Source organism: Methanococcoides seepicolus (genome assembly GCF_023684405.1).
GTDB lineage: Archaea > Halobacteriota > Methanosarcinia > Methanosarcinales > Methanosarcinaceae > Methanococcoides > Methanococcoides seepicolus.
The window spans coordinates 1-53,953 of record NZ_JAGSOI010000011.1 but is presented as its reverse complement, the minus strand read 5'-3'; the positions used below and the strand labels follow the sequence as shown (position 1 = coordinate 53,953).

General features: G+C 43.3%; 59 protein-coding genes, 3 tRNA genes and 2 pseudogenes. 40 read left to right on the top strand and 24 right to left on the bottom strand.

The annotated features are described in order from the left end of the window. The 12 genes and pseudogenes from KDK67_RS04550 to KDK67_RS04495 form a co-directional block, all read left to right on the top strand. Nucleotides 1–145, top strand: a pseudogene (locus tag KDK67_RS04550) (IS1 family transposase); the annotation flags it as partial. A 345-nt stretch (nucleotides 146–490) separates the two neighbouring features. After that, nucleotides 491–1,147 carry a sugar phosphate isomerase/epimerase family protein gene (locus KDK67_RS04545; RefSeq protein ID WP_250867646.1) on the top strand — a complete coding sequence of 219 codons (657 nt, stop codon included), beginning with the start codon at nucleotides 491–493 and terminating at the stop codon, nucleotides 1,145–1,147. An 89-nt stretch (nucleotides 1,148–1,236) separates the two neighbouring features. Beyond that, entirely contained in the window at nucleotides 1,237–1,752 is a 516-nt protein-coding gene (locus KDK67_RS04540) for an ArsR family transcriptional regulator (protein ID WP_250867644.1), read from the top strand. A 76-nt stretch (nucleotides 1,753–1,828) separates the two neighbouring features. Next, nucleotides 1,829–2,119, top strand: coding sequence for a hypothetical protein (locus KDK67_RS04535; RefSeq protein WP_250867642.1), 291 nt, complete (start codon nucleotides 1,829–1,831; stop codon nucleotides 2,117–2,119). Between the two features lie 252 nt (nucleotides 2,120–2,371). Then, a tRNA-Tyr gene (locus KDK67_RS04530) sits at nucleotides 2,372–2,480 on the top strand. Between the two features lie 79 nt (nucleotides 2,481–2,559). Beyond that, nucleotides 2,560–2,632: transfer RNA gene (locus tag KDK67_RS04525), tRNA-Asp, on the top strand. 224 nt (nucleotides 2,633–2,856) lie between these two features. Then, on the top strand, nucleotides 2,857–3,708 hold the full coding sequence (locus KDK67_RS04520) for a sulfide/dihydroorotate dehydrogenase-like FAD/NAD-binding protein (protein ID WP_250867641.1): 852 nt from the start codon (nucleotides 2,857–2,859) through the stop codon (nucleotides 3,706–3,708). Continuing rightward, nucleotides 3,699–5,066: an NADPH-dependent glutamate synthase gene (gltA, locus tag KDK67_RS04515; RefSeq protein ID WP_250867639.1), complete on the top strand. Its 1,368-nt coding sequence runs from the start codon at nucleotides 3,699–3,701 to the stop codon at nucleotides 5,064–5,066. Before KDK67_RS04520 ends, gltA begins: the two co-directional genes overlap by 10 nt. Nucleotides 5,067–5,169: 103 nt before the next feature. Then, nucleotides 5,170–7,173 (top strand): phosphoadenosine phosphosulfate reductase domain-containing protein, encoded by a 2,004-nt coding sequence (locus KDK67_RS04510; protein WP_250867637.1) that lies wholly within the window; start codon nucleotides 5,170–5,172, stop codon nucleotides 7,171–7,173. A gap of 125 nt (nucleotides 7,174–7,298) precedes the next feature. Continuing rightward, nucleotides 7,299–8,327: an AI-2E family transporter gene (locus KDK67_RS04505; RefSeq protein ID WP_250867636.1), complete on the top strand. Its 1,029-nt coding sequence runs from the start codon at nucleotides 7,299–7,301 to the stop codon at nucleotides 8,325–8,327. A gap of 294 nt (nucleotides 8,328–8,621) precedes the next feature. Further along, nucleotides 8,622–10,529: a threonine--tRNA ligase gene (locus tag KDK67_RS04500; RefSeq protein ID WP_250867634.1), complete on the top strand. Its 1,908-nt coding sequence runs from the start codon at nucleotides 8,622–8,624 to the stop codon at nucleotides 10,527–10,529. A 22-nt stretch (nucleotides 10,530–10,551) separates the two neighbouring features. Beyond that, nucleotides 10,552–10,842 (top strand): acylphosphatase, encoded by a 291-nt coding sequence (locus KDK67_RS04495; RefSeq protein WP_250867632.1) that lies wholly within the window; start codon nucleotides 10,552–10,554, stop codon nucleotides 10,840–10,842. Nucleotides 10,843–10,905: 63 nt separating this feature from the next. Here KDK67_RS04495 and KDK67_RS04490 read toward each other — a convergent pair whose 3' ends face one another. After that, a complete protein-coding gene (locus KDK67_RS04490; protein ID WP_250867631.1) occupies nucleotides 10,906–11,112 on the bottom strand; it encodes a hypothetical protein in 207 nt (68 codons plus the stop codon). A 143-nt stretch (nucleotides 11,113–11,255) separates the two neighbouring features. Here KDK67_RS04490 and KDK67_RS04485 point away from each other — a divergent pair, with 143 nt between their 5' ends. Next, on the top strand, nucleotides 11,256–11,732 hold the full coding sequence (locus KDK67_RS04485; protein ID WP_250867630.1) for a toprim domain-containing protein: 477 nt from the start codon (nucleotides 11,256–11,258) through the stop codon (nucleotides 11,730–11,732). On the opposite strand, the gene KDK67_RS04480 is transcribed toward KDK67_RS04485, so the two are convergent. Next, complete coding sequence (locus tag KDK67_RS04480) at nucleotides 11,717–11,884, bottom strand: hypothetical protein (RefSeq protein ID WP_250867628.1); 168 nt, start codon at nucleotides 11,882–11,884, stop codon at nucleotides 11,717–11,719. The genes KDK67_RS04485 and KDK67_RS04480 overlap by 16 nt on opposite strands. Before the next feature lie 9 nt (nucleotides 11,885–11,893). Then, entirely contained in the window at nucleotides 11,894–12,031 is a 138-nt protein-coding gene (locus KDK67_RS04475) for a hypothetical protein (RefSeq protein ID WP_250867627.1), read from the bottom strand. 248 nt (nucleotides 12,032–12,279) lie between these two features. On the opposite strand from KDK67_RS04475, the gene thiI reads away from it, so the two are divergent. Beyond that, nucleotides 12,280–13,458 (top strand): tRNA uracil 4-sulfurtransferase ThiI, encoded by a 1,179-nt coding sequence (gene thiI, locus KDK67_RS04470; RefSeq protein WP_250867626.1) that lies wholly within the window; start codon nucleotides 12,280–12,282, stop codon nucleotides 13,456–13,458. A 56-nt stretch (nucleotides 13,459–13,514) separates the two neighbouring features. On the opposite strand, the gene KDK67_RS04465 is transcribed toward thiI, so the two are convergent. The 7 genes and pseudogenes from KDK67_RS04465 to KDK67_RS14425 all read right to left on the bottom strand — a co-directional run. Further along, nucleotides 13,515–13,586 (bottom strand) — tRNA-Ala (locus tag KDK67_RS04465). A 41-nt stretch (nucleotides 13,587–13,627) separates the two neighbouring features. Then, nucleotides 13,628–13,897 (bottom strand): elongation factor 1-beta, encoded by a 270-nt coding sequence (locus tag KDK67_RS04460; protein ID WP_250867624.1) that lies wholly within the window; start codon nucleotides 13,895–13,897, stop codon nucleotides 13,628–13,630. 9 nt (nucleotides 13,898–13,906) lie between these two features. After that, nucleotides 13,907–14,071, bottom strand: coding sequence for an HVO_2753 family zinc finger protein (locus KDK67_RS04455; protein WP_011499381.1), 165 nt, complete (start codon nucleotides 14,069–14,071; stop codon nucleotides 13,907–13,909). Nucleotides 14,072–14,175: 104 nt separating this feature from the next. Next, complete coding sequence (locus KDK67_RS04450) at nucleotides 14,176–14,808, bottom strand: amino acid kinase family protein (RefSeq protein ID WP_250867623.1); 633 nt, start codon at nucleotides 14,806–14,808, stop codon at nucleotides 14,176–14,178. 15 nt (nucleotides 14,809–14,823) lie between these two features. Continuing rightward, nucleotides 14,824–15,801 (bottom strand): hydantoinase/oxoprolinase family protein, encoded by a 978-nt coding sequence (locus KDK67_RS04445; RefSeq protein WP_250867622.1) that lies wholly within the window; start codon nucleotides 15,799–15,801, stop codon nucleotides 14,824–14,826. Continuing rightward, complete coding sequence (locus KDK67_RS04440; protein ID WP_250867621.1) at nucleotides 15,798–16,370, bottom strand: ATP-grasp domain-containing protein; 573 nt, start codon at nucleotides 16,368–16,370, stop codon at nucleotides 15,798–15,800. Before KDK67_RS04440 ends, KDK67_RS04445 begins: the two co-directional genes overlap by 4 nt. Before the next feature lie 93 nt (nucleotides 16,371–16,463). Beyond that, a pseudogene (locus KDK67_RS14425) lies at nucleotides 16,464–16,526 on the bottom strand (hypothetical protein); the annotation flags it as partial. Between the two features lie 326 nt (nucleotides 16,527–16,852). Between KDK67_RS14425 and KDK67_RS04430 the strand changes: the two are divergent. The 6 genes from KDK67_RS04430 to KDK67_RS04405 all read left to right on the top strand — a co-directional run bounded on the left by KDK67_RS04430 (nucleotide 16,853) and on the right by KDK67_RS04405 (nucleotide 24,121). After that, nucleotides 16,853–17,266 carry a heat-shock protein gene (locus KDK67_RS04430; protein WP_250867620.1) on the top strand — a complete coding sequence of 138 codons (414 nt, stop codon included), beginning with the start codon at nucleotides 16,853–16,855 and terminating at the stop codon, nucleotides 17,264–17,266. 152 nt (nucleotides 17,267–17,418) lie between these two features. Next, nucleotides 17,419–17,994 (top strand): nucleotide exchange factor GrpE, encoded by a 576-nt coding sequence (grpE, locus tag KDK67_RS04425; RefSeq protein WP_250867619.1) that lies wholly within the window; start codon nucleotides 17,419–17,421, stop codon nucleotides 17,992–17,994. Between the two features lie 79 nt (nucleotides 17,995–18,073). Continuing rightward, entirely contained in the window at nucleotides 18,074–19,948 is a 1,875-nt protein-coding gene (gene dnaK, locus KDK67_RS04420; RefSeq protein WP_250867618.1) for a molecular chaperone DnaK, read from the top strand. A gap of 66 nt (nucleotides 19,949–20,014) precedes the next feature. After that, nucleotides 20,015–21,205 (top strand): molecular chaperone DnaJ, encoded by a 1,191-nt coding sequence (gene dnaJ, locus KDK67_RS04415; RefSeq protein ID WP_250867617.1) that lies wholly within the window; start codon nucleotides 20,015–20,017, stop codon nucleotides 21,203–21,205. Between the two features lie 120 nt (nucleotides 21,206–21,325). Then, entirely contained in the window at nucleotides 21,326–22,660 is a 1,335-nt protein-coding gene (gene trkA, locus KDK67_RS04410) for a Trk system potassium transporter TrkA (protein ID WP_250867616.1), read from the top strand. Between the two features lie 21 nt (nucleotides 22,661–22,681). Next, nucleotides 22,682–24,121, top strand: coding sequence for a TrkH family potassium uptake protein (locus KDK67_RS04405; protein WP_250867652.1), 1,440 nt, complete (start codon nucleotides 22,682–22,684; stop codon nucleotides 24,119–24,121). A gap of 46 nt (nucleotides 24,122–24,167) precedes the next feature. On the opposite strand, the gene KDK67_RS04400 is transcribed toward KDK67_RS04405, so the two are convergent. After that, on the bottom strand, nucleotides 24,168–25,391 hold the full coding sequence (locus KDK67_RS04400) for an NAD(P)/FAD-dependent oxidoreductase (RefSeq protein ID WP_250867615.1): 1,224 nt from the start codon (nucleotides 25,389–25,391) through the stop codon (nucleotides 24,168–24,170). Continuing rightward, nucleotides 25,388–25,561 (bottom strand): 4Fe-4S binding protein, encoded by a 174-nt coding sequence (locus KDK67_RS04395; protein WP_011499370.1) that lies wholly within the window; start codon nucleotides 25,559–25,561, stop codon nucleotides 25,388–25,390. Before KDK67_RS04395 ends, KDK67_RS04400 begins: the two co-directional genes overlap by 4 nt. 322 nt (nucleotides 25,562–25,883) lie before the next feature. Here KDK67_RS04395 and cutA point away from each other — a divergent pair, with 322 nt between their 5' ends. Beyond that, nucleotides 25,884–26,198 carry a divalent-cation tolerance protein CutA gene (cutA, locus tag KDK67_RS04390; RefSeq protein WP_250867614.1) on the top strand — a complete coding sequence of 105 codons (315 nt, stop codon included), beginning with the start codon at nucleotides 25,884–25,886 and terminating at the stop codon, nucleotides 26,196–26,198. Here the strand turns inward: cutA and cofC are convergent. The 6 genes from cofC to KDK67_RS04360 form a co-directional block, all read right to left on the bottom strand. Next, on the bottom strand, nucleotides 26,175–26,822 hold the full coding sequence (cofC, locus tag KDK67_RS04385) for a 2-phospho-L-lactate guanylyltransferase (protein ID WP_250867613.1): 648 nt from the start codon (nucleotides 26,820–26,822) through the stop codon (nucleotides 26,175–26,177). The two genes, cutA and cofC, sit on opposite strands and share 24 nt — an antisense overlap. A 1-nt stretch (nucleotide 26,823) precedes the next feature. Then, nucleotides 26,824–27,894, bottom strand: a complete 1,071-nt coding sequence (gene cofH / locus KDK67_RS04380; protein WP_250867611.1) for a 5-amino-6-(D-ribitylamino)uracil--L-tyrosine 4-hydroxyphenyl transferase CofH — start codon at nucleotides 27,892–27,894, stop codon at nucleotides 26,824–26,826. A 2-nt stretch (nucleotides 27,895–27,896) separates the two neighbouring features. After that, a complete protein-coding gene (cofH, locus tag KDK67_RS04375; protein ID WP_250867610.1) occupies nucleotides 27,897–28,964 on the bottom strand; it encodes a 5-amino-6-(D-ribitylamino)uracil--L-tyrosine 4-hydroxyphenyl transferase CofH in 1,068 nt (355 codons plus the stop codon). Beyond that, complete coding sequence (gene cofG, locus KDK67_RS04370; protein ID WP_250867609.1) at nucleotides 28,961–29,953, bottom strand: 7,8-didemethyl-8-hydroxy-5-deazariboflavin synthase CofG; 993 nt, start codon at nucleotides 29,951–29,953, stop codon at nucleotides 28,961–28,963. The genes cofH (KDK67_RS04375) and cofG overlap by 4 nt, the downstream gene beginning before the upstream one ends. Before the next feature lie 133 nt (nucleotides 29,954–30,086). Next, nucleotides 30,087–31,364, bottom strand: coding sequence for a phytoene desaturase family protein (locus tag KDK67_RS04365; RefSeq protein ID WP_250867608.1), 1,278 nt, complete (start codon nucleotides 31,362–31,364; stop codon nucleotides 30,087–30,089). After that, a complete protein-coding gene (locus KDK67_RS04360) occupies nucleotides 31,361–31,522 on the bottom strand; it encodes a 4Fe-4S binding protein (protein WP_250867607.1) in 162 nt (53 codons plus the stop codon). The genes KDK67_RS04365 and KDK67_RS04360 overlap by 4 nt, the downstream gene beginning before the upstream one ends. A 280-nt stretch (nucleotides 31,523–31,802) precedes the next feature. Here KDK67_RS04360 and KDK67_RS04355 point away from each other — a divergent pair, with 280 nt between their 5' ends. From KDK67_RS04355 to KDK67_RS04285, 15 genes are all read left to right on the top strand, one after another. Further along, nucleotides 31,803–32,222, top strand: coding sequence for a DUF22 domain-containing protein (locus KDK67_RS04355; protein ID WP_250867606.1), 420 nt, complete (start codon nucleotides 31,803–31,805; stop codon nucleotides 32,220–32,222). Nucleotides 32,223–32,245: 23 nt separating this feature from the next. After that, entirely contained in the window at nucleotides 32,246–32,752 is a 507-nt protein-coding gene (locus KDK67_RS04350) for a hypothetical protein (protein ID WP_250867605.1), read from the top strand. Nucleotides 32,753–32,994: 242 nt separating this feature from the next. After that, nucleotides 32,995–33,390 carry a F420H2 dehydrogenase subunit FpoA gene (fpoA, locus tag KDK67_RS04345; RefSeq protein ID WP_011499360.1) on the top strand — a complete coding sequence of 132 codons (396 nt, stop codon included), beginning with the start codon at nucleotides 32,995–32,997 and terminating at the stop codon, nucleotides 33,388–33,390. Further along, complete coding sequence (gene fpoB / locus KDK67_RS04340) at nucleotides 33,378–33,932, top strand: F(420)H(2) dehydrogenase subunit B (RefSeq protein ID WP_250867603.1); 555 nt, start codon at nucleotides 33,378–33,380, stop codon at nucleotides 33,930–33,932. Before fpoA ends, fpoB begins: the two co-directional genes overlap by 13 nt. A gap of 9 nt (nucleotides 33,933–33,941) precedes the next feature. Then, nucleotides 33,942–34,418, top strand: coding sequence for a F420H2 dehydrogenase subunit FpoC (gene fpoC / locus KDK67_RS04335; RefSeq protein ID WP_250867602.1), 477 nt, complete (start codon nucleotides 33,942–33,944; stop codon nucleotides 34,416–34,418). Between the two features lie 10 nt (nucleotides 34,419–34,428). Then, complete coding sequence (fpoD, locus tag KDK67_RS04330) at nucleotides 34,429–35,553, top strand: F420H2 dehydrogenase subunit FpoD (RefSeq protein WP_250867601.1); 1,125 nt, start codon at nucleotides 34,429–34,431, stop codon at nucleotides 35,551–35,553. A gap of 5 nt (nucleotides 35,554–35,558) precedes the next feature. After that, nucleotides 35,559–36,593 carry a F420H2 dehydrogenase subunit FpoH gene (fpoH, locus tag KDK67_RS04325; RefSeq protein ID WP_250867600.1) on the top strand — a complete coding sequence of 345 codons (1,035 nt, stop codon included), beginning with the start codon at nucleotides 35,559–35,561 and terminating at the stop codon, nucleotides 36,591–36,593. Between the two features lie 4 nt (nucleotides 36,594–36,597). Then, complete coding sequence (fpoI, locus tag KDK67_RS04320) at nucleotides 36,598–37,005, top strand: F420H2 dehydrogenase subunit FpoI (RefSeq protein ID WP_250867599.1); 408 nt, start codon at nucleotides 36,598–36,600, stop codon at nucleotides 37,003–37,005. Continuing rightward, nucleotides 36,995–37,276 (top strand): NADH-quinone oxidoreductase subunit J, encoded by a 282-nt coding sequence (locus tag KDK67_RS04315; protein ID WP_250867598.1) that lies wholly within the window; start codon nucleotides 36,995–36,997, stop codon nucleotides 37,274–37,276. Before fpoI ends, KDK67_RS04315 begins: the two co-directional genes overlap by 11 nt. After that, a complete protein-coding gene (gene fpoJ, locus KDK67_RS04310) occupies nucleotides 37,269–37,619 on the top strand; it encodes a F420H2 dehydrogenase subunit FpoJ (protein WP_250867597.1) in 351 nt (116 codons plus the stop codon). The genes KDK67_RS04315 and fpoJ overlap by 8 nt, the downstream gene beginning before the upstream one ends. After that, nucleotides 37,619–37,921 (top strand): F420H2 dehydrogenase subunit FpoK, encoded by a 303-nt coding sequence (fpoK, locus tag KDK67_RS04305; protein WP_276575063.1) that lies wholly within the window; start codon nucleotides 37,619–37,621, stop codon nucleotides 37,919–37,921. The genes fpoJ and fpoK overlap by 1 nt, the downstream gene beginning before the upstream one ends. Before the next feature lie 2 nt (nucleotides 37,922–37,923). Continuing rightward, nucleotides 37,924–39,921, top strand: a complete 1,998-nt coding sequence (fpoL, locus tag KDK67_RS04300) for a F420H2 dehydrogenase subunit FpoL (protein WP_250867596.1) — start codon at nucleotides 37,924–37,926, stop codon at nucleotides 39,919–39,921. After that, nucleotides 39,921–41,408: a F(420)H(2) dehydrogenase subunit M gene (gene fpoM / locus KDK67_RS04295; protein ID WP_250867595.1), complete on the top strand. Its 1,488-nt coding sequence runs from the start codon at nucleotides 39,921–39,923 to the stop codon at nucleotides 41,406–41,408. Before fpoL ends, fpoM begins: the two co-directional genes overlap by 1 nt. A 3-nt stretch (nucleotides 41,409–41,411) precedes the next feature. Continuing rightward, nucleotides 41,412–42,854 carry a F(420)H(2) dehydrogenase subunit N gene (fpoN, locus tag KDK67_RS04290; RefSeq protein WP_250867594.1) on the top strand — a complete coding sequence of 481 codons (1,443 nt, stop codon included), beginning with the start codon at nucleotides 41,412–41,414 and terminating at the stop codon, nucleotides 42,852–42,854. Nucleotides 42,855–42,868: 14 nt separating this feature from the next. Beyond that, nucleotides 42,869–43,219, top strand: coding sequence for a F420H2 dehydrogenase subunit FpoO (locus KDK67_RS04285; RefSeq protein WP_250867593.1), 351 nt, complete (start codon nucleotides 42,869–42,871; stop codon nucleotides 43,217–43,219). Between the two features lie 44 nt (nucleotides 43,220–43,263). Here the strand turns inward: KDK67_RS04285 and KDK67_RS04280 are convergent, their stop codons facing one another. Then, complete coding sequence (locus KDK67_RS04280) at nucleotides 43,264–44,208, bottom strand: nucleoside recognition domain-containing protein (RefSeq protein ID WP_250867592.1); 945 nt, start codon at nucleotides 44,206–44,208, stop codon at nucleotides 43,264–43,266. A gap of 144 nt (nucleotides 44,209–44,352) precedes the next feature. Here KDK67_RS04280 and KDK67_RS04275 point away from each other — a divergent pair, with 144 nt between their 5' ends. Genes KDK67_RS04275 through pyrG form a run of 3 tightly spaced genes read left to right on the top strand, consistent with a single transcriptional unit; the run spans nucleotide 44,353 to nucleotide 46,860 of the window. Continuing rightward, a complete protein-coding gene (locus tag KDK67_RS04275; protein WP_172366610.1) occupies nucleotides 44,353–44,535 on the top strand; it encodes a methytransferase partner Trm112 in 183 nt (60 codons plus the stop codon). A 20-nt stretch (nucleotides 44,536–44,555) separates the two neighbouring features. After that, the gene (locus tag KDK67_RS04270) at nucleotides 44,556–45,230 is read left to right on the top strand and encodes a DUF7524 family protein (protein ID WP_250867591.1); all 675 of its coding nucleotides are present in this window, start codon (nucleotides 44,556–44,558) and stop codon (nucleotides 45,228–45,230) included. Nucleotides 45,231–45,249: 19 nt separating this feature from the next. Continuing rightward, the gene (pyrG, locus tag KDK67_RS04265) at nucleotides 45,250–46,860 is read left to right on the top strand and encodes a glutamine hydrolyzing CTP synthase (protein ID WP_250867590.1); all 1,611 of its coding nucleotides are present in this window, start codon (nucleotides 45,250–45,252) and stop codon (nucleotides 46,858–46,860) included. A gap of 118 nt (nucleotides 46,861–46,978) precedes the next feature. On the opposite strand, the gene truD is transcribed toward pyrG, so the two are convergent. The 5 genes from truD to KDK67_RS04240 form a co-directional block, all read right to left on the bottom strand. Beyond that, nucleotides 46,979–48,298, bottom strand: coding sequence for a tRNA pseudouridine(13) synthase TruD (truD, locus tag KDK67_RS04260; protein ID WP_250867588.1), 1,320 nt, complete (start codon nucleotides 48,296–48,298; stop codon nucleotides 46,979–46,981). An 11-nt stretch (nucleotides 48,299–48,309) separates the two neighbouring features. Further along, on the bottom strand, nucleotides 48,310–49,476 hold the full coding sequence (locus KDK67_RS04255) for a transglutaminase-like domain-containing protein (protein ID WP_250867587.1): 1,167 nt from the start codon (nucleotides 49,474–49,476) through the stop codon (nucleotides 48,310–48,312). A gap of 15 nt (nucleotides 49,477–49,491) precedes the next feature. After that, a complete protein-coding gene (gene pth2 / locus KDK67_RS04250; protein ID WP_250867586.1) occupies nucleotides 49,492–49,839 on the bottom strand; it encodes a peptidyl-tRNA hydrolase Pth2 in 348 nt (115 codons plus the stop codon). A gap of 42 nt (nucleotides 49,840–49,881) precedes the next feature. After that, a complete protein-coding gene (gene mptN, locus KDK67_RS04245) occupies nucleotides 49,882–50,802 on the bottom strand; it encodes a tetrahydromethanopterin:alpha-L-glutamate ligase (protein WP_250867585.1) in 921 nt (306 codons plus the stop codon). A gap of 507 nt (nucleotides 50,803–51,309) precedes the next feature. Beyond that, nucleotides 51,310–52,107 (bottom strand): hypothetical protein, encoded by a 798-nt coding sequence (locus tag KDK67_RS04240; protein ID WP_250867584.1) that lies wholly within the window; start codon nucleotides 52,105–52,107, stop codon nucleotides 51,310–51,312. A 1,444-nt stretch (nucleotides 52,108–53,551) separates the two neighbouring features. Between KDK67_RS04240 and KDK67_RS04235 the strand changes: the two genes are divergently transcribed. Next, nucleotides 53,552–53,953, top strand: a 402-nt coding sequence (locus tag KDK67_RS04235) for a DUF6444 domain-containing protein (RefSeq protein WP_276575062.1), incomplete at its 3' end; no start/stop codon positions are given.

Sequence of the window (53,953 nt, the reverse complement as noted above, 5' to 3'; positions counted from 1 at the left end):
TGAAGGATATAACAGCATAATTAGGCACTTTCTGGCAAGATTGAGAAGAAAGTCAAAGTGTTATACTAAGAGTCTTGAAATGCTGAAGTACTCTGTTCTTCTTTTGATGAAGTACAGAAATAAAGAGTTAGCTATGTTTAGTTAACAATGCCTTATAATTTAGAATAGTCACTGTTGTTTTCTAAATATATAACGATTTTGAATAAACGAACTCAAAATAAGGCCATGATGATGATCGTTTGAGGAGGTTGAGGGTAAAAAAGTAATACTTTTAAAATCAATTTAATTCTATCACTTATTATTATGGAAATCTTAGCCATATTCTTTTAAGTGACCTCATTTCAAAGGATCAATTTTGCAGATAATTTTCAGCAAACATAAATAGATTTGATTACTTAGTAGTGAGGTATGGGGATAGCTATATGATAGGTATCTCATCCTTGCTTTTCACGAGCTTCCACTTTCGGAAGCACTTGAAAAAATTGAACCGATGACAGATTGTGCTGAGATCTTCTCTGAAGGGCTACATGATCTCTTCCGTGAGGAAGAACTGGCATTTTCCTATGACCTGAAGTATACTGTCCATGCCCCGAGTACTGATATGAACCTCTCCAGCCTGAGAGAACCTATCCGTCTTGCAGCTATCAGTCTGGTCGAACAGATGGCTGGTATATGCAATGAACTGGATTCCGATATTCTGGTGGTCCATCCCGGATATTTTTCCTATCCTGTGGATATGATGCATGCACAGAGGGCATTTGAGAGGTCAATTGTTGACCTTGAGAACATATCAAGGGATACGGGTGTCAGGATGTGTATCGAGAACATGCCAAAATGGGATTGCTTTTTGCTCAGGAATCCGGATATTGATCTTGGGGATAATGGTTTTACTCTGGATGTTGGGCATGCGAACACATGGGGGAACCTTAATAATTTCCTGGAAATGGGGGACTCTATCTCACATTTTCGCTTGCACGATAATAATGGGGAAATTGATGACCATTTCTTTATTGGTGGAGGAAATATGGATTTTCCATCATTTTCCAGTTTGCTTAACAAAAGTAAAGCAATTAAGATCATAGGGAATAAGTGTGAAGAGGATGTGCTCAAAAGTTTGGAAGCACTTAAAAGAATGGGCACTAAATGAAACTCTGCTCCGCGATTACATAACAAAAATGAGCAAAGAGTTAACATTGTGACAACACATTTATATACCAAAAAGATCTCTTTACATTTATGAGTCAGTTAGATAATAAAGTATTCCATGCCCTGGGAAGCGATACACGTATCAGGATGCTTGAATTTCTTGATGAGGAGGAACGTCACATCTCTGAACTTGCCAGGATGTTGGGTATTTCCGTACCTGTGGCTGCAAAACACGCTAAAATATTGGAAGAGGCTGATCTTGTTGAGCGAAAGATCTTCGGGAAAACCCACGTGTTGAAGCCTAACAGGGAGAATATCTATCTTGCTATGAACGTGTTCGCACCTACCAAGTCAATAGAGGTAGAAAAAGGTACAACGTTGCTTGATGCTCTTCGTGGAGTTGCGGCTATCAAAGTCCAGAAAAAAGGCGATCGTGAAGTTATCGTTTCGACCGATGGTGAAGAAGGCCTTTACGTCTATGAGATAAACGGTGAGTTCTCGGAAAAATCCGTTCAGAACTGTGTTCTTGAGGAAGACACGACAATAGAATGGAAGAAGCTGGAGCCTGTAACAAAGATCAAACTTGATATACATGTGAAGGAATGATCTTCTCTTTTTTAGAAATAATACTTTCACTTCGCTTGGCTGGCGATTATATGGCTACGCTGTAATCTATCAATTGATGATTGCTGAAAGAACGAACGAACAACACCTGACATTATCGGAGAGAATGAAATTACTCTCCTCAGGAACTAAATATGACAGTTGCAACCAGAGTGCGGTCTGCCATGCGTTCGGTCCCGATGGAAGATGCATACAGCTTTATAAGACATTATTATCAAATTCCTGCGCAGGGGAGTGTGCTTATTGCCCAAACCGCTGTGAACGGGATACTATGAGGGCAACACTTGATCCTGAGGAGATCGCAAAGATCACTGATATGGTTGTCAACGGCGACGTCACAACCTTCTGAGAAGGACTAAATCAGTTTGTATAAGTGGGCAGTTATTTGGGATAGGCTTTGTAACTGCCATTTCTTTTTATTTTTTTGTTGTTTACACTCTTTTCTTTTTGACTTAGCACGCTTTTCTGGTAGTTTTCATTGCCATTTGGTCTATTCTTTGCTTTGTTTTTGCTCAGGCGGCGAAAAGAATAAGTATTATTATAGCTATGGAGGGGTTGTATCTCACACAAGTGGGATGGGATGATGCTGATCTCAGTATGACCCGCCTTAACTCAGTGGTAGAGTGCGCGGCTGTAGTATGGAATATGCGACTTGTCGCACATACCGCGCAGGCACCGCGATGTCCCCGGTTCGAGTCTGGGAGGCGGGACTTAACATCCTAAATTCGCGAAAGGTTTATATACCTGGCAGCGTATTAAGGGTGTGCTCACACAGCAAACAAACGCAATGTCCGAATAGTGTAGAGGCCTATCATGGAGCCCTGTCGAGGCTCCGACTCGGGTTCGAATCCCGGTTCGGGCGTACAAATTTACCGGCTGAAAATGCCGGTAAAACCCATCTTTTTTTTGTAAATTTTGAGTTATTATTAATCTCATTGGTTTTTTTCTTTCAAAATTTTAAAACTGCCTTCTGATTCGGGTTTTGCATTTTTGAGAAAGCCTTATATTATATGAGCAGTTCTCGAGAAACAATATTATAATATTATAAAGTACACTTACTTCCGACTGTAGCATGAAAGTGATCACATGGCATACAAAATAATAGAGAAACGTCAGTTGGTGCCGGATGTGCACCTGATGAACATCCAGGCTTCCGATGTGGCTGCGGCTGCAAAGGCAGGGCAGTTCATTATTCTTCGCATCGATGAAGCCGGTGAGAGGATCCCTCTTACAATTGCAGACTATGACTCAGATGAGGGATCTGTCACCATTATTTTCCAGGAAATGGGAAAAACTACAAAACAGCTCGCAAAGATGAGCGCCGGCGAGGAACTTCTTGATTTTGTAGGGCCTCTTGGCAAAGAGTCCGAGATCGAAAAGCTCGGTACTGTTGTGCTTGTTGGCGGCGGTGTTGGTATCGCTCCTATCTATCCTCAGGCAAAAGCATATCGCGCAGCTGGGAATAAGGTTATTTCCATTATCGGGGCACGCAATAAGGACATGCTCATACTTGAAGATGAGATGATCGCTGCCAGTGATGAGGTTCTTGTGGCCACTGATGATGGTTCAAAGGGCCACCATGGTTTTGTAACGGACCTTGTCAAGCAACTTCTTGATGGTGAGGAACATATCGACAGGATAGTAGCTATCGGTCCTCCTATCATGATGCGTGCAGTTGCAGGGGTTACTGGATCATATGATGTTGAGACACTCGTTAGCCTCAATCCTATAATGGTCGATGGTACCGGCATGTGTGGTGGCTGCCGTGTCAATGTTGGCGGTGAGGTTAAATTTGCTTGTGTGGACGGCCCTGAGTTCAACGCAAAGGATGTGGACTTCAATCTGTTGATGAGCCGTCTGTCCTTCTATCGTAAAGAAGAAGCTGATGCTATCACAAAGTCCCAGAAAGGCTGCGGAGATGATTGCAAATGTCAATAAGACCGGAAATGCCGCAGCAAGCTCCTGAAGACCGTGTCACTAATTTCGATGAAGTCGCTTTAGGATACACTGAAGAACAGGCTATCCTTGAAGCAGAGCGCTGCCTCGAGTGCAAGAACCCTAAATGTGTGGAAGGCTGTCCTGTGAACATTGATATTCCTGGCTTTATCTCAAAGATCAAGGAAGGCGACTTCCAGGAAGCTATCAATATCATCAAATATACGAACACTCTCCCTGCTGTATGCGGCCGTGTATGCCCTCAGGAAGAGCAGTGTGAGAAACTTTGTATCCTCGGAAAGAAAAGCGAACCAATTGCCATTGGTCGCCTTGAAAGGATCTGTGCGGACCGTGAGCGTGAAGTTGGTGTAAAGGACCCTGTTGTAGCACCATCTACCGGTAAGACCGTGGCAATAGTCGGTTCAGGCCCTGCAGGTCTGACGGCAGCTTCCGACCTTGCAAGAGCAGGTCATTCAGTTACCATATTCGAAGCTTTGCATGAGGCAGGCGGTGTACTGATCTATGGTATTCCTGAGTTCAGGCTTCCAAAGGCCATTGTAAAGGAAGAGGTGGATTATATCCGAAAGCTCGGCGCTGATATCAAAATGGATTACGTTATCGGTCGCATACTGACCCTTGACCAGCTAACTGACAGATTCGATGCGGTCTTCCTCGGAACCGGTGCAGGTCTGCCAAAGTTCATGGGGATAGAGGGTGAGAACCTCAATGGTGTCTATTCTGCCAATGAGTTCCTTACCCGTGTGAACCTGATGAAGGCATACAATGATAATTTCGACACACCAATAAAGCGAGGCCGCAACGTTATCGTTGTAGGTGGCGGTAATGTGGCAATGGATGCTGCCCGCAGTGCCTTGAGACTTGGTGCAGATGAGGTCAGCATTGTATACAGACGCAGCGATGAGGAACTTCCTGCAAGGCGTGAGGAGATCGAGCATGCAAAGGAAGAGGGTATCGTATTCCGCTTATTGACCAATCCTGTGCGTATCATCGAAGGCGAGAACATGTCTGTCAATGGCGTCGAATGTGTCAGGATGGAACTTGGCGAACCTGATGAGTCAGGACGCAGGCGGCCTGGGGTCGTAGAAGGCTCTGAGCACATAGTCGATGCTGATATTGTTATAATGGCCATCGGCACTTCACCGAACCCCATCATCTTCGATGGTTCGAAAGGTCTCGAGGTTACGCCGTGGGGCACAATTGTCGTAGATGAGGGGGGTATGTCATCCATTGAAGGCGTTTGTGCCGGCGGCGATGCCGTGACCGGTGCAGCAACCGTTATCAGTGCAATGGGCGCAGGTAAGCTGGCTGCTGATACTATCAACAACTACCTTTCAAAATAAGTTCTATGTATGGCAGATATATTGATCTGCCATCTATTTTTTTTGTTTTTTGCTCTGTCCATATGGAAGTATTTAATACCTGCCTGTTCTATTCTTGAATTCAATGCATTTGAAAAAGAGCGATGCCCGAATTCACAAGATGCCTTCCAGAAAAGGTGTAGTTGATAAAAAAAAGCATTCAAGGAACCAGGTGTCTAACGAGACATCTCAAATATACTGGTGTAAAGATTGCAATGTTCCGCTTCTTGATAAGAAGTGTGGTGTCTGCAACGGCGAGATCTTTGAAATTAGGCTATCCGGGCCTGGTGACATAAGGTTCTGTTCACCGTATGAACGTGAACTTCTCGGCAATCTTTTGCTTTCTGAATTTGGCCGTGATCCTCTGGGGGAAAGGCTGGTCCTGTTGAACAAGATCTCCGGGGAGGATAAGACCGCTCAGGTCATAGTGGACGGTCTGGATATCGGCACTCTTCTTTTTGATATGTCCCTGATGGAACACCGCTTCGAGATATCGGTAGCAGGAGCACAGGTATTTCATGGTCTGATCGGAAGCAGGACTGTTACCCTGAAAAAGACCAAAATGCATCTGAACGGAAAAAAGGTCAGTTCTGAATTGATCGAAAGTTCTACCGATGACATAAAAGCAGGGGATCCTGTAATAGTTGTGTCGGGTAATCTCGTTGGAGTTGGGATCTCCCTTGTAGATAGCGATAATATGGCAGTTTCAGATGGTCCTGTGTTAAGGATACGGAAGATCTCCAGTAGTGACCTTAAGCTAAGCTCCAATGTAGCAACCCTCGAGGATGCCATTAACGCTAATCTTCCTCACTTGCGAAAAATTGGTAAGAACGCAATGAATACCATCAAAGGGATTGCGAGCCAGAAGGAGCACCGCAAACTTCCTGTGCATGTTTCATTCAGTGGTGGAAAAGATAGCCTTGTTGTTCTTGACCTTACTCTAAGTGCCCTGAAAGGCAGGGATGTAAGGGCATTTTTCCTTAATACCGGTATCGAATTCCCTGAAACCGTAGAATTCGTTCATTCCCATTGCGAAAAAAGGGGTATCGAACTTATTGAATCAAAAGCCGAAAATGCCTTTTGGGAGAATCTTGAGAGCTTTGGTCCTCCTGCAAAGGATTTCCGCTGGTGCTGCAAGGTTTGTAAGCTTGCGCCTGCGGGTGCTATCATTGATCAATGCAGTGAGGATAAAGGTGTATGTCTGACCATTGATGGAAAGCGTAAATTTGAATCATTTTCCAGATCAAATATCTCTGCCAGTGAAAAGAACCCCTTTGTTCCGAACCAGTTGAACATCTTCCCTATTCGTGACTGGCGTGCCATTGAGGTATGGCTTTATATCTATTGGAGGAAGCTCGATTATAATCCACTCTATGATGTTGGTTTTGAACGGGTGGGATGTTACCTTTGTCCTGCGGAACTGTCTGCTGAGTATGAAAGGCTGAAAGACCTTCATCCTTCTATCTATGAACGATGGAACAGTTTCCTTTTGAAATGGGCAAAGTCTAAAGGCCTTTCTGATGAATATGTTCGGCACGGTATGTGGCGCTGGAAGGAACTTCCTCCTAAAATGCTAAAGCTCGCGAGCGAACTTGGTATTGAGACCGAACCTTCGATCGTAAGTGACGATTTTGATATTACGTTGACATCTGGTTTTTCTCCATGTAGGGACGGTGGGTTTACTGTGGAGGCAAGTGTCAAAGGCGTACTTGTCAGCGAAGCTTCTGCTATTCTGAACATTCTGGGCTCAACTGTCTTTTCTGAAGAACTTGGTATGGTCCTTCTCAAAATGGATTCCAGCACTGTGAAATTCTTTTCATCAGGTAGTTTGAAGGTCACAGCGAATTCCAAAGAAGATGCACATTCCTGTCTTGAAGCGACAGCTAAGCAACTTCTGCGTGCAAATAAATGCACTGAATGCGGGATCTGTTTGAAGGTATGTCCTGTAAATGCCATAGAACTGGGTTCGAACAAAGGCAGGTTATACATAAATGATTCGTGTATACGCTGTGGTAAATGTACTGATGGATGTGTAGTGCTGAAATATTCGGACAAGATCCTTTCTGCCATGTTGAATGGCAGGAAGTGAAAATACATTCTTGAGTGAACTTTTAATAGGGTGTAGCTGTTATATTATATACTTATTAATATTATTCACAAATATTTAGCGTGTATCCAATGGTCACAGATATATCGGGCAAATTGTTCCCTCAAATGAGTTCCAAATGGAAGCTGATCCTTGGTGTAGCGTTAGTTCTACTTTTTTCACTATTCATCATCATTCTCCTACCCCTTGCTGATGGTATCATGCTAGGGCTCGTATTCGCATATATTGCCCGTCCGATCTACAATTTTATAAAAATGAAACGCCATCTCGGTGCTCTGGTGGCTACGATGTTCATTGTGACACCTATTGTGATGATACTTGGAATGGGCATAATCGAGATCGCCAATCAGTTTATATGGATCACTGAGAATCAGGCCGCAGTCATTGAATCTCTACTCAATTTCATTGGCAATCTCAATATTCCTGATGCTTATTACGAGAACATTCAGCAGACAATATGGACTTCATCTCTCTCCATTCTTCCTCTTCTTGGAAATCTGGTTTTCGTATCCTATGCCCGCGGTATCGCAATGTTCATGATCAATCTGTTAGTTGCTGTTCTAGTTTGTTATTTCCTTCTTGCGGACGGGGATGGACTTTATCGTTCTGTCCTTAGAATAATTCCAAATGGTAATCAGCATGTAGTTAAAAGATATGTCCATCACATGGATGTTATCCTCAGTGGGATCTTCATAGGAAATGCCTATGCAGCACTCTCAGTGAGCACTCTTTCGGTCATAGTGTTCTATGCTTTCGGTCTTTCGCATGTACTTGCACTGGCAACTCTCATATTCGTAGCATCGGCCATTCCAATGTTTGCAGGGTATATGGTCTTGGTAGTGCTTACGATCATACGTTATTTCAGTTTGGGATTTGAAAGTGCGCTGATCTTCTTTGTTGTATCATCGATAATTATCTATGCTCCGCCTGAATTTTTCCTGCGTCCCTATCTTGCAAGCATCAAGTCACACATTCATCCTTTCTTGATAATGCTGGCCTTCCTCGGCGGTGCATTTGTTGGCGGTATCGCGGGTTTCTTTGCAGCACCCATACTTCTTGGTACTTTGGTATCAGCTTACCGTGTTTATGTGGAGAATCTGGAGTATGTTCCGCCTGAGACTTCAGTAGATGAATGACTTATTATCTCTGTTGTTCAGGACTTGCTAAAATAGAGCTTCTTCCATTGTTATTCTCATTTAAGCCCAATGCAAAAATATGGGGTATGGTCTTTAATTGGCGAATAGTCCTTTTCTTCTAAATTCCATTGCGTTCTCATCACAAAGGATATTTAAAGAATGTATGTATAACATGTCGCAAGACATCAAGTAATCATCCTGTCTTTACGATCTTTACTGGAGATACTCAGATCTTGATCTATCTTCAACATTGTAGAGTTTGTTCTGTTAACAGGGCCATCAAGCGGTGAAATCATGCAATTATTACTCATCCATTCCGATTATATCGAATACGAAGTAAAAAAGAGCACTCCTGTAGCGGAAGATATCGAAGAGTCCTTTAAGCAGGGTCGTCTTGAGGACGCACTTACGGCATTCATGGCCGTTGAGAGCTTCGATGAAGCAAACCCTCAGGAGATAATAGATCGTGCAGTCTCTGAGATAGAGAATGTTGCAGGTCAGGTCAAGGCAGAGAGCATAATGCTTTATCCTTATGCGCATTTAAGCTCCGACCTTTCGTCTCCGAAAGTAGCTGTTTCAGTCCTAAAAAGTATTGAAAAGGCACTTGAGGGTAAGTACAATGTCATGAGGGCTCCATTTGGCTGGTACAAGGCATTCAGTATCAGTTGTAAAGGACATCCGCTTTCTGAACTTTCACGTACTATCAGGCCGGAAGGTGCTGTACCTTGTGGAGAGGTCGTCTCTATAGATGCTGAAAAGAAAGAGGTTGTTTCTGAGGCTCTTAAAGCAGAGGATTCTGCAAAGTCCTACTGGCGTATCCTGACACCAGATGGTGAGCTCCACGATGCGGAAACCTTTGATCTTACAGGGCATGATAATCTTCAGAAGTTCGTGAACTATGAGATATCCAAGAACAGGAACATCGAGAAGGCACCTCCTCACGTTGAACTTATGCGCCGCCTCGAGATCGCGGATTATGAACCTGGGTCTGATTCCGGTAACATGCGCTATTACCCAAAAGGCAGGATGATGAAATCACTTATCGAGAACTTCGTTCTCGAGGAGTCTTCAAAGATCGGGGCAATGGAAGTTGAGACTCCATTGATGTATGATATGAATCACCCGACCTTGAAAAAGTACCTTGACCGGTTCCCGGCACGTCAGTACTCCATCGAGTCTGACAAACGGAGTATGTTCTTGAGATTTGCTGCATGTTTCGGGCAGTTCCTCATGAACCATGACATGACGATCTCTTACAAGAATCTCCCTCTTAAGATGATCGAGATGACGAGGTACAGTTTCAGGAAAGAACAACGTGGCGAGCTTGTCGGGCTTCGCAGACTTCGTGCGTTCACAATGCCTGATATGCATACTCTCTGTCCTGACATGGAAGCTGCTATCTCCCAGTTTGGCGAACAGTACAGTATGTGCATTGATATTCTTCGTAAGATCGGTATCGATGTGAGTGACTTTGAGGTTGCTATTCGCTTTACCCGTGAGTTCTATGAAGATAACAGGGAGTTCATAACCGAGCTTGCAAAGAAGGTCGATAAGCCTGTTCTTGTGGAGATGTGGGATACTCGATTCTTCTATTTCGTACTTAAGTTCGAGTTCAATTTCGTTGATGCGACAGCAAAAGCGAGTGCACTTTCCACTGTGCAGATAGACGTGGAGAATGCAGAGCGTTATGATATCAATTATGTTGATGCCAATGGCGAGATGAACCGTCCTACTGTATTGCATTGTTCTCCAAGCGGTGCGATCGAGAGGTGTATCTATGCACTTCTTGAAAAGGCGGCAATGGATGCAGAAGGGGGTAAGGTTCCAAATCTTCCTGTCTGGCTTTCACCGACTCAGGTGCGTGTTATTCCAATTGCTGAAAGGCATATGGATTTCGCTCAAGAGGTCGCTGATTCTCTCTTGTGTCGTGCAGATATTGATGACCGGGAAGAGACCGTTGGTAAGAAGATACGCGATGCAGGTCGTGAGTGGATACCTTATGTGGCAGTGATAGGTGATAGTGAGGTCGAGAGCGGCAAGGTTACTGTGACAATTCGTGCAGAATCTGAGCCAAAGAAGCCGATGAAGGTGGAAATGACTGCAGAAGAGTTGAGTGAACGCGTATTCAACGAGATAGGTGATATGCCGTATCGCAGTCTTCCTCTTGCAAAACTGCTTTCCATGAGGCCAAAGTTCATTTAATGGTTTGTCTGGTGTTGAATTTATGACTGCGACAGATGATGTGTCCTGTGCGGAGATATATGTCTCTGGCAGGGTTCAGGGAGTATATTTCAGGGGATTTACTCAGAAGACCGCTACCAGTTTAGGTCTGATGGGGTATGCCCAAAATCTCCCGGATGGTCGTGTCAAAGTGGTTGCTCAGGGGAAAAGGTCCTGCATTTCAGAACTGTTGGATCATTTACATATTGGTCCTGAGCTATCAAATGTTGAAAGTATTGAAGTTGGCTGGATAGCTCTCTCTGATACTTTCACAGACTTTTTTATCAAAAGATGATAGTTCGACCTATGGTCGTTATTGTCTGGGATATTTCTTTTTCCAAAAGGATATGTTCAAAATTCAGCGTTTACTTTCTTCGAACATCTCATATTCAGTTTCAGCAACCTTTTTTTCAATATCCTCTAATCCCAGAACCTCTTTTAGTTCTATGATACAATCCATGCAAACATGGCTGCGACCTATTATTCTGCCTTCGGGCATGTCGTTGCCATAGTCTCCTTCAACACCTGCTTCCAGGCATGTTTTTCCACAAAATATACAACTCATTTCTACCACTCCTGATGACACGATCAATTGTCCCATCCATTATAAGTTTCATAAATCTCTCTATATAATGCTATCGTTCTATGGGAAATAAATTATGTCAGTTTGGGATGATTATTTAGGGCTGTGTGTGATATTCTATATTAATGTCAAAATATCCTCCTGGCAGTGGATCCTCTGCAATTAAGGATCATTTGAAAGCTCCCTTTTCTGACTATCAGTGGAGGCTCGAATCGATCGAGCTCATACTTACTGAGCTGATAGAATCTTCCAATAATGGGGATATTATTCTGGCTGAAGGGAAACGTGACATTGTTTCGTTGAAAAAGCTTGGCATTAATGGTTCTATCGAACTTGTTACTCAGTCCCCTCTTACAGAGATCTCTGAAAGGGTTGCAAGTGAGAAGAAACGAGTCATCGTTCTTACTGATTGGGACCGGAGGGGTAACATCCTTGCCGCGAAACTTTCTGAGGACTTGGTATATCTCGGTGCTGATGTTGATATGCAGCTACGTGATAAGCTAAGTTCTTTGGTTAAAAAAGAGATCAAGGATGTTGAAAGCCTTTACACTTATGTTATAAAATTAAGGAAAATAGTTACTGGTGATCAGATCGATATCTGATCACGATATGTGCCTGATCGTGTGGCACTTTTATAACTGGTCTCTACTGATGTTGTACTGCCACATTTACTGCAGTAGTGCATGAGATTGCTTCCCATCTTCATACGCTTAAGATCGATCTCGCAACGATGGCATTTTAGTGAACCTGTCATAAGATCGCCTTATCCCATTATTGTGATCGAATCAAGTCTTGCAGTTCCTGCTTTTGTCCAGTATTTACATACTTTGCATACCTGCAAGCTGTCATTTTCTAGCTCAAGCTCTGAGTTGCACTTTGGACATTCGTCTAATATTTTCATTATATACCCCCACCGATTAATGATATGTAAGTAATATTGCGTTTATGTGGCGTAAAAAAGTGTATTGGAAATCCCACTCCCCAAACCCACTCTTTTCTTCTATATTGCATTTCAATATAGTCTTCGTCCTTATGGATAACCCTACATAGGTGATTCATCTATATATATACCTTTCCTATATGTTCTGATAATTGCTATCATTTGCCTCTACCAAATAGCTTAAAACCCATGTATGATTACTATGCTCCATGTTCGATGTGGTTATTGTAAGGTATGGAGAACTAGCACTCAAGAGTCCGGGTGTCAGGAATCTCTATGAAAGGATCCTTGTAAGGAACCTTGAGGCTATGTTGAGGCAGAAAAAAGTATCTTTTTCCAGAGTTCATCGTGAATGGGGTCGTATCTTCATTACTTCTGATGACCCGGAAGCTGCAATAGCAGCCGCGGATGTCTTTGGTGTTGTTTCCACATCGGCTGCTAAAATTATAGAGGCTGATGTTGATGAAGCTGCAAAGCTTTGTGCCGATATTGGTACCGATATTATAAATGAAGGCGAGTCCTTCGGAATTCGTGCACGTCGTGTGGGAAAAGAGGGCCCTTCTTCCACGGACATTGGCAGATTATGCGGGGATGCGGTCTGGACCCGGCTTGAATCTATTGGAAAAACTCCTAAGGTGGACCTTTCAAATCCTGATCGTGAGATCTCCGTTGAAATGAGGCAGAACAAAGCCTATGTTTTTACAGACATTGTCAAAGGTGTGGGGGGTCTTCCGCTTGGTAGTCAGGGTACGATGGTCGCTTTGATGTCAGGGGGCATCGATTCTCCGGTTGCAGCATGGCTTATGATGAAGCGTGGTGTGAAGGTTATCCCGGTGTATGCGAACAACATACCTTTTTCTGATGAGAGAGCACTTGAACGTGCGATCAAAGCTGTTGAACTGCTTCAAAAATGGTCTCCTGCGGATCATATGAAAATGTATGAGGTCCCTCATGGGAAGAACCTTGACGAGTTTATGAAGAAGTGTATTGTGAAGAATACCTGTCTTCTCTGTAAACGCACAATGTATCGTATGGCATATGAAATTATGAAAAAAGAGAATGCTGATGGTATCATCACAGGCTCATCCATCGGTCAGGTGGCTTCACAGACCGCTGCCAATATGCATGCTGAGATATATGGTCTGGGAATTCCGCTTTATCACCCTCTCATAGGGCTTGACAAAACCGAAATAATCGATATTGCCAAACGCATTGGTTCCTATGATATTTCAATAATGCCAACTTCAGGCTGTGGTGCCGTTCCTGTTAACCCAGAGGTGAAAGCAACATTTGGTTCCATTGTCAAAGAAGAAGAAAAAGTGGACATTGAAGCTCTTGTTAATGAAGCGGTCTCTAACGCAAAAGTGATCCATATGGGGGATGAATAATCCTCTTATTACTCTTTTTTATTCATCTTATTACTTTATTTCAATGATCTCTCTAATGGACTCGACGGGATTTGAACCCGCGGCCTTTACGTTGCGAACGTAACGATCTCCCCCTGATCTACGAGCCCTATAGATAAATAATAAAAAGAGAAATAAAAAAAATTAAAAATTAAACAGGTCTTCCCAATTCGGTGACCTGTACGCTCTCTACACCAGGAACTGCTGCAAAAGCTTCTTCTACAGGCTCTGTGCCGCCTTCGAGGTCGCCAACGAGGACTACTAGTTTGAGCGCTTTCAAACCAAATGCAACAGGTTCTATCTCTGAGCCGAAGATAGATGCGCCTTCTGGTAATGCTGCTTCAAGCCTGATCTTAAGGTCATCCAGGTCGGTATCTACACCTTCTGGCATGATCTTCATTGTTGCTGCTACTTCACCCATTATAATTCCTCAGGGTCCTACAAATCCGCATTTTGGACATGTGTAAGGGTTGCTCTGTTGTCTGCACTTGGTACATCTTCCAAGTTCGGTTTCGCATGTTGGGCAAGGGAGTCTTGTGAACCCTTTCTCAACAAGGTGAATTCCGCATGATGTGCATTGTTCAACTTTTGCCATATTATAAATCTCCTTTTTAATTCAGTAAATTGTATGATGCTGGAACGAAACGTTTTGTATCGCTATAAGCTATTAACGGTTTCTGTACATACGCGGTATATAATTTAAGTATTCCCCTTGATGTAAGTTCCTATAACTTTTTTACCTTCAATGGCTGCAACCACTCTCTCCGGATGATCTCCATTCACGATCATGCAGTCCATACCGTGCTTTATCAGCATTGTGGACAACATCCGGTCGGCGCATGTTTCTCCCATCCTCTCAAGTTCTCTTTGGGTCATCTCCTCTATCATTTTCCCATCATTGAAAATACCATCAACATCGGTGGCTTTGACAAATCTTGCATTCATTCTTTGTGCCACCCATGCTGCAATGGTGTCAGAGGTAACATCCCATGAATGGGGTAGTTCATCCGTATCCTTCAAAAGTCTGTATGGGAGCAGAATTGATACCTTTTCGTTGACATTGCTGGTATCCTCTATGGTTGGTATCCCTGTCATATCTTCGAGGAGATGTGCATATTGTTCCATTGCTGCTATGGCCATCCAGTGGGATGCTTTTTCCGTGAGTGAATACTCTTCGGATATCCTGCGTATATTATCGGCAAAGATCCCACCGCCGGGTACGATGATCACTTGCGTATTCCCTTCGGTTCCGGCAAAGTGGTCAGATATGGCCTCTATGAGGTCTGCTGATCTGTCTATCAGACTTCCTCCAAGTTTAAGGACGACCTTCATGAGCAATTTCCCTTATCATTCGTTCTTTTCCTTATCCATCGATCTGGCCGCAGCATATGCGGGAAATACCTTTGATATATCCTTGCCCCACTTGTCCGCAGTTGAGAAACAGTCATAACCGAGCCTTTTTGCAGCCTCTTCTACCATGAACTCTCCCAAACCTGCCGATACTATCATATCAAGGTCATTCTTTTCGGCAACTGTGGATATTGAATTACATAGCAGTTCTATCTGTCTTTCCTTAACGTTCTTTGCTAGCCTGTATATATCATCTTCTGATATTTCGGTAAGGTCTGCACAGACCACGCGCGCAAGTCTTCTCATGCAGTCGATCATGTTTTTGCCTGCACCGTCTGCGGTTTCGCATGTATAGAGTTCTTTATCGATATCTCCAAGCAGCATATATGCATCTGCGGTATTTGCAAAGAGCTCAGATGATACTCTGCATGTACCAGCATCAAGGTCCACGGTTTCAAGTAATGCCGCAAGGTTCGTGCGCAGTGTACCTGCATAGAACAGTTCATCTCTAAGCAATCTTGAAAAATCAGTGTGTCCTGCAATATGTTTTCCGTTCTTGATGGGTATCACATCACTGGTGGTGCTGCCTACGTCCACAAAAATGCAATCTCCAACTTCTTCTCCTATCAGGCGGGCAGATGCAGCCCAGTTTGCAGCGGCAAGTTCTCTGCTGCTTTGTGTCCTTTCCTGGAAATTCCCTGTATTGTTGACGTATTTCACTTCACAGTCGAAGGCGTTGTTCACTGCATCCATTATGAACTTGATACCTTCATCCTTGTCGACAAAACAGTCTGCCAGCTCTCCTGTCATAACAACTGCCAATCCGTCGGGTCGAAGCCTATTTGCCAGTTCCTTAAGTGCGGATGGAAGGGTCGTGTCTTTCCAGAGCGGAATGTAGAGCAATTCTGTAATCTCGCCATCACTTGATGCAACTTTGGTGTTTGCTCCGCCGATGTCTATTCCTATATATCTCATCTCAGTTCCTCTTTGGTGAATGAATATTCTCCGGTTATCTTTATTTCTGGCAGTGTTTCTCTCATCCCGTTCTTGAGGAGAAGTTCTGCTATCTCTTTGTCCATTATCTTTGTAATGCCCACAAGGGATGTTGTAGGTCTTGGATTGACATCTACGATGTACGGTCTGTCCCCAAGTATGATGTCCACGCCTATGTATCCATTGCAGCCTAATGCTCTTGTAGCTTTCTTTGCTACATCATAGAGCTCTTGTTCTCTATCTGTTCTGTATGGGGTTGTACAACCGCAATATTCGATCTTGGAAGCATCCTTTGTGGGGTCTATCTCCATCCTCTGTGCGTTCACTGTGAGGGGGAGCTGTTCTTTTCCGCATATCAGGCTAACACTTAGATGTTCGCCTTTGATATATTCGGTCGCAATATGGCTGCTTTTAATATCTGGTCGGTGGCAAACAAAAGTATCTTCAGATGCACAACCATATCTGGGTTTTGTTACCCAGCATCCTTCCAGTGGCATCCTTTGTCCGGGTGCATATGTTCTGGGGACTGCAAGCCCTGCATTTTCGAGCATTCTGGTGCACTCAAGTTTATCCGAGCAGATGGATACTGCATCCGGGGAACAACCAAGGTTCAGTGTATTATCTTCAATTATTGCTGTAAGTCCCGGAAGGATCTCTTCGGGGGCTATAACGAGTCCCGCATCACATTTTTTGGCACATTTCCTTATCGTTGCTTCGATATCTTCTTCGGATGATCTGACAGGTTTCCCATGCTAGATGGTCGTATCGGAGGTTGTGTATATCACTTCGTGCCCGAGACGCGAAAAGCTGGATGTCAGGGTGGATAGCATTGCTTTTCCTTCCAGGAGGTAGGTGCCGCTCATCCCTGTGCTGACAGCGTATTCAGAAAGAAGTATTTTCATATAAGTTGAGATTATATCATCTTATTTGTTATTTACTGTGACTTTATTCTATATTCGATTCTTTTAAGGCTATATTCTTAACAATTAATATATATAGCAGCAATACAATTAGTGAACGAGGGATGTAAAGGATGGATGTAGATATTTCAGATAATCCTTTTGTACAGGCACTGGCAGTTTCAGGCACATTGTCTTTATTCATGGTAGGCATGGCCTTGGGTGTAATGAACATTTTCGCGACCGGTAAAAGTCCGATGCCATCTTCAATGATATTACTGATCTTTGCTGTATTGTTCATTGTAGGTTCTGTCTTCTTTGAAATGAGGGGTGCCGATCAGGTCGGTGCACTTATTGGCGGGTGTGTGGTCTCATTTGCAGCTACGATCTCCATTTTTTCATTCTTTGGAGGCGTTGAGCTTGTGCGAACTGGTGGGCTTGAGGCACTGGGTTGGGATAAGATGGTCTCCGCACTTGCGTTGTGTATGATCGCCAGTATGTTGCTTGTCAAATTATTATCTTATAAGATGCAAACCGATTATGCCTGATCCTATCTGATCAGGACCCGCGTTTGTGCTTGTTTTTTTGTCTATGATATTTAGTATTACGTATTTTTTCTAACCGATGCCTATTTATAGAACATCAAACAATCAGCTGTTATTAATTATACCGCTCACAAATTATGGCGGAGTCGTGAGAAATGACAGGTAAATTTGGAAAGAAATCTAAATCTGAGAAGAAGTCCGATCCTTGTACTTGCTGTGCAGATGAGGATGTAGAAGCCTTAAAGGAAAATGCTTCTGATAGCACAGAGGATCTGCAAACTTCCTGTGATTCTCAGATCGCTGAACTAAATGAACAAATAATGCGCCAGAGGGCAGAATTTGAGAATTTCAGAAATCGAAGCCTGCGGGAAAAAGAAGAATTTCGAAAATTTGCTCTTGAAAAAATAATGGTCGAGTTGCTTGAGGTACGTGACAACTTTGAGCGTGCTCTCGAATCTGCTAAAAAGGCAGATGATGTTAACTCCATTATAGAAGGCGTTGAAATGGTGTTCAAGCAATTTACATCTATCCTCGAAAAAGAAGGTCTTAAGATGATAGATTGCGATGGCAAGGAATTTGATCCCCATTTTCATGAGGCCATGATGCATGTGCAGACCACTGAGCATGCTGACAACCATGTTGTTGATGTCTGCAAAGCCGGTTATGAGCTAAACTCAAAGGTCATCCGTCATGCGATGGTCACAGTTGCACAGAATCCGGATGAGGAATGAACGGATCGTATCGTTTACGAAAGAAATAACTAGATCTATCGTTAATCTGATTTTAATCAAATATAAGTGAGGTATTATTATGGGAAAGATATTGGGTATTGACCTTGGAACTACTAATTCATGTATGGCTGTGATCGAAGGCGGTAAACCTACTGTAATTCCAAACGCTGAAGGTGGAAGGACAACTCCATCAGTGGTTGGTTTTTCTAAGAAGGGAGACAAGCTTGTAGGTCAGGTAGCAAAAAGACAGATGATAGCTAACCCTGGGAACAGTGTAAGTTCTATCAAACGTCATATCGGTGAAGGTGACTATAATGTCAATCTCAACGGTAAGGATTACACTCCGCAGGAAGTTTCCGCTATGATCCTGAGGAAGCTCAAGGATGACGCTGAGGCTTATCTCGGTGAGACCATCACTCAGACGGTTATCACTGTACCTGCTTATTTTAATGATTCTCAGAGACAGGCAACCAAAGATGCAGGGCAGATCGCAGGTCTTGAGGTCCTAAGGATCATCAATGAGCCTACTGCAGCATCTCTTGCATATGGTCTTGACAAAGAGGAAGGCGACCACAAGATCCTCGTTTACGATCTCGGAGGAGGTACCTTCGATGTATCAATCCTTGAGTTAGGCGATGGTATATTCGAAGTACTTTCCACAAGCGGTGATACTCACCTTGGTGGAGATGATTTCGATCAGAGGATCACAGAGTTCCTTGTTGAGGAATTCAAGAAGGCTGAAGGTATCGATCTGTCAAATGACAAGGCTGCTCTCCAGCGTCTCAGTGATGCTGCAGAAAAAGCAAAGATCGAACTTTCCGGTGTTGCTTCTACAAATGTGAACCTTCCGTTCATTACAGCGGATTCCAATGGTCAGCCAAAACATATCGATATTGACATTACAAGGGCACAGTTCGAGAAGATGACCGAAGACCTTGTGGCTAAGACTCTCGAATCAATGAAGATGGCTCTTAGTGATGCGAAGTTGACCACAAAGGACATTGACCGTGTACTTCTTATCGGCGGTTCTACAAGGACCCCTGCAGTATATGATCTTGTCAAGAACTTCATTGGAAAGGACCCATACAAGAACATCAATCCAGATGAGGCAGTTGCAGTTGGTGCAGCTATTCAGGCAGGCGTACTTAGTGGAGAGGTCCATGATGTTCTTCTTCTCGATGTCACACCACTGACAATGGGTATAGAAACTCTCGGAGGCGTTGCAACACCACTTATCGAGAGGAACACTACTATTCCTGTTAAGAAGAGCCAGATATTCTCAACTGCAGCAGATAGCCAGCCATCTGTGGAGATCCATATCTTGCAGGGTGAACGTGGTATCGCATCTGCGAACAAGACCCTCGGTCGTTTTGTGCTTGACGGCATACCACCTGCACCAAGGGGAATGCCACAGATCGAAGTAACATTCGATATCGATTCCAATGGTATCCTTCATGTCAATGCAAAGGATCTCGGAACTGGTAAGGAACAGTCCATATCCATACAGAAACCTGGCGGATTGTCCGATGAGGAGATCGAAAGGATGGTAAAGGACGCAGAGTTGCACGCTGAGGAAGATCAGGCACGCAAGGAAGAGGTCGAGATCAGGAACAATGCTGACTCTCTTGTCAATGCTGCTGAAAAGACCGTGAAGGAAGCTGGAGATGTTGCAACCGATGAGCAGAAAGAGCAGATCGAAGCTGCGATAGCTGAGCTGAACACTGCACTTGAAGGGGAAGACCTCGAGGCTATCAAGAGCAAGACCGAAGCACTTCAGGAAGCTGTCTATAAGGTTTCTGCTGCAATGTACGAGAAAGCTCAGAAAGAGGCTGGTGCTGGTGCTGGTGCTGGTGCTGAAGCTTCTGAAGATGCAAGTGGTCCTTCATCAGCTGGCTCTGCATCAGATGATAATGTCGTTGATGCGGACTATGAAGTCGTTGACGAAGACAAATAAATACCTGAAGGCAATATGTGCAGATGATTTCCATCTGCACTTTAATTTACCTTTAAAGGAGTTCTAATGTCGACCACGCGAGATTATTATGAAATACTTGGTGTATCGAAAGATGCATCTGATACTGAGTTGAAAAAAGCTTACCGCAAACTTGCGATGAAACATCATCCTGACAAGAACAAAGAAGCGGATGCTGAAGAGAAGTTCAAGGAGATCTCCGAAGCTTATGCTGTCCTTTCAGATGCTGAGAAAAAAGCGCAGTATGATCGTTTTGGACATGCGGGTATCGATGGTCGATACAGTACAGAAGATATCTTTAGAAATGCTGATTTTGGCGATTTTGGTGACCTCGGTGATATTTTTGGCAGTATTTTCGGAGGCGGTGGCGGCTTCGGCGGTTTTGGTGGCGGAGGGCGCCGCAGGCAGGGACCTACAAGAGGCTCGGACCTGAGGTATGACCTTGGCGTAACGCTGGAACAGGCTGCTTTCGGAGAAAAGGTACAGATCAATATCCCACGTGCAGAGAATTGTGAAACATGTGGGGGAACCGGTGCAAAGGAAGGCACAAGCCCTAAGACATGTGCCACATGTCGTGGCAGCGGCCAGGTAACCCATGCCAGGAGAACACCGCTTGGAAATTTCATGACCACAACCACTTGTGATGTTTGCCATGGAAAGGGTCAGGTCATTGAATCTCCCTGTCCTGTCTGTAGAGGTTCAGGCAAGCAAAAGAAAGTGCGTAAGATGGGTGTCTCAGTTCCAAAGGGTGCTGATACAGGTCTGCGCCTGAAGATGTCTGGAGAAGGCGAAGCTGGTAGCTCCGGTGCACCACCAGGTGATCTATATATTGTCATCCATGTCAAACAACACGATAAATTCGAGCGTGTTGGCGATGACATTGTCTATGGAATTCCAATATCATTCTCACAGGCAGCCCTGGGTACTGAGATAAAGGTTCCGACACTTCACGGGAAAGTGAAGATGAAGATCAAACCGGGTACTCAGACGCATTCTGTATTACGCTTAAAGGGTAAAGGTATGCCTCATCTTCACGGGCATGGCCAGGGTGACCAGCTTGTCAGAGTGATCGTCGAAACACCTACGAACCTTACCGGTAAACAAAAGGAGCTACTTGAAGAATTCGAGATGCTCAGTAACGGTGATCATAAGGGTTCGAAAGGAAAGGGGTTCTTTGATAAGCTGAAGGACGCATTTGAAAGTTCCACCTCTGATAATTCTTCTGGCACTGTCGATTGAGACACGTGCCTAAACATTTTTCTTTTTTTATTCTTTTATTTTTGCAGTAAGCTTTAACATAGATATGTTTCATTAACCATTCTTTATAATTTCAATTATTTTCACAGGGCTGTGTGATTTATGAAGATCATTATCGTAGGTGCTGGAGAAGTAGGATTTCATATTGCAAGTTCTCTCTATCTCAACAATGATGTTGTTGTCATTGATATTGATGAGGATGCATGTGCAAGAGCTGATGAACTTGATGTACAGGTGATCCAGGGGAATGGTGCTAATGTTTCTATTCTTGAGCGTCTGATAAACGATGCTGATCTCCTTGTTGCCGTAACGGGTTCAGATGAATTGAACATTGTTACCTGCACGACTGCCAAGCTGATATCTCCTTTACACAAACAGCTCAAGACAATGGCGAGGGTAACGAACCCTGATTATATCGACAGGCCTGTTGCAACGCGCACTCAGGTAGGTATCGATGTCATGATATGCCCTGAGCTTGCTTTGGCTTCTGAGGTCGCTGAGATCCTTTCTATGCCTTCTGCAATAGATGCTGAGGTGTTTGCAGATGGAAAGGTCAAGATGATGGAATTCGTTGTATCGGATGAAAGCGATCTTGTTGACAAAAAAATGAAAGACCTTGATCTTTCTGAATGTTGTATCGTGAGTGCACTCTATAGAGAATCAAATATTATCATTCCACATGGTGACGATGTCATTCACAAAGGTGACCATGTTGTGGTCATCGGCAAATCCGATGCCATGATGGACATTGGTAACCTCTTTGCCGGACATACGGACAGTGTGAAGCGAGTTCTCATTATCGGCGGTGGGACAGTTGGTTTCTATCTTGCAAAGCTTCTGGAGAAAAGCAACACGAGTATCAAGATAATTGAAAAGAATCTGGATAGATGTGAATCTATTGCAGATCTCCTTCCTAAAGTTCTTGTCTTGAAAGGAAATGGGACCGATATACATCTTCTAAAAGAAGAAGGTGTCCAGGATATGGATGTCGTCATCTCCGTTACTGACAGTGATGAGAAAAATCTGTTATGTGCTCTTCTGTCCAAGCAACTTGGTGCAAAGAAGGTTATTGTAAGGGCTGACCATCTTGATTATGTGCCATTGTTCGAATTGGTGGGCGTGGACCGTGCGGTAAGTCCAAGGGAAGCTACGATCAATGAAGTTCTGAAATTGACGATGGGTACTGGTATTGAAGCATTGACAATGATCGAAGGTGAAAAGGCCGAGATCATAGAGTATAATGCATCCAGTACCTCCAAAGTGACCGGTAAACCTTTGAAGAACGTACCCTTCCCTGAAGGTGCTCTGGTATGTATGGTGGTGCATAAAGGGGATACATTCGTTCCCCGTGGTAATTATATCATTAAAGAAGGGGATCGTGTCCTTGTGTTCTTATTACCTTCTGCACATCAAAAAGTTGAACGGTTGTTCAAGTAAAATCGGAAGGTCTCTATTTTGATAAACTATAGGGTAGTATTTAACGTATTGGGTTCTCTTCTTTGTTTTCTTGGGCCTTTGATGCTTATACCTCTGGTAGTCGCAATGTATTACGGCGAGTCCCCCTATCCTTTTGCAGTATCTTTCGCAGTGACGACAATTGTTGGGTCTCTGCTTTCCTTTAGGTTCGTATCCACCGGTGAGGACGAATGGGAAAAAAGAGAAGGGTTTGCCATAGTTGCATTTGGATGGTTTGCAGCTGCTTTATTTGGTTCTATCCCTTACATGTTCGATGGTGTAACTCCTCTTAATGCTCTGTTCGAATCCATGTCAGGCTTTACAACTACTGGGGCAACGATCTTCGTGGATATTGAAAGTCATTCGAGAAGCCTTTTGTTCTGGAGAAGTATGACCCAGTGGATAGGTGGAATGGGTATCATTATGTTGTTCATTGCCATTCTTCCGAAATTGGGGGTTGCTGGCAGACAGATGTTCCGCGCAGAAGCTCCAGGTCCAAAAGAGGATCAGATCAAGCCGAGAATAAGGGAAACCGCAAAGATACTGTGGGCGGTCTATGTCTCGATATCGGTACTTGAACTTATACTGTTACTTGCAGCAGGGATGTCATTCTACGATGCTTCTACACATACGTTCACCACAATGGCTTGTGGTGGTTTTTCCACATATGCTGATAGTGTTGCTGCTTTTAACAGTCCTTTGATAGAAGGTATAATCACATTGTTCATGTTCATAGCAGGTGCAAACTTTGCTTTGCATTACAAGACCTTATATTCTGACAAAAAAAGTCTCATAAAAGACAATGAATTCAAGTTCTATTTTGTGATCGTGGCTATCGCAACTATTCTGTTGACCGGGATCCTTCTGAGGGATACTTATGATACGATACCCACAGCATTCAGATATGCGGTATTTCAGGTTCTTTCCATTCTGACTACGACCGGGTATGCAACTGCTGATTTTAATTTATGGTCTGACTCAGGAAAGGTCATACTGCTGGCTATAATGTTCATCGGGGGATGTGCCGGTTCAACTGCGGGGGGAATTAAGGTCGTCAGAGTCCTTATATTACTGAAATATGCCCGCCGTGAACTTTTTAAGGCAATTCATCCTAAGGCTATAAGGCCAGTGAAGTTCAATGGGAAAAGTGTGCCAGGAGACATTATGCATGCAATTATTTCCTTTGTTGTCATCTATTTACTTATCTTCTTGCTAAGTTCTACAATTCTTACAATTCTTGGCATGGACCTTACAAGTTCCATAACTGCGTCGATCGCAACATTGGGTAATATTGGTCCGGGTTTCAATCTGGTAGGGCCAATGGCAAACTTTAGCACGGTTCCTGCGATAGGGAAACTTGTCCTTATTGCCAATATGTGGGTCGGACGGTTGGAAGTATTCACTGTTATAGTGATGCTGACCCCTGAGTTCTGGAAACGGTGAAAAAAAGATATTGCTTCATCAGCCTTGGATGAAGCGAAAAGATGCTTTATTCTGCTTTGTACTTGAAATCAACGTCGTTCTTGATGAAATCTTTGAATATTCCTCTGAGGTCCCAGAGAAGCTTCTTATTTGCTTTGAACAAGGCCTTCAAAAGGTCAAGAAGGCTCATGCTTGTGAAGTTAATATCCTTAAGGGAATATGCAAGGGAATTAAGGTCTTCGTCAGTGAATTTGACAAAAGTTTCTTTGACAATAAGGCTATTGTTGATTTCTTTTCCTATCGTCTTTCTCCAGAGTTCTTCATATTCCTGGAGTGTATCTGTGGAGCAATCTCCATTTCTGATCGCCTTGGCAGCTATTTCTCCGGCTATCTTGCCTGCATCCATGGCATTGATGATCCCACCACCTGTTATTGGGTCTGACTGGCGTGCAGCATCTCCTACAAGCATAAGTCCATTGGCTATCGTTCTATCGATAGTTCCACAAACAGGTACGCCTCCGATGACCATTTCGATGATCTTGGCATCAGGCATGTTCTTTTCCATGAAGGCATTAAGAAGATCTATGGGTCTGTCCTCTCCGGATTTGCTACCCAGTATACCTATTCCCACATTTGCCTTGTTGCCACCTTTTGGGAACATCCATACATAACCGGCAGGTGCTATCTCATTCCCAAGATAGAAATAGCAGAATTCCTGGTCAATATTGGCATTGCTCACAAGATACTGTGCACAGGTTTCCATGTCGGATGGTTTTACTGCTGTTTCAATACCTGCCCAACGTCCGACCTTTGATTCCATTCCGTCTGCGCCAATAACTATCTTTGAGCGCACTTCATGCATTTTCCCCAAATGCATGAGCTTTATTCCACAGACAGTATCATTTTCAATTATCAGGTCAGTTGCTCTTGTCTTGACCATAACCTCAGCGCCTGCTAATGCGCTTTCGTTAGCAAGTGCCCTGTCAAATATCTTCCGCTCGAGTACATAACCCACTTCCCCGCCTGACATCTCCTCTGCCATTTTGACCTTTGTTCCATCCGGGGAAATGATACATGATCCCTTTACGTCTGCACATATCCATCGTGGATCTGGTTCAATATGTTGTTTTAAATGAAATTTACCTACGCCTTCAGCGCATCTGATAGGATCGCCAATCTCCTGTCTTTTTTCGATCATCAATACGTCGAGTCCTTCCTTTGCTGCGGTTTTTGCAGCAATGGATCCTCCCGGCCCTGCGCCAACAACAATGACATCGTAGTGGTCTTTCATCTGTTCACCTCGATGGCTCCGAGCGGGCATATTTTCTGACAAATGCCACATCCAGTACATTTATTGTCTACTTCTATCCATGTTTCGACAAGTTCCAGAGCTCCCGTTGGACATACTCCTACACATGCACCGCAGTATCCACATATATATTTATTTACACTGATGCTCATTGATTATCACCGAATAGTTCAGATGTGTTGCTATCATTATTACTTCCATTATAATATATGTTTCGTGGCATCCATTTTTCATAATGGTGATATTTATATGTTAGTACTTATAAGACGCTAAAAATAGTGGACAAGTTTTCTCTTTTAGGACAATAATACTACTATCAGTTATTTCAGGATCTATCTTTTGTTCGTATTGTATGTGGCTTTTGGCAATATTGCAGGTAATATTGCTAATAGTGCCGTACAAAACAACTTATACTATTTTCTTATGTTGGACGGAACGACATTTTGATATGTTCTAACAACAGTCCTTCTTTATATGCATCATATCATGGTCTACGTTACTGCGGGAAGTATGGATGAAGCTCGAATGTTGGGGAAAGAGCTGGTATCAAGGAATCTTGCAGCATGTGCTAATTTTCATCGTATGGACTCTGTTTACCGTTGGGGTGGTAAGATTGTTGAAGATCAGGAAGTTGCAGTCGTGCTAAAAACGATCTCTGAAAGATTTGATGAATTGAAAGAAACAGTAAGGTCGCTGCATAGCTATGAGCTTCCATGTATCGTCTGCTGGGATATTTCCGGGGATGAGGAGTATTTGCAGTGGATCTCAGATGAAACTGGAAAGCTTTGATAGGGGTGAGATCTTCACTCTTCCTTTTCCGGTCTCAGAACCGAACCGTTTCTCTGCATATTCTTTTGCCTTTCCTTTTCCGTGAAGCATGAGCTCAACAATATCATGGGGTTCATCGATATCGGTACTTGCAAGGAATGAATCGAATATGTGCATGCTCTTGTCGAGATCTTCAGTGATCTCACAATGGCTTGTGAAACTGCAATCGTGATATTTTACAGTGAACTCGTTCGGATGGCGTATGAACAGGATGTTAGTTCCTCCGCCTTTTCCCGGAACGATGACGACATCTTCTGAAACTGATGTTATCTTTCTGATATGGTCGCCGGTCACAAGGGGCAGGTCAGCCATGATTATCAATACGGGTTCGCTGGCATTTTGCAAGTATTCATTTATAGAATCGTTCAGTCCGGGTTCTGTGACAATGAGATCCCCCTTGAACTCCTTTGGAATTCCTTCCGTTGAGGTAGTGAGGATGTCTACAGTTGTCATTCCTGCATCGTTAAGGGCTTTAATGACATCTTCTAGCATAAGCTCTACGAACTCTTCTCTTTCTTCCTTTGAGAGGACTGGAGATAGCCTTGATTTTGCATTTTCGTTCTTATAAGGAATGACCGCTCTCATATTATATTTCCTCGTATAATGCATTCCTTAGCATCGGCTTGCGACCTGCACTTTTGATGATCCATTCCAGCTCTTCTGGTGATAGATATTCCCCATTCGCCCCTCCGGATGCCAGGGTGATCTGGTCTTCCATAAGAGTGCCTCCAAGATCATTTGCACCACAGGACAAAGCTACATGTGCAAGCTTCTTGCCAAGTTTTACCCAGCATGCCTGAAGGTTATCCACGTGTTTGTTGAGCAGTACTCTTGCAATAGCTATCATTTTGAGGTCTTCCATTCCGGTTGTCATAAACTTCCCTGAACGTAGCATCTCCTCTCCAACACTGTTGTTGTAGGGCATGAAAGGCATGGTTATCAGTTCGGTGAACGCACCGGTCTCTTCCTGTATATCACGTATTGTCAGTATGTGATCGAACCGTTCTTCCCAGGTCTCCACATGACCGTACATTATGGTGGCATTGGTGCGCAGGCCGACCCTGTGGGATGCCTTGATGGTCTCTATCCACTGGTCTGTTGTGATCTTATCCTCGCAGATGATCTTTCGTACACGGTCCACAAGTATCTCTGCGGATGTCCCAGTAAGTGTGCCCAGACCGCTTTTTTTCAGTTCGCTAAAGGCATCTTCGATAGGTGTTTTTGAAAGGGATGAAGCATAGTGGATCTCCATGGGTGAGAATCCATGTATGGTCATATTAGGATAGTTGGTGTGGATGCTCTTCACGATCTCATTATAGAATTCAAGGTCCAGTTGTGGAAGATAACCGCCCTGGATGCAGATCTCCACAGCACCTGCCTTTTCTGCCTGTCCGACCTGTTCAAGTATCTCTTCAATGGTCAGTATGTACCCTTTTTCTTCTCTGAAACCGCAGAAACCGCAGTGTCCCTTGCACATATTGGTGATGTAGATGTTCCTGTTGGTGACATAGGTCACTGTATCACCAACGGCTTCTTTACGCAGGTTGTCTGCGAGTGTGTAAAGTTCGAAGGGATTTACATCCAGAAGTGCAATTGCATCTTCCTTTGTTGCTTTTCCCCTGTGGGCCCGTTCAATGATCTCTTCGGGAATGGTCATTATCATATGCTCCTGTAAAGGGTGTCTCTCTGAACTGGTGTCCTTTCTGTGGCCCTTATGATCCATTCCAGTTCTTCCACAGAGATGACTTCTCCACTGAATGCTCCTGCTGATCTTGAAATACTTTCTTCCATGAGCGTGCCACCCATGTCGTTCGCACCACAGGACAGCGCTATTTGTGCAAGCTTCTTTCCAAGTTTAACCCAGCTTGTCTGTATGTTGTCGATGTGCGTATTGAGCAATATGCGTGCAATGGCATAGACCTTTAGGTCGTCTATACCGGTGTTCATGAATCTGCCTTCTTCCAGCATTTTCTCGCCTATGGGGTTATTGTAAGGCATGAACGAAAGGGGTACGAACTCAGAGAAGCCGCCTGTCTCCTTCTGAATTTCCCTGATGGTGAGGATGTGGTCGATCCTGTCCTCCCACGTATCCACGTGGCCGTACATCATTGTTGCAGTGGTCTGAATTCCTATATTGTGGGCAAGGGTCACAGTGTCTATCCATTCCTGTCTTGTTAACTTGTCCGGGCAGATGATCTTTCGTACTTTGTCTACAAGAATTTCCGCTGCGGTTCCGGGCATTGTGTTCAATCCGTTATCCTTGAGCTTTTTCAGTGTTTCTTCGACTGAAAGACCGCTGGCCCTTGCAGCATGATTGATCTCCATTGGGGAGAAGCAGTGGGTGTGGAGGTGTGGATATTCGGACTTGACCGCTCTGAGAATATCAATATAGAGGTCTATATCTGCATTAGGTAGCAATCCACCCTGGATGCAGACTTCGGTCGCACCGGAAACATGGGCTTCCTTTATTTTTTCCTTTATCTGGTCAATGGAGAGTAGATATCCTTTTTTATCTTTGAATGCACAGAAACCACATGTTCCGATGCATATGTCCGTGAAATTGATGTTACGGTTGATGATGTAGGTGACGTTATCTCCAACGGTTTCAGCTCTGATCTGGTCTGCAAGTGCGAACAGTTCAAAGGGTTTTATTTTCAGTAGGGTAAGAGCATCTTCTTTGGTAGTAGTACCCTGATATGCTCTTTCTAAGATATCTTCGGGGATCATTGCTGCTTCCTCTTAAATCCGTTTTTATCAGTAAGTGTTTCTATCAGGTCGGAAAGGTTGCTGCTGTACCATCCTTTCTTTATATGCTGTGGGTATATGGGCAATCTTTCTCTAAGTTCTATTTCTTTTGTCATCCTTTGAAGCTCGATGACATCCGGCCACTCAGCTTCCGGATTTATCCAGTCAATGGTTGTGGGGGATACTCCTCCAAGGTCAGATGCGCCTGCTTTTATCAATATATATGGGTCGATAAGGTTTGGCGCGACCTGAACTGCAACATCATCCGGTAGTATTTCCCTTGCAATGGAAACGGTTTCTATCATTTCTTCTTTTGATGGTGGGGCATGGTCTGCCATTGGGGTGTCAGGTTTTGGCATGAAGTTCTGGATTATGACTTCCTGTATGTGTCCGAATTCCCTGTGCATATCCGCAATGACATTGAGTGAACGTTTGCGGTCAGCCTTTGTTTCCCCGATACCCACCAGTATGCCTGTGGTGAATGGTATCTGTAACTTTCCGGCGGTCCTTATCATCTCTATGCGGGTGGATGGGGCTTTTCCAGGAGATTCGGAATGTGCTTTCAGTTCAGCAGTGGTTTCCAGCATAAGGCCCATGCTTATGTTCAAAGGCTTTAATATCTCGAGCTCATGCTGGGTAAGGATGCCGGCATTGGTATGCGGCAGTAGTCCTATTTCTATAGCAAGCTCGCAAAGGTCCGCGACATACTCAACAGTGCTGGAATATCCAAGCTTTTCAAGTTCCAGTAGATATTCCGGAACTTCTTCAGCATATTCTCCAAAAACAAAAAGGGCTTCAGTACATCCTGCCTTTTCTCCTTTTTCAAGGATCTGCCTTATCTCTGATATGTTCATTAGGCGGGCTTCAGGATGTCCGGCATCGCGCCTAAAGGTGCAGTAGCCGCAATGGTTCCTGCAAATATTGGTAACAGGAATGAAAACATTGCGCGAGAATGTCACAAATTCGGGCATAATTGGTCAATGAATGAAGGATTTAGTACATAAGCTTAATTGAAGGTTCCAACTAATAGATTTTTGTTGGGAACTATCTAATATTCTTGAAATTGCCTGAAAATAAATAATAAAAAAGGAACGGGCGAAATGATCAATTTCCTTCGCCTAAAATGATGTTCATTGTATTTTTGACACCAAGGGCGACCCCTTCCACCTCGATCCCACCTTTGCCCTTTGCACCATCTCCGACCACATACAGTCCTTCTATCGGAGTGGTATTGCCAATATCGGTTCCTGATGAAGACCTGTTGACAGGCCAGCCGTCGTAATATGATTGTGCGAGAATTATCTCGTAGTCCTTGTTCGGGAATATTCTTTCGAGGTCCGCTATCCCCATGTCGATCTCTTCTTCGAGGTAGGGTATCCTGTCCCATTGCACTGTCTGGTGTGCCATGACCAGATGTTTTCCCGGGGGTGCGAGGTTCGGGTCGATGTTAGTGACCTCATTGATACCATTGACCCTTTTTGCCGATGGCGTGAAAAGCACTCCTCCATGACCTATGAGAGGTTCATTGGCAGCAAGACATATCTTCACTCCGGCAGAGGGGTTTATCGTTCTTATCTTGTCAAGGTATTGCTCATATTGGGTTGTGGTGGGTGCATCTTTGCAAAGGTCATTTGTGAATGGGTGTCCAATGTTGCTGATGACGATGTCTGCCATGTGCTTTTGTCCATCAATTAGCACGCCAACGGCTTTTCCGTTCTCCACCAATATCTCTGTGACCTCTGTTTTTGTCTCTATGCTCCCGCCGTTTCTCCTTACAACGTCTGCAAGGGCATCGGTGACTGCTTTACAGCCGCCTATCGGGACTCCCGGGCCTCCGTGTCGATAGAGGTTCTCGAATATCTCAAAGGCCTCTTCTACTGGGGTATCTGCTGCTTTCAGGCTCAGTGCCCAGCCACAGAACGAGTCTGCCATCTGATGGGCAATGGGCATGTTAAGGTTCTTTGTTATCCATTCTCCAAAAGAGCAGTTTTTAGGTGACCATTTTCTGGTCGAGAGTAATAATAATGCAAGTTTTATGCGGTTCCATGCTGAAAAGGTCGAACCGAACTTCCCAAATGGGACATCTTTGTATATTCCTTTCTCAAGGTCTTCATGTATTCTCATGAAAGCGGTATCATCCTGTCTTTCAATAATGACATCGGCATTGACTTCTTTGATAAGGTGTGCAAGTGGTCCGGTTGGTCCATGGGGTAGCATGTGAAGTGCGCCGGTGGTCAATTGATAACCGTTGATGTTGAAGTTCGTGAACCTTCCTCCGATCATTGCGAGGCGTTCGAACACTTCTACTTCATAACCTGCTCCGGATAGTTTGGCTGCGCTGAGCAACCCTCCCAGTCCGGATCCGATAACGATGGCCTTCATTCATCTGCCTCAATCGCTTTCATGGGGCAATATGTTGCACATACGCCACAATTTACACATGTATCGGTGATGTGTGCCTTACTTTTTACGATGATTGCATCTATTTTACAAAATGCTGTACATTGGCCGCATCCAACACAGTTGTCGTTGATCTTCATGAATCTTCCTCGAGTTGGAGTTCTTTTAGTTCCTTAATAGTAAAAGTATTTTGTTCTAATTTATGGAAGTGTAATACAATATTTTGATGTTGTCTTATGTGTGTCCTGTAACATAAGCAATGTATTAATACTGATGCGTTCTATCTTTATTGTACTATTATGTGTGGGCGTATAGTTTTTTTGTTGGTCTGTTTTGTATTTGGCAATGTACTCTAATTATCATTATCAATAATGACAATCCTTTTATAGTAATATGTCAGATTATACTTTGGTGATATACATGTCCACGGAAACTATACAAGTAGTAGCTCGTAAAGACGGTGAAATGGTTTCGAAGAAGTTCAAGGCTGCGCCTTATGAATTTACTATCGCCACCCGCGCAAAGTGGAAGATGGTGATATCTGATGAGGACCTGGAACTTCGTGCTGGCGAATATAAGAAGATCGCAATTAAGGAAGTCACATTGGATGCTGACACACTTGCAATTCCATGTGCGTTCACTTATCATGCAGTCGCTTCCGTTCTGAAGGTCTCTTCAAAGGAAGGGAATTGCCTTGTTGAAAGTCCGCGTACCATCAATCATGCTTATGTATTCGGACAGGAGACCGGGAAGGTTAGGGCAGGGGACCTGCTTGGGGTATTGAATGTCTTCCCTATCATGTTCACAAGGGAAGCTATGAAACCTGTTCTTGTAAAATGAACTGATCCAAAGGGGGTTTTTAAATGGAAAAATGCGTGATCTGTGGGGAGGATCAGGATTTCAAGCAATATGAGGGCTATAATATCTGTACCTCCTGTGCCGATATCATGGAAGATGTGATGAGCGAGTATTTCATGAAAACGGTGAGTGATGCTACAAAACCGAAGGCGCATGAAGGCTATCTGCACTATCTTGATAGCACTAGTCGATATGTGAGTGATTACAAGAAGATCCTCTCTAAATCACACAAGTATACTGTAGATGCTTCTGAACGGGCAGATGATGCTCTTCATGAGACTAAGACGCCCTCAAAGCAGCGTTATTTTGAACGAATGCATGAGGTGCTTGATTGGCTTGAGAAGACGCCACAGTTCTATCATTATTATTTCAAGGAATATTACACTTGTCCGAGCTGTGATTCCTCAATCTTTGATATGTATGAAACTGAAGAAGTGGGTGAGTGGCTTGTGATAACTTGTTCCAATTGTGGCGAAATGGTCAAGAAGTATTACTCTCCAAAGATGATCTGATATTTGTAAAGCAGGTATATCCTGCTTTCTTTGACTTTTTTAAATTTTACTGAATACGTACTTTTGGTACTTGTAATAAGTTTAAATCTGCGTTTTTCTGCTAAATTTCTATTCAAAATCCGCACAGTCCTTCTATTCTTCTCCTGTTAATATTTCGTCATGTTTTGTTATGAATGTGTGTTTTTTGGAAATAGTTATATAGAGAATACTATATCTACGATTATTAATCTTCAGGTGATTCAATGTCAGTAATAATCGATAGTAGCAGTATTATCAATAGTTACATTCCGGTTGCTGTGTTTCTTGTTGTTTCGCTTCTGATGCCTCCGGCAACGATGGCTATGGTTAAGTTGGTAAGCCCCAGAAGCAAATCACCTAACAAATACACGACCTATGAATGTGGTTCAGATCCGTTAGGAGATGCGCGAATACAGTTCAATGTTGAGTATTATCTTTATGCGATAGCATTTGTTCTGTTCGATATCGAAGTTCTTTTCCTGTACCCATGGGCAATGATCTATCAGGGTACCTCTGTCGATATGGTAACAGCGATCGTTGAGATGCTTATCTTCATTTTTGTTCTGTTGTTCGGATATGCATACTTATGGAAGAAGGGTGCTCTTAAATGGATGAATTAAACGATAACGAAACAGTAGGGAATCAGGAGGAGTATGTGGAAGAGGTCCCCGGTGTAATCACCACCACTTCCATGGCTATCACTGAATTCTTGAAAAAGACAAAGGCCCAGGATGTAATTAACTGGGGTAGGAAGAACTCTCTGTGGTTCCTGACCCAGCCAATGGGTTGTTGTGGTGTGGAAATGATCGCTACAGGTTGTGCACACTATGATACTGACAGGTTCGGTATTATACCACGTAATTCCCCAAGGGCTGCAGATGTCATGATCATTAGTGGATATGTGACAAAGAAATACCTTCCTGCTCTTAATACGCTCTGGGAACAGATGGCTGCACCAAAGTGGGTAATTTGCATGGGTGACTGCTCTATTAGTGGTGGTCCTTTCTATGAATCTTACAGCACAGTGCAGAACATCGATAAAATGTTCCCTATAGATGTTTTTATTCCAGGATGTCCGCCAAGGCCGGAAGCCCTGCTTCAGGGATTCATTGAGCTTCAGAAGAAGATCATGGCCAAGAAGGACCATGGGACGGATTATTGAGGTGATCACATGGATGCAAAAAGCATTATTGATTCATTGGTTAATAAGTTCCAGGACTCCCTCGTGGATGCAAAAGTGGATTCTGATATCAGGGTCTCTGCTTATCTGGAACCGGAAAAGATCGTGGAAGTCTGCCAGTACATGAAAGATGAACTTTTATTTGATCATCTCTCAAGCGAGACTGCTGTAGATTATCCTAAAAGGAACGAGATCGTGGTGGTCTATCATATTGGTTCATATGATCACTCTGTTCTAATGACCATCAAAGTTAAGCTTCCTCGTGATGCTCCGGAGATCGAGTCTATAGTTCCTGTTTATTGGAATGCAAATTGGTATGAAAGAGAAACATACGAACTGTTCGGTGTTAAATTTAACAATCATCCCTACCTCAAACCTCTGGTCCTTCCAGATGAATTGATGGGAGATTGGCCTTTGAGAAAGGATTATGAAGGCTTCCCGAACAGAACTGCCAGAAATTTGGTGTGAGGGTATAAATATGGATGAAACAGTTGGCCCATCAGAAATGATCGTTCACCTTGGACCTCAACATCCGATGCAACCAGGACCATTTAGGTTAAACCTGAAACTTAAAGGTGAAACCGTGGTCGATGCTGATATCGAGTTGGGATTTATTCACAAGGGTATTGAAAAGATCTTAGAAAACAAAACGTACCTTCAAGGCATACCTATCGTTGACAGGATCTGTTATCTTACAGCAATGACAAACGAAGAGGCTTATGTTGGTGCTGTTGAAAAACTTGCAGACATTGAAGTTCCTGAAAGATCCCAGTATATCAGGGTTATTGTTGAAGAACTGTCAAGATTACAGAGCCACCTTCTTGGAATGGGTGAGTTCGGCGCGTTCATTGGTTTCGTATCAATGTTCATGTATACGATCAAGGAGAGGGAAGATATTCTTTCTTTGATGGACATGGTGACAGGAGCACGTATTACACACACCTTCCTCAGGTTTGGTGGTGTACGTGACGATCTTCCTGAAGGATTCAAGGAAAGATCTGCAGCCGTGTTCGCAAGTCTCAGGGAACAGATCGCCGATTATGAAAGGTTGTTCAATCATGATGAGATCTACAAACAGCGTTGTTTCGGTGTCGGTATTCTTGAAGCAAAGACCGCAAGGGACCTTGGGCTATCAGGACCAGCACTTCGTGCAACAGGTGTCGCTTTCGATATAAGGAAAGATGAGCCTTATCTTGTTTACAAGGACCTTGATTTCAAAGTATGTACAGCTACTGACGGTGATATCGCAGCCCGTATCAATGTGAGGCTCGAAGAAATGCTTGAGAGCATGTACATAATCGAACAATGTCTTGATCAGATGCCAAACGGTCCTCTCTTCTTTGAGGATTCATCATACGGTGTAAGGACCCCTGTGATGAGAGTTCCTGAAGGAGATGTTTTCCACAGGGTAGAAGATCCGCGTGGAGAAATGGGATTCTATATGGTATCAGATGGTTCTGACAAACCATATCGTGTAAAGATAAGGGGACCGGTATATCCAACAATGCAGGCATTGCCTCCACTGATAAAAGGCACTACTCTTGCTGATGTGGCTGCAATTGCAGGTAGTATGGACGGATGTACAAGTGAGGCGGACAGGTGATCATGATGTCTTCAGAAGTTATAGATATTCTTTTCAATCCCTGGGTTCGCACTCTGCTCGGTCTTTGTCTGATCGGTGTGGTCTTCGGCGGTGCCATGTTAGTTGTCTGGTTCGAACGTAAACTATCAGGCGATATTCAGTTCAGGCTTGGTCCTAAATATGTAGGTCCATTTGGTATATTCCAGCTTGTAGCCGATGCTATCAAGCTGATGACCAAAGAAGATCTGATCCCATCGAAAGCAGATCGCTTACTGTTCGTATCAGCACCGATCGTGCTCATGGGCTCAGTGTTCATGATGCTTGTCGCAATTCCATTCGGTGCAGTTTTTGTCAACGGTGTCGAGTACCCGATCGTGGGTACTGAGATGGATATAAGTATTCTTTATATTGAAGCAGTGTCTTCGATCTCTATTATCGGTGCTTTCATGTATGCATACAGTTCCAACAACAAGTATTCACTTCTTGGTGCTTTCAGGAACTTTGCAAGGATGATCGGATATGAAGTTCCACTCGGTATCACTATAGTCAGTGTGGCTGTAATGGTAGGTTCATTGAACATTATTGAGATAGCACAGGCACAGAGCCCTATCTGGTTCATATTCCTTCAACCTCTCGGATTCATCGTGTTCTTTATTGCATTGATGGCCGATATGGGTCGTCTTCCGTTCGATCAGAACGAATCTGAAGAAGAACTGGTCGCAGGATGGATCACAGAATATACTGGTATGAGATTCGGCCTTGGTTTCTTTGCTGAATATATCCACCTGATCCTTGGTTCAATGCTTGTTGTATTGTTGTTCCTCGGTGGCTGGAACCTCCCTTCATTCCTGACAAATGTCACGATACTTGGATTTTTCCTTCCAACATTATTCTATCTGTTGAAGGTTGCTCTTGTTATACTGACCATCATCATGCTTAGATGGGCTGTTCCAAGGTTCAGGATCGATCAGGTTGTTGACCTGAGCTGGAAAAGACTTCTCCCACTTTCATTATTGAACCTCGGATGGGCAATAATGCTGGGTATTTACCTGGGAATGTGATACCATGGTATTGAAAAATATTGTTAGAGCTGTTAAGAATATCTACAAGCCCCCTATTACCAGAAGGTATCCTGAGGTGCCCACCGAATTACCTGACAGGTTCAGAGGGCTTCAAAAACTTGATAAAAGTAAATGTATAGGCTGTGGTATTTGCGCAAACACCTGCCCCAACAGTGCGATCAAGATCGTAAGGGCAAGGGTCAGCAAAGGCAGTGACAAAACAAGATGGTTCCCTGCTATCGATATTAGCCACTGTATGTTCTGTGGTCTTTGTATCGATCAGTGTCCAAAAGATGCGCTTTCAAGCACAAAGGTCTACACAACTGGTGTGATCAGATTGACCCATGAAGAATTATTGTACACTCCGGACATGTTAGCACGTGAAACTCCGGTAGGGGAGAATGGTGAGTGAAATGGTAGGTATAATCGAAGGCATCATTTTCTTGATCGTTGCTCTTGTACTGATCTCATTTGCGATCCTTTCAGTAGTAACAAGGGATATAGTCCGTGCAGCACTTGCACTGATCATCTCTATGTTCACAGTAGCCGCTGTTTACATAATGCTGAATGCACAGTTTTTGGGTGTTGTCCAGATCCTTGTGTATGTAGGAGCAATTGGAGTTCTTATACTGTTCGCAGTGATGCTGACTAAGAAAACAATGGGGCGTGAGAACAATGACTAATGATCGTCCAACAATTCTGGATTCATTCATTCACCAGTTCCATCCTAAGAAACAGATCGTAAAGTTGCTGGACATAGAGGCACCTTCTTTGAGAGGGGTCCTTGATACGATGTTCAGGTTAACCATCGCGGCTCTGTTCCTTGCGGTGATCTTTGTATCATTATATGGTACCGGGTGGACAACGGTGGATCAGCTTCCTCAGAATATTGCTGACCAAAGTAACATCAAAGCGCTGGGTGTATTGATATTCACAGACTTTGTGATTCCATTTGAGATACTTTCCATAGTATTGCTCTCTTCATTGATCGGTGCAATATACATGGCAAAAGGAGATGATAACTGATGATCCCATTGAATTGGTATCTGGCTCTTTCAGCTATCGTGTTCTCCATAGGACTCTATGGTTTGATGACACATAAGAACGGTATCAGGATGCTGATGTGCGTGGAACTTATGCTAAACTCCGCAAACATTAACCTTGTTGCCTTCTCAAGTTACAATGACGATATGACAGGACAGGTATTTGCTCTGTTCTCCATTGCAATTGCTGCAGCAGAAGCAGCTATCGGATTTGCAATACTCATGTCAATTTACAGGATGCGAGATATGATCGATGTCGATAAACTTAACATATTGAGGTGGTAAAAATGGCAATGGAAAATCTTGCATTTTTAATACCACTACTCCCTGCACTCGCCTTTGTGCTGACTTTCTTCCTTGGGAAGAAGTTACCATCCGGTGGTGCAATTATTCCGATCATTGCAATAGCGATATCCTGTGTGATCTCTCTTTCTATCACAGCAGGTCTGTTAGCTAACCCCGGACATGTTGTAACACAATCTGTTCACTGGTTTGCAATACTCAATCTCGGAATATTGATCGACCCGCTTGCAGCGGTAATGCTTTCAATGGTCTCTTTTGTGAGCTTGCTTATCCACATCTATGCTGTGGGTTACATGTCACATGACCCTGCAAAGCCACGTTACTTTGCAGAGACCGCACTCTTCACAGCAGCAATGCTTGGTCTGATCCTTTCAGACAACATTCTTCAGCTTTTCGTTTGCTGGGAACTTGTTGGCCTTAGCTCATACTTGCTTATCGGATTCTGGTTCCACAAGCCTGGAGCTGCTTCAGCAGCAAAGAAGGCATTCTTGACCACCAGGATCGGAGATGTCATGTTCCTTGCAGGTATCGTTTTGCTTTTCGCAGACATATTCGCAATACTCGAAGGCAAGCTTCCAGAAGGCGTCTATCTCCTTCAGTTCGAAGAGATATTCAAGTTCATACCTGACCTCGTTGCGATCAACTCAACGATCCTTGGTATGGAAGTAAGTCATTTGACCCTTGTAACACTGTTGTTCTTCGGTGGTGCGGTTGGTAAGTCAGGTCAGTTCCCACTACATGTGTGGCTTCCTGATGCAATGGAAGGTCCAACTACCGTTTCAGCACTTATCCACGCAGCAACAATGGTTACAGCCGGTGTCTATCTTGTAGCACGTACGTTCCCAATGTTCCTTGCAGCACCTGGTACTTTGATGGTCGTTGCAATGCTCGGTGCTTTCACTGCACTGTTCGCAGCAACAATGGGTATAGTGATGAACGATCTTAAGAGAGTTCTTGCTTTCTCGACTATCAGCCAGCTTGGTTACATGGTGCTTGGTCTTGGTCTTGGTGCAGTTATTGGTGCAGAGGCTGTTGGAGTTTCAATGTTCCACCTCATCAACCATGCATTCTTCAAGGCATTGCTCTTCCTCTGTGCAGGAAGTGTTATTCACGCTGTAGGTACACATGACATGAGGCAGCTCGGTGGTGTAGGTAAAGTAATGCCTATAACATTCGCTACAATGACTGCAGCAGCACTTGCATTGGCAGGTTTTGGTATTCCTGGCACCAGCATTGGTTTCAGTGGTTTCCTCAGTAAGGATCCGATAATCGAAGGCGCATACGTGTTCGCAACACAGACCGGTAACTGGATCCCATACCTGTTCGCTATCTCAGCTGCATTCCTGACATCCCTGTATATCTTCAGGTTGATCTTCATGACCTTTACAGGAAAACCAAGGAGTGATTATGGTGGACACGAGTCCCCATCATCCATGACAATTCCATTGGCAACACTTGGTGTCTTCGCAGTGATCTTCGGTGCACTTACCAGAGGTAAGTTCATGACGTTCATTGAATCGAACTTTGAACATCTTGATATGAATGCACTTGCAGAACTCGGTGGCTATCATCTTGGACCTCATGGGCACGAACCACTTCTTATCCTCTGGATGCCTCTGATCGTGGCAGTTGCAGGTCTTGTGATCGCTTATCTGATCTACAACAAGAGGGTCATTGACATGAGCAGAATCGTATCAAGTGAAAATCCTGTTTACAAGTTGCTCTATAACAGATATTATCAGCATCAGATATTTGTTGAGATCTTTTCCGTAAAGATCATCTATGAAGGTCTTGCACTTGCAAGCTTCTATTCAGACAAGATGCTGGATTGGCTTGTCAACGGAACCAGTACCTTCCTTATTGAGGCAGGAGACTCCCTCAGGAAATTCCAGACCGGAGTTATACAGGATTATGCAGCAGCAGTTGTTGCAGGAGTCGGACTACTGGTAATATTGGTCAAGCTGATCATGGAGGTCTTCTAATGTTACCAATATTATCTTTGATCGTGCTGATCCCAATTTTGTTCTCAGCCGTAACATTCTTTACAAAAACAAAGGAGCAGGCAAGGATATCCGCACTAGTGGGTACTCTTATTACCCTGGTCCTGACAATGTACATGTACTTCTCATTCGATAGTACATCTGCAGCAATGCAGTTCGAAGAAGCGGCTAACTGGATCCCTTCATTGGGTATCACCTATCACCTTGGTGTCGATGGTGTTTCTATGCCTCTTATATTGCTCAATGCAATAGTCATTCCACTGTTGATCATCTACACCTGGAATGATGTCAGAGCAGCACCTAACAGGTTCTATGCTCTAATTCTTGCAATGCAGGGTGCAGTCATCGGTGTTTTCGTATCACTGGACTTCTTCCTGTTCTACGTATTCTGGGAGCTTACCCTTGTACCATTGTTCTTCATGGTCAATATATGGGGAGGAGCCAACAAGAAACATGCAGCTATCAAGTTCTTCATCTACACTCACGTAGCATCTCTTGTGATGCTGTTGGGTATCTTTGGATTGTACTACAATGCATGGTCTCTTAACGGAGTTCCAAATATGGATATGGCTTACCTTATAGGTCAGTTCCAGTTCTTGGAATCCGAAATTGCCAGGGATGCGATCTTCCTTGCATTGCTGTTCGGTTTCATTGTGAAGACACCTGTAGTACCATTCCATTCCTGGTTACCGGATGCATATTCTGAAGCACCTACCGCAGGCAGTGTGCTCTTTATATTGCTCAAGATCGGTGGATATGGATTGTTCAGGGTAATGCTTCCAATGTTGCCATTCACAGCAACTCCAAGCCTTATGATAACTATCATGGGAGCTCTTGGTGCAATAAGCATTATTTACGGTGCATTCCTTGCACTCGCACAGAAGGACCTTAAGAGAATGATCGCATATTCCAGTATCAGCCACATGGGATACGTAACCCTTGGTGCTGCTGGCCTTGTGAGCCTTTCAATATCCGGTGCAATGTTCCAGCAGTTCTCACACGGTTTGATCATGAGCATTATGTTCATGTCATGTGGTGTGATCCAGACCAAAACTGGTACAAGTATCATCAATAATCTCGGTGGTCTTGCACAGAAGATGCCTAAGCTCACAGTGATCATGGTACTTGGTTTCATGGCTTCACTTGGATTGCCGGGACTTACCGGTTTTATCGCAGAGTTCCTCGTGTTGACATTCAGTTTCATTAACATGCCTATTTACGTGATAATCGCTCTGCTGGCTATTGTTATTACAGCAGCATATCACCTGTGGGCATTGCAAAGGGCAATGTTTGGTACTTTCAATGAAAAGCTTGGGGATATCGTGGATATCTCGTCCTATCAGGCGTTCTCCATGGGAGTTATTGCTCTGCTCGTAGTGTACTTCGGATGGCACCCAAGCCCGGTGCTGGATATGATGATAACGAATTCAGAACATATTGTCAGCCTAATGGCTGTAATGGGGGTGTAAGCAATGGTGAATCTAATGTTACTTGCACCTGAGATCACAATTCTGGTAACAGGCTTGATCGTGCTTTTGGCAGGTCTTTTCCTGTCAGCCCAGTCTAAGAAAATAGTCGGATACATAGCAATACTTGGTTGCGTCGTCGCCATGCTGCTGACCATCAGCAGCTTTGGTACCACAGCAGTGATGTTTTCGAACTCACTGAGCATTGATGCACTATCTCAGTTCTTTAAGATAGTGTTCCTTACAGTTACGACCCTTGTGTGTATTGCATCCGTAAAATACACTGATGGCAACGACCATGCAGATGAATACTATGTACTGGTGCTCTTCGCGACCATCGGTATGATGATGGTAGCATCTGCGAATGACCTTATGGTTCTGTTCGTTGCATTCGAACTGGCAAGTCTTGCAACCTATGGTCTTGCAGGTTTCGAGAAAAAGAACCCTGCTTCCATTGAAGCTTCAATGAAGTACTTCATCATAGGTTCCCTTTCAGCTGCTCTGTTGCTGCTTGGTATCGGATATGTCTATGGTGCAACTGGCACTACCAACATTGAGGGAATTGCTCAGAACATCGATCTTCTGCTTAACAGCCCAATGGGAATTCTTTCCCTTGTACTGCTGATCGCAGGATTCGGTTTCAAGATAGCTCTTGTGCCATTCCACATGTGGGCACCTGACACCTATCAGGGAGCACCTTCCCTTGTGTCTGCGCTTCTGGCAGCAGGTTCCAAGAAGATGGGTATCATCGCAGCTTTCAAAGTTTTCATAGGAGCTCTCATTGCCCTTCAGGCAGACTGGCAGATCGCTTTTGCTATCCTCGCAGTCCTGACAATGACCTATGGTAACATCGTTGCTCTGTCCCAGACAAGTGTAAAACGCATGCTTGCTTACTCGTCTCTTGCACAGGCAGGATACATCACAATGGCATTTGTGGTCATGACCCCTATGGCATTAACTGGTGGTATCCTCTATGCATTATCACACGGTTTCATGAAAGCAGGAGCTTTCATTGCAACAGCAGCTGTGGTCTACATGGTCACATCAGAGAACAAGGACATTCTAAATGCTGACCATCTTGACAACTTCAAGGGTCTTGGCAGGAGAATGCCAATAACTGCTCTCAGTATGACCGTGTTCGTATTCGCACTGTCCGGTATCCCACCAACAGCAGGTTACATGAGCAAGTTCATCTTGTTCTCATCAACCATCCAGTCAGGTCTTGTATGGCTCGCAGTGATCGCTATTCTTAACAGCGCACTTTCACTGTACTACTATGCAAGGGTTGTCAGGTACATGTATGCAAAACCAACTGATGGAGATAGGGTCTCAGAACCACTTCCATACGTCATTGCACTGCTTCTTGCAGTTGCAGGTGTATTGGTAATAGGTATCTGGCCAGAGCCTTTCGTAAGCATGGCAATGGAAGCCGCAAGTGTATTGATCTAATGGAGGAATAAGATATGGCAGATTGTGATCTTTGCGGAGTATCGATTCCAACCGTATGTCCTGTAAGGGTATTCTCACCAAGGTTTGAGCAATCCTACCCTGAAGGTGTATGGAAAGGTCTTTGTGGCGGCTGTCTGGCTGCTGCTAAAAAGGCCTATGACGAATCTAGTGAAAAAGTGGCTGCAGGCACATTTGGAAAATGTGATCTTTGTGGTACAAAGACCCAGTTGCAAGATGTAGGGGTAAACGTCCCCTCATTTTCAAAAGGGTCTATTGTTAAAACCAGAAAGATATGCCTGAAATGCCTTGAAGAATCCAGTGAGTCCTTTGAGAAAAAGGATGAACTGTGTGGTGAACATCACTGAAGGTCAGTAATAATACTGACCTTTCCTTTTTTTTCTTTTTTATCTCATTGCATTTTCGCTATTGATAATAGTATTATCAAAATGATGAACCTTATCGCCATGCTCATTCCTGTGGAGAACGCCACTATCCTAAAACCGACCTTAGGTCCGAATATGGATACATAACGTGGGAGGATCGACCTGATGCTTAGTATGGGTAGCATGAACATACTTCCAAGCATGAGCACTATCATTGCCTGAAGATATGTTATCCCACCGTCACTTATCAGTGGTCCCAGTAACGATATTCCAATGATAGGGCTTGCCATATAGGTCGTAAGGGGAATTATGCTCTCTGCCGGGATTCCAAATATATCTGCCAGTGGCAATACGTTGAATGTCTCGAAAGCACCTCTTTCCCTCAAAGCGAAGACAAGCGTGGTCATCGTAAGGTAAATGATGGCTATTTTAGTGAAAAGCCTCTTTTGTCTGTTGAATGCTTTTCGAATAGCCTCTTTTAATTTTGGTCTCTCTATCGTTTCGGGTTCTATTAATGCACCGTTATGTTCCTTGAACCAGATCCTGCTCAGAATTATGACCACACTAACTTTCACGACCGCACTTATAATGAATACCATCACGTAGAATCCCCCCACAATAGGGCCAAGTGCAGGAAGGACTATCGGGATCTGGTAGGTCAATATCTCTCTTATATAAGCTGGTGTGCTGTTCAAAATAGCACATAACATCATTTCGCGATCATCAATAAACCCCTCGTCCTTTACTTTCATGACCATGCTATTTGCAGCCACTGTGGATCCGAGGGATACCATGAATGCGGATGCACATGCCTGTGGAAGATGGGTATGTTTGAAAATGGGTTCTGTGAACCGTGAAAGCTTTTGCATGAGTCCCATCTCAATTAGAACACCTGTCCCGAAAAGGCCAATGAAAATTGTAATTATGACGGGGAATGCAAAATCAAGAACCCGGGTGAACAGATCGAACATATATGTATGATTATAGAAGATGTAAATTAAGTTTATCTACCATGCGTTCTACTTATTGCAAGTGTATTCGGTAGTATCATAAAGGACCGTCTAAAACCAAAACCTTGATATGAATTGCAATGCTTTTTCGTCTGGTGAAATTAAATGAAGAAAGATCTCATGGATATTTTGGCGTGCCCTATATGCAAAGGCGACCTTGTTCTGAATATTACCAAAGAAGATGAAAAAGAGATTATTTCAGGAACTCTTTATTGTTCAAAATGTAATGAATATTACCCGATCACGGATGGGATTCCTAACATGCTCCCTCCAGAATTGCGGGAATAATATAAACTGAGGTTGAATTCTTGCAGCAGGTACACATTAACCGTCTTGGTGTTAATTCCATTGAATTTGAAACAGATATATTGGATATACCCCTGTCTCCTGGTGGAGAACAAAGTTTTGAGATCGTGATAATCAACTATGGCACCCCAACACATGTTCATCTGTCTGCAAGTGACGATTTCTATGACAATCTGACATTTCTTGAAGACAACCCTTACGTTTCACACGAAGAATATATTCCGGTCATTGCAAGGATACCCTTTGATGGTCGCCTGGTGAACAAAGGCAAAGTGTCTGTAACTGTTGGCTATGGTTCAAAGACCGAAAGCTTTTCTGTGAGAATAGGTGGTGCAGGGTCCGGTGATGGTCTTGCTCCAATTGACATCGATGAAAGTCTCTCGTTACCCTCGAAGGCAATTCCTGTTCAAAGGAAGAACGATCTCAATATGCAGTTCTCAGACAGGTTTTCAACGCTCCTTTCATCTTTTGACCAGTCAATTAATATAAAACATATCATCGTTGTATTGTCATCCATTGTTATCGTAGCTCTTATCTACATGTTGATACGTTCATTACCTTCAGGCGATACGAGTTACAGCATTAATATCGGCTTTTATCCCGCCATAGCATTATCTATATTGTTCACTTCACTGATGGCATATCTGTTCATCAAACTTTCAACGTTGAAAAAGTAATTGAGGTAGTTGAGTCCATATGAAATATATCATAGTTACCGGCGGTGTCATGAGTGGTCTTGGAAAAGGGATCACAACGGCTTCAGTCGGCAGGAATCTGAAAAACAAAGGTTATAAGGTAACAGCAATAAAGATCGACCCCTACATCAATATTGATGCAGGTACAATGAGTCCTTACCAGCACGGTGAGGTCTATGTCCTTAAAGACGGGGGCGAGGTCGATCTTGATCTGGGTAATTATGAAAGGTTCCTTGATACTGAACTCACAAGGGACCACAACCTAACTACTGGAAAGATCTATCAGACGGTCATTGACAAGGAACGAAAAGGTGAATACCTGGGTAAGACCGTACAAATCATCCCTCATATAACGAACGAGATCAAGGGTCGTATTAGGAGGATCGCTGCTAAAAGTGGTGCTGATGTCTGTCTCATTGAAGTAGGTGGAACTGTCGGTGATATTGAAAGTATGCCTTTCCTTGAAGCAGTAAGGCAGATGTACCGGGAAGAAGCACCTGAGAATATTGCATTCCTTCATGTGACTCTGGTGCCCATTGACTCTCAAGGGGATCAAAAAACAAAGCCAACACAGCATTCTGTTAAAGAACTAAGGGAACTGGGTCTGACTCCGCATGTAATTGTTGCAAGATGCAAAAAAGCACTTACGGAAAGTACCCGGTCCAAGATCGCTCTTTTCTGTGATGTGCCTGTCGAGGCGGTCATTAGTGCACATGACTCCGCCGACATTTATGAAGTACCGCTCCAGCTTGAAAATGAGGGTCTGAGCAATTTCCTCCTAAAGAAGCTCCTCCTCGAATCCAAACTTGAGGTCGAGGATACCAGCTGGAAAGAAATGGTCGTGAGGATGAACAATTGCACGGGCAAAGTGAATGTGGCAATTGTCGGTAAATACACACACCTCGAGGATTCATATATCAGTATTGTGGAATCCCTCAAACACGGAGCTATTGAAACCGGTTGTAATTTCGATATAACATGGTTCGATGCTGAAGCGTTCGATGACGATTCCAATGAGGTCGAAAAATTGAGTGGGTTTGACGGAATTCTCGTTCCCGGAGGATTTGGTGAACGTGGGACCGAAGGAAAGATGCTCGCGATCAGATATGCCCGTGAGAACAACATCCCATATCTTGGACTTTGTCTGGGTATGCAGCTTGCTGTCATAGAGTTTGCAAGGAATGTCGCTGGGCTCGAAGGTGCAAATAGCAGTGAGTTCGATGAGAACACCCCTTATCCGGTCATCGATCTGTTGCCTGAACAGGAGGATGTAGTGGATATGGGAGCTACCATGCGTCTTGGTGATTATGAGGCCACTCTTAAGGAGGGTTCTCTTGCTGAATCCATATACGGTGAATCGGTCATTACTGAGCGCCATAGGCATAGGTATGAAGTAAACCCTAACTATGTGGACCGGATCGAAGAATCTGGAATGATCTTTTCCGGAAAGAACAAGAACAGGATGGAAATTGCAGAAGTCCCTTCAAATGATTTCTACTTCGCATCCCAATTCCACCCGGAGTTCAAATCCCGACCTGGCAGGCCTTCCCCACCCTTCAAGGCCTTTATGGATGCAATGCTTAAAAAGAGCAAAGATAAGAAAGATCAGTAAGCGATCTTTCTTCCTTTCATATTCTTATTTGTAACACCTTTTGATCAGTGTTACAATTCTATTTATTTCTGTATATCTCTGTCTTCTCTAAATGCTCTTAATTTATTCTTGCTAAAGCTCAGCTCATCTTCAAAGGTTCGACCTTCATATATTCTCTCAGTATAGTTGTGGCGTAACTGCCTTTTGGGAGGCTGAAATCAAGTGTCACCTTGTATTTCCCTTCGTTGAGTTCATCCTCTCCGATGGTGTATTTCGGATCCGCTGATAACAATATCTCTCGTCTCAATCCCTTTGAGCTCAGCTCTTCCATGGAAGGCACCTTGAAACCTTCGATGGGCACGTTCAACTCCTCAATGACCTCTCTCTCTATCTCTCCGGGAACTCCGGATGCAAGTTCTGAGCTATGTCCTATTAGAGGTGCTGTGATAAAGGCCCGGTTCCTTCTGACAAGATTGTTCATGCCATCGATATTGTCTTCTGTGACCCTTTCATTACGGGAGTTATCAGGCAGTCCTGCCTTGTTCTTAAAACAGACGATATCTCCCACAACAGCGCGGTTCAAAGGCAATCCCTTCTTTATCCTGGCACATATTATGGTGTTATATATGTACGACTGGTAAGCATGGACGAACATCTTCCTGATGTTTGCCGGGAGTGTCTCAAAAGAACCTGCATAGTCTTCAGGGCTGGAGACAAGGTGATGCATCATGGCACGTTCATACCTTAATTGCAGGGGATATTCTTTCAGCCCTTCGATGTAGTTCCTTGTTTCGAACACGCGGTCGCGTACTTGTTGTGTATCTTCAGGTTCATCGGGATATGATGCTGCAATATATGCCAGTGCCGCTTTTTCAATATCATTTCTTACAATTGATTCGCCTACCACATGCGTTATGGGTCTTAATGCTCCGAACCGCTGTATGCCGAAAAAGTTAGGTACGCCGCCCTGTTCCTTAATGGATGCTGTGGTCTGGGAAAGCCTGCTCTCAAGCTCATTCTCATCGATGTCGATATCTCTTACCGTGATGATGAACTCATTTCCGGTTAAATCTCCAAGTTCCAGACCCTTATTTGAGCGGCCCAGTATCTTCAACTCTGTATCTTTAAGATGGACATTTTGTACTTCTTCCTCATCTACGTCATAGATACTGATCTTCTGTGTTGTCACAGCTCTCTTATCCTTGGTACCTGCAAACCCAATGCGTTTCTGGCTGATCCTTAATATCCGTGTCAGGTCCCTGATAAGGTGGTGGGTTTCCCAGTTACGCTTTGTAAGTTCTACTATCAGATATTTTCCTTCGGCACCCTCTTCCCTGTTCGTGATCTCTATGACCCCGAAGTCCTCGGTCTGTTGGCGCAGTGTACCTCCAATGCCTGGAGTTTTAGTTGTGTATAGGTCAATGCCTATCTTTTTTTCTACATTTGGAACGTTATTCATGTGTCTCTCCTTTATTTGGGGACTATGTCGATGATAATTACTTCTTCAGTATCAGTGAACTTCCAGCCATTTGCGGAAGGTGTAGCATCTGCAGAAATGTCGCCTGCATAAAGTCCTGATGTTGTGTCCATTATAAGCCATGAACCATATTCATCGGTCGTATAATAGACAGGTACACCACCATACTTATCTTTCACAGCATCGGTTATCTTCGAGGCTTCTTCACCTTTTCCTATATATGCAGTGGCAAAGACATGGGTGTCGGTGATATATAACCGGCTTGTACCTCCAATGGCTTCAATAAGGGATGAAAGGAGAATTGCCGAATCATCACAGTCACCAGCCTTAACTTTTAGAGTTTCATTTGGAGTTGCCCAGTAATCATTTCCCCTTGGATCGCTCATGTATTTGATATCGTTCTTTACATAATCGAACAAAGCACAGAGCTGGTAAACATTATATTCTCCCGGATACATGGCAATGCCAGATGCAGCAACTGCCCGAACGTCCTCGTTGCGTGGGTCGATCTTGTCATTGGTAGCCGTAAAGAATGGTTCTGTATTGTAAAAGTATTCTAACTCGGTAGTTGTTGGGACAGGTTCGGTATCGATCACGATTTCATCGAGGAACTCAGTTCCGTAATCGTACCATGTACCTGAGCTTCCTTTGGCAAGAATTCCCAATCCGATCTTCATCTCAACGTTGTCTGTATTCGATGGAACCTCAATGGAAATTAATCCTATATGTTGTTCATCTCCCGGTTCGATGGTTTGTCCGGTGTCATAACCCCTGAAACTTCCGTCGTAGGGCTCTATACCGTATTTGTATATGAAAAGAGTAGTTTGTCCAGTATTCTCAACCGTGATATCCAATACCCCTGTAGTTCCTTTGTAAAGTCCGGCATGCTGGTAAGATGTCGATATTTCGTAACCCGGTGAAAACGTTGAGCTTGAATGCGGCTTGATCGCTATTGGCGTAATTTGTTCTCCATACACTTTTGGGATGGTCAGTTCACCGTTCTCCAGAATGTCTTTGCTATTACCTGAAAACAAATTGTTTATCGGCAGATCCTTTACATCTGCGACATCTATAGTCGAAGCGAATGTCAGGAACATTGCAACAATTAGAACTACCATTATAGTAACCAATGTTGTCAGCAATGACCTAACATATCTCATTCTATAGCCTCTTTCTTAAACCAGTTTAAGGTTACCTGTGACCTTGTCGATGTAGTCCGCTCTGGCAGGACCTATGCCCAAAACGGTAACTGTTCCGGGAGCTATCTCAGTAAGTCCTGCATCCGTTATCAGTGCGGTAGATAATCCTTCTCGTCTTGCCTTTTCTTTAAGTTCGAAAAGGTCCTGAAGTTTCTCGACACGCAATACTACTTTTTTTTGTCCGCCTTCTTTCCAGTTCTCAATATCTGATCTGCTTGCCCACTCTGCAGCAGATACAGCAGCATGAGCTACCTGTACTGCAAGCTTTCCCTTTGAAAGTTTCAGGTCATCCCTGATAATGATACACTGCTTATATTCTGCCATCTGAAAGTTCTCCGGTGAATAACGAGTATTATATATTCATTATTATAACTCGCTGCTTACATCTTTGACTATATATTCTGCAGCATTAATTCCCCATGCTTTATAAATCCCTGCCACAGAAGGTGTAGCATTGATTTCCAGTATCAAGCTTTTGTCACTGTCTCCATTCATATCCTCTATCAGATCGACTCCTGCAAAGTATGTGCCTATTGATCTTGAAGCCTTTATGCAAAGTTCCTTCTGATACGATGACAGTTCGCAGCGGGACTCATTGCCACCCTGGCTCAGATTATTGATCCATGCACCTTCCGGTGCAGTTCTGTATATTGCTGCTATCACTTTTCCATTGACTACGAATGCACGTATGTCCCTTCCCGGATTGACAATATATTTCTGTATATGGAGCATTCCTCTCTGCTCAAGGATCGCATCTATTGTTCCTTCCAGGTCGGAGTCATTTATCGTTCCATCATTGTTGATGATCGCACCATTCTTTATTCGAACAATGTCTTTCCCCTTATATCCGAAAATAGGCTTGATTACCGCATCTTCCATGGTGTCAAGGATCTCCAATGCATCTCCTGTGTCCTGAAATACCATTGTTTTGGGAATGGGTAGTCCTGCCTTTGCTATGAGGCTGGATGCATAATACTTGTTGGCAGCGCTCTGTATCGATGCCGGGGAATTTACTATCAGCACACCTTCGTGTTCCAGCTGCCTTAGTACATCGAAACGGAACGAAACCCCATCAAAAGCCCCTGCTCCAACATCCCTTACTATTATCGCATCCAGTTGTTGAATGTCAATATCTGTGATCTGTGAGCTTAGACTTTCTCCAACGGTGACGTTCCTTTGCCGAAGGTCGATCATGTGGGGTCTTATGTCGTTCGACACACAAGCCTTCTGAAATGCCTGAGCCGTTGGATCGCTCTGGTCCGTAATGATGATTCCAATATGCTTCATTAGAATGAATATCTTTTATAAGTACATCAATATATCGCAAAGTGATCGATCTTTATATAAATTTGAGCGATCTTGAGCTGAATGTCTCAATAGTTAGGCAAAGTTCTTAAAGGTGTACCTAAGGGAACTGGGTAAAAAAGCCACATGCGGCACTTTGTGCCGCAATCGTTGCCGGAGGCAAACGCAAAAAGTTTTCCGGTTACTTTTATAATCGATAGCAATCACCATAGTTGTTATTTTGATGAATAGTACCATTGGTACAGATTCTTTCCAGTAGTTGCACCAGAAATGATAAGGTTAGAATAGACAAAATGAAGAAATGTAAGACATTAAACAGATAATGACAAAAATAGAAAAGATATAGCTAAAAATAACCCCCTTGCTTTTGTTCCTTATATCTGACATTTCCGCATTAGGAATGTTAAGATTAAGACATGATGGGATTTGTGGGTTCAAATCAAATCCCTCCCATGGCAAGCAGGGGATATAGGCAAGGCAATTAATTGTTTAGATTATAATTTCAGGATCTATTATTTCTACGTTATTTTCCCCAAGCTTTTTTATTATGCCACTTGGTAGAGGATTAGCTGCTTTAGGGTTCAAGCACAATGTGAAATCATCAGCATGATCAATAATTATCAAGAGAGCCGAAATCATGGGAGTTTCGTGCCTTTCCCCATATTCAATTATACCTTTTTCTTTATCCCATACAAAGTCAAACCCAAAAGCACGTATAACATTTCTTTTTTCAGGTGCAGAGGATGGATGTAAATAAAGGGCCACAATACCTGGTTTGTTTTTAAATAACTGTTCACCTTCTTCTAGTATCTTATCTTTGAACGCTATAGGCTCTCTTTTTTTGATAGTTGTTATTTCAAAAGGATTGTTTTCAACAACTTCACCTTTTGGAATTCCTTTTCTGGTTGAAACTTCTATATACAATTCTTCATCATTTAGAACTGTTTTTAGATCAGCTTTTTTTCCATTTTTAAGAGAAGGCTCAAATTCAATGTTAAAACCCATATTTTTAAAAAAACGACCAACTTTTAGTTCGGCGAATGTGCTATTGAATTGATCTGTATTCTGTAGTGTTCGGAAATGGGTCTTATGTTTGCTCATTTCCTCGTTCACGAGTTCCAAACAATCTTCAAGATTATCTAAGAACTTGAATGATTGTTTATCATCAAGAATTAGTTGCTTTATGAGCAAATGCTTATTTTTTTCAATTTCAGATTCCATCCATTTTTGAGGGAACCATTTCTCAACATGTGGATAATTTTCATAAACATCAGAATATTCAATCATGGATTATATAATAACGCTATTCTTTATGTGTATTTCGTAAAATCCTTATGATGTCGCTTTTATGAAGGAATGTGAATTATTGGAGTTCGTGTACCCACGCAATGTCATAATACCAAGTCATACCAAGATACCACCTTTCAATCCACCTACTTGCAAGTTACCAGTTTCCATTAAACACTGGAAAGATACCATGTGGTTCAAAATCAAGTCCCGCAAATCCATATTTGTTATTCATTGTCATTCCCCCTAATACTGACATTTATGTGTAATTTGTCAAAATATGTACATTTGTAATTCTTCTACATCTAAACAAGGAAGGTTGATATTAAGACTTAGATAGATTTGTAGGTTCAAATCTAATCTCTCGCATAACAAGTAGGGGATATAGGTAACGAAGAAAAATATGGCAACGGGGTGTTGTGGCTATATCGCACAGCCAATTATTCGTACTACAAAATGGCAACACATATATTTGAAATTCGAAGAAATAATCAAGGAATATAGAGATGGATGGAAAAATAAAGCCAAAGCGGATTGAAAATAAATAGTAGGATAGTAATTTAATGGCAGTGATCAGGGATCGAATTGCCGACCTCATCATGCAATCATTGGGCGACCCTGTCCCAATGTCTGAGGTCGATCTAAAGGATTTACAAATGCCAAATAAACTTTGAATATTTATGGGCTTTCACACCCAATGGCGTTCTACCTTCTGATTCACTGCCTCACCGTACTATTTATGGTACGGTAATAGATAATATGTTTTAAAACTATTAATTTATTTTGATATACAACCTGGTAACAAAAAAGAACTTAACTCGGTATAAATCGTCTATCTTAAAAGCGAATAATCATATATATATTATTTGTGTGGAAAATATTATTTCCATCATGAAACAACAGAAACTACCTATTCCCACCCTTCCACCCTTTCCCTCTCATGAGCATTGCTTCTCTTATGGTTGCTGATAACTCACATGCAATTAAGATCTTCATCTTATCACCTTATCACCTTATCTTTAACATTTCATTCAAGAATGTCAAATTATGTACGCTTGTGAAGTGTAACTGCTTATACCTGACATTAAAGGTACATTTGTAATTCTTCAATATCTAACATCCTGACAAGGAAGGTAAAAATTAAGATTTAGATGGGATTTGTGTGTTCAAATCAAATCCCTCGCATAACAAGTCGGGGATATAGGTAACGTGAAAAAACCGAGCTCTAAAAATTTTATTACTTTAAATGGGTTGATCCAAAACTTTTTGTAAACTCTAGTTTTTTCGTAACTATTCAGCCATCCTCGCGTTTTTGATATAAACTTAGAATACTCAACACCATTCCATCAGTGCTTGATATTGATTTTACCAAAAAACAATATACTATGTCTCTATTTTAGTCACTCCCTGAAATTCAACCTGGTTTTTACCAGGCACGAGGTGATTGATTACGAAACGCAAAGAAATCCTAGCAGTTTATGAACAAGGTCCAGAAGCAGTTGTTACTCTTGTCACCACGTTATACGACATAATTGCTGAACAACAAAAGATCATCGAGTTACAGGCTGCTAGAATAACAGAACTCGAAGAACGAGTTGAAAAATTAGAAAGCCAACTCAACAAAAACAGTCGTAATAGTAGTAAACCACCTTCAACTGATGTTTTTGTTCATGAGAAGCCAAACCCACAAAGCAGACGTAAAAGGAGTGGAAAGAAACCAGGTGGTCAGAAAGGCCATCCTGGAACCACGCTCAGAATGGTAGATGATCCTGATGAAATTGTACTTCATGAAGTGCACAAATGTAGCAATTGCGAGAGTTTACTTGAAACTCTAGAGACCAATGAT

Coding starts and splice junctions, on each gene's coding strand:
- fpoJ (WP_250867597.1), top strand. CDS start 37,269: ATGACTAATGATCGTCCAACAATTCTGGATTCATTCATTCACCAGTTC.
- KDK67_RS04395 (WP_011499370.1), bottom strand. CDS start 25,561: ATGAGCATCAGTGTAAATAAATATATATGTGGATACTGCGGTGCATGT.
- cofH (WP_250867610.1), bottom strand. CDS start 28,964: ATGATCCCCGAAGATATCTTAGAAAGAGCATATCAGGGTACTACTACC.
- KDK67_RS04500 (WP_250867634.1), top strand. CDS start 8,622: ATGCAATTATTACTCATCCATTCCGATTATATCGAATACGAAGTAAAA.
- cofH (WP_250867611.1), bottom strand. CDS start 27,894: ATGACCATTCCCGAAGAGATCATTGAACGGGCCCACAGGGGAAAAGCA.
- fpoD (WP_250867601.1), top strand. CDS start 34,429: ATGGATGAAACAGTTGGCCCATCAGAAATGATCGTTCACCTTGGACCT.
- KDK67_RS04365 (WP_250867608.1), bottom strand. CDS start 31,364: ATGAAGGCCATCGTTATCGGATCCGGACTGGGAGGGTTGCTCAGCGCA.
- fpoC (WP_250867602.1), top strand. CDS start 33,942: ATGGATGCAAAAAGCATTATTGATTCATTGGTTAATAAGTTCCAGGAC.
- KDK67_RS04505 (WP_250867636.1), top strand. CDS start 7,299: ATGAGTTCCAAATGGAAGCTGATCCTTGGTGTAGCGTTAGTTCTACTT.
- dnaK (WP_250867618.1), top strand. CDS start 18,074: ATGGGAAAGATATTGGGTATTGACCTTGGAACTACTAATTCATGTATG.
- gltA (WP_250867639.1), top strand. CDS start 3,699: ATGTCAATAAGACCGGAAATGCCGCAGCAAGCTCCTGAAGACCGTGTC.
- KDK67_RS04520 (WP_250867641.1), top strand. CDS start 2,857: ATGGCATACAAAATAATAGAGAAACGTCAGTTGGTGCCGGATGTGCAC.
- KDK67_RS04440 (WP_250867621.1), bottom strand. CDS start 16,370: ATGCTCGAAAATGCAGGGCTTGCAGTCCCCAGAACATATGCACCCGGA.
- KDK67_RS04315 (WP_250867598.1), top strand. CDS start 36,995: ATGGTGAGTGAAATGGTAGGTATAATCGAAGGCATCATTTTCTTGATC.
- KDK67_RS04495 (WP_250867632.1), top strand. CDS start 10,552: ATGACTGCGACAGATGATGTGTCCTGTGCGGAGATATATGTCTCTGGC.
- trkA (WP_250867616.1), top strand. CDS start 21,326: ATGAAGATCATTATCGTAGGTGCTGGAGAAGTAGGATTTCATATTGCA.
- fpoL (WP_250867596.1), top strand. CDS start 37,924: ATGGCAATGGAAAATCTTGCATTTTTAATACCACTACTCCCTGCACTC.
- fpoN (WP_250867594.1), top strand. CDS start 41,412: ATGGTGAATCTAATGTTACTTGCACCTGAGATCACAATTCTGGTAACA.
- KDK67_RS04355 (WP_250867606.1), top strand. CDS start 31,803: ATGTCCACGGAAACTATACAAGTAGTAGCTCGTAAAGACGGTGAAATG.
- KDK67_RS04460 (WP_250867624.1), bottom strand. CDS start 13,897: ATGGGTGAAGTAGCAGCAACAATGAAGATCATGCCAGAAGGTGTAGAT.
- KDK67_RS04360 (WP_250867607.1), bottom strand. CDS start 31,522: ATGAAGATCAACGACAACTGTGTTGGATGCGGCCAATGTACAGCATTT.
- KDK67_RS04480 (WP_250867628.1), bottom strand. CDS start 11,884: ATGACAGGTTCACTAAAATGCCATCGTTGCGAGATCGATCTTAAGCGT.
- cofG (WP_250867609.1), bottom strand. CDS start 29,953: ATGCCCGAATTTGTGACATTCTCGCGCAATGTTTTCATTCCTGTTACC.
- cutA (WP_250867614.1), top strand. CDS start 25,884: ATGCATCATATCATGGTCTACGTTACTGCGGGAAGTATGGATGAAGCT.
- KDK67_RS04485 (WP_250867630.1), top strand. CDS start 11,256: ATGTCAAAATATCCTCCTGGCAGTGGATCCTCTGCAATTAAGGATCAT.
- KDK67_RS04350 (WP_250867605.1), top strand. CDS start 32,246: ATGGAAAAATGCGTGATCTGTGGGGAGGATCAGGATTTCAAGCAATAT.
- KDK67_RS04430 (WP_250867620.1), top strand. CDS start 16,853: ATGGATGTAGATATTTCAGATAATCCTTTTGTACAGGCACTGGCAGTT.
- grpE (WP_250867619.1), top strand. CDS start 17,419: ATGACAGGTAAATTTGGAAAGAAATCTAAATCTGAGAAGAAGTCCGAT.
- KDK67_RS04275 (WP_172366610.1), top strand. CDS start 44,353: ATGAAGAAAGATCTCATGGATATTTTGGCGTGCCCTATATGCAAAGGC.
- KDK67_RS04535 (WP_250867642.1), top strand. CDS start 1,829: ATGATTGCTGAAAGAACGAACGAACAACACCTGACATTATCGGAGAGA.
- KDK67_RS04285 (WP_250867593.1), top strand. CDS start 42,869: ATGGCAGATTGTGATCTTTGCGGAGTATCGATTCCAACCGTATGTCCT.
- dnaJ (WP_250867617.1), top strand. CDS start 20,015: ATGTCGACCACGCGAGATTATTATGAAATACTTGGTGTATCGAAAGAT.
- cofC (WP_250867613.1), bottom strand. CDS start 26,822: ATGAGAGCGGTCATTCCTTATAAGAACGAAAATGCAAAATCAAGGCTA.
- KDK67_RS04255 (WP_250867587.1), bottom strand. CDS start 49,476: ATGAGATATGTTAGGTCATTGCTGACAACATTGGTTACTATAATGGTA.
- KDK67_RS04280 (WP_250867592.1), bottom strand. CDS start 44,208: ATGTTCGATCTGTTCACCCGGGTTCTTGATTTTGCATTCCCCGTCATA.
- KDK67_RS04490 (WP_250867631.1), bottom strand. CDS start 11,112: ATGAGTTGTATATTTTGTGGAAAAACATGCCTGGAAGCAGGTGTTGAA.
- KDK67_RS04445 (WP_250867622.1), bottom strand. CDS start 15,801: ATGAGATATATAGGAATAGACATCGGCGGAGCAAACACCAAAGTTGCA.
- KDK67_RS04475 (WP_250867627.1), bottom strand. CDS start 12,031: ATGAAAATATTAGACGAATGTCCAAAGTGCAACTCAGAGCTTGAGCTA.
- fpoA (WP_011499360.1), top strand. CDS start 32,995: ATGTCAGTAATAATCGATAGTAGCAGTATTATCAATAGTTACATTCCG.
- fpoB (WP_250867603.1), top strand. CDS start 33,378: ATGGATGAATTAAACGATAACGAAACAGTAGGGAATCAGGAGGAGTAT.
- mptN (WP_250867585.1), bottom strand. CDS start 50,802: ATGAAGCATATTGGAATCATCATTACGGACCAGAGCGATCCAACGGCT.
- KDK67_RS04455 (WP_011499381.1), bottom strand. CDS start 14,071: ATGGCAAAAGTTGAACAATGCACATCATGCGGAATTCACCTTGTTGAG.
- pyrG (WP_250867590.1), top strand. CDS start 45,250: ATGAAATATATCATAGTTACCGGCGGTGTCATGAGTGGTCTTGGAAAA.
- fpoK (WP_276575063.1), top strand. CDS start 37,619: ATGATCCCATTGAATTGGTATCTGGCTCTTTCAGCTATCGTGTTCTCC.
- pth2 (WP_250867586.1), bottom strand. CDS start 49,839: ATGGCAGAATATAAGCAGTGTATCATTATCAGGGATGACCTGAAACTT.
- KDK67_RS04450 (WP_250867623.1), bottom strand. CDS start 14,808: ATGAAGGTCGTCCTTAAACTTGGAGGAAGTCTGATAGACAGATCAGCA.
- truD (WP_250867588.1), bottom strand. CDS start 48,298: ATGAATAACGTTCCAAATGTAGAAAAAAAGATAGGCATTGACCTATAC.
- fpoI (WP_250867599.1), top strand. CDS start 36,598: ATGGTATTGAAAAATATTGTTAGAGCTGTTAAGAATATCTACAAGCCC.
- KDK67_RS04510 (WP_250867637.1), top strand. CDS start 5,170: ATGCATTTGAAAAAGAGCGATGCCCGAATTCACAAGATGCCTTCCAGA.
- KDK67_RS04240 (WP_250867584.1), bottom strand. CDS start 52,107: ATGATTGAATATTCTGATGTTTATGAAAATTATCCACATGTTGAGAAA.
- KDK67_RS04545 (WP_250867646.1), top strand. CDS start 491: ATGACAGATTGTGCTGAGATCTTCTCTGAAGGGCTACATGATCTCTTC.
- KDK67_RS04400 (WP_250867615.1), bottom strand. CDS start 25,391: ATGAAAGACCACTACGATGTCATTGTTGTTGGCGCAGGGCCGGGAGGA.
- KDK67_RS04540 (WP_250867644.1), top strand. CDS start 1,237: ATGAGTCAGTTAGATAATAAAGTATTCCATGCCCTGGGAAGCGATACA.
- fpoH (WP_250867600.1), top strand. CDS start 35,559: ATGTCTTCAGAAGTTATAGATATTCTTTTCAATCCCTGGGTTCGCACT.
- thiI (WP_250867626.1), top strand. CDS start 12,280: ATGTTCGATGTGGTTATTGTAAGGTATGGAGAACTAGCACTCAAGAGT.
- fpoM (WP_250867595.1), top strand. CDS start 39,921: ATGTTACCAATATTATCTTTGATCGTGCTGATCCCAATTTTGTTCTCA.